General features: G+C 39.6%; 46 protein-coding genes, 4 pseudogenes and 3 CRISPR repeat arrays (1 of these 53 only partly in view). Of the genes and pseudogenes, 22 read left to right on the forward strand and 28 right to left on the reverse strand.

The window, feature by feature from the left end; translation table 11 throughout:
- Nucleotides 1-383: 383 nt before the first annotated feature.
- From IC007_RS02645 to IC007_RS02655, 3 genes are read left to right on the forward strand one after another with little or no spacing between them, the layout of a single operon-like run.
- Nucleotides 384-572, forward strand: a complete 189-nt coding sequence (locus IC007_RS02645; RefSeq protein ID WP_054846023.1) for a hypothetical protein — start codon at nucleotides 384-386, stop codon at nucleotides 570-572.
- Complete coding sequence (locus tag IC007_RS13650; RefSeq protein ID WP_156303764.1) at nucleotides 550-726, forward strand: hypothetical protein; 177 nt, start codon at nucleotides 550-552, stop codon at nucleotides 724-726. Before IC007_RS02645 ends, IC007_RS13650 begins: the two co-directional genes overlap by 23 nt.
- A 30-nt stretch (nucleotides 727-756) precedes the next feature.
- Nucleotides 757-1,503: a hypothetical protein gene (locus IC007_RS02655; protein WP_156303763.1), complete on the forward strand. Its 747-nt coding sequence runs from the start codon at nucleotides 757-759 to the stop codon at nucleotides 1,501-1,503.
- A gap of 1,066 nt (nucleotides 1,504-2,569) precedes the next feature.
- Here IC007_RS02655 and IC007_RS02660 read toward each other — a convergent pair.
- The 3 genes from IC007_RS02660 to IC007_RS02670 all read right to left on the reverse strand — a co-directional run bounded on the left by IC007_RS02660 (nucleotide 2,570) and on the right by IC007_RS02670 (nucleotide 3,884).
- The gene (locus IC007_RS02660; RefSeq protein ID WP_054846021.1) at nucleotides 2,570-2,860 is read right to left on the reverse strand and encodes an antibiotic biosynthesis monooxygenase family protein; all 291 of its coding nucleotides are present in this window, start codon (nucleotides 2,858-2,860) and stop codon (nucleotides 2,570-2,572) included.
- 267 nt (nucleotides 2,861-3,127) lie between these two features.
- On the reverse strand, nucleotides 3,128-3,427 hold the full coding sequence (locus tag IC007_RS02665; protein WP_149528313.1) for a hypothetical protein: 300 nt from the start codon (nucleotides 3,425-3,427) through the stop codon (nucleotides 3,128-3,130).
- Nucleotides 3,417-3,884: a hypothetical protein gene (locus tag IC007_RS02670; protein WP_054846019.1), complete on the reverse strand. Its 468-nt coding sequence runs from the start codon at nucleotides 3,882-3,884 to the stop codon at nucleotides 3,417-3,419. Before IC007_RS02670 ends, IC007_RS02665 begins: the two co-directional genes overlap by 11 nt.
- Nucleotides 3,885-4,172: 288 nt before the next feature.
- Here IC007_RS02670 and IC007_RS02675 point away from each other — a divergent pair, with 288 nt between their 5' ends.
- The 6 genes from IC007_RS02675 to IC007_RS02700 all read left to right on the forward strand — a co-directional run bounded on the left by IC007_RS02675 (nucleotide 4,173) and on the right by IC007_RS02700 (nucleotide 14,882).
- Nucleotides 4,173-5,672 (forward strand): cytochrome ubiquinol oxidase subunit I, encoded by a 1,500-nt coding sequence (locus IC007_RS02675; protein ID WP_149528314.1) that lies wholly within the window; start codon nucleotides 4,173-4,175, stop codon nucleotides 5,670-5,672.
- Entirely contained in the window at nucleotides 5,669-6,733 is a 1,065-nt protein-coding gene (locus IC007_RS02680; RefSeq protein WP_054846018.1) for a hypothetical protein, read from the forward strand. Before IC007_RS02675 ends, IC007_RS02680 begins: the two co-directional genes overlap by 4 nt.
- A 623-nt stretch (nucleotides 6,734-7,356) precedes the next feature.
- Nucleotides 7,357-8,049 carry a hypothetical protein gene (locus tag IC007_RS02685; protein ID WP_054846017.1) on the forward strand — a complete coding sequence of 231 codons (693 nt, stop codon included), beginning with the start codon at nucleotides 7,357-7,359 and terminating at the stop codon, nucleotides 8,047-8,049.
- Between the two features lie 1,023 nt (nucleotides 8,050-9,072).
- On the forward strand, nucleotides 9,073-10,332 hold the full coding sequence (locus IC007_RS02690) for a YncE family protein (RefSeq protein ID WP_054846016.1): 1,260 nt from the start codon (nucleotides 9,073-9,075) through the stop codon (nucleotides 10,330-10,332).
- Between the two features lie 523 nt (nucleotides 10,333-10,855).
- Complete coding sequence (locus IC007_RS02695) at nucleotides 10,856-12,715, forward strand: protein kinase domain-containing protein (protein ID WP_054846015.1); 1,860 nt, start codon at nucleotides 10,856-10,858, stop codon at nucleotides 12,713-12,715.
- A gap of 985 nt (nucleotides 12,716-13,700) precedes the next feature.
- A complete protein-coding gene (locus IC007_RS02700) occupies nucleotides 13,701-14,882 on the forward strand; it encodes an NAD(P)/FAD-dependent oxidoreductase (RefSeq protein ID WP_054846014.1) in 1,182 nt (393 codons plus the stop codon).
- Nucleotides 14,883-15,711: 829 nt separating this feature from the next.
- Here the strand turns inward: IC007_RS02700 and IC007_RS14025 are convergent.
- Entirely contained in the window at nucleotides 15,712-15,834 is a 123-nt protein-coding gene (locus IC007_RS14025; protein ID WP_256202592.1) for a hypothetical protein, read from the reverse strand.
- Between the two features lie 456 nt (nucleotides 15,835-16,290).
- On the opposite strand from IC007_RS14025, the gene IC007_RS02705 reads away from it, so the two are divergent.
- Nucleotides 16,291-17,766: a thermopsin gene (locus IC007_RS02705; RefSeq protein WP_149528315.1), complete on the forward strand. Its 1,476-nt coding sequence runs from the start codon at nucleotides 16,291-16,293 to the stop codon at nucleotides 17,764-17,766.
- A gap of 180 nt (nucleotides 17,767-17,946) precedes the next feature.
- A pseudogene (locus IC007_RS13655) lies at nucleotides 17,947-18,570 on the forward strand (DNA/RNA nuclease SfsA); the annotation flags it as partial.
- A gap of 412 nt (nucleotides 18,571-18,982) precedes the next feature.
- Here the strand turns inward: IC007_RS13655 and IC007_RS02720 are convergent.
- Nucleotides 18,983-19,219, reverse strand: coding sequence for a hypothetical protein (locus IC007_RS02720; RefSeq protein ID WP_232048985.1), 237 nt, complete (start codon nucleotides 19,217-19,219; stop codon nucleotides 18,983-18,985).
- A 470-nt stretch (nucleotides 19,220-19,689) separates the two neighbouring features.
- Here IC007_RS02720 and IC007_RS02725 point away from each other — a divergent pair.
- Nucleotides 19,690-20,707: pseudogene (locus IC007_RS02725) on the forward strand (transposase).
- 125 nt (nucleotides 20,708-20,832) lie between these two features.
- Here IC007_RS02725 and IC007_RS02730 read toward each other — a convergent pair.
- The 9 genes from IC007_RS02730 to IC007_RS13680 form a co-directional block, all read right to left on the reverse strand.
- On the reverse strand, nucleotides 20,833-21,177 hold the full coding sequence (locus tag IC007_RS02730) for a DUF488 domain-containing protein (RefSeq protein WP_149528316.1): 345 nt from the start codon (nucleotides 21,175-21,177) through the stop codon (nucleotides 20,833-20,835).
- Nucleotides 21,178-21,304: 127 nt separating this feature from the next.
- Nucleotides 21,305-22,159 (reverse strand): energy-coupling factor transporter transmembrane component T family protein, encoded by an 855-nt coding sequence (locus IC007_RS02735; protein WP_162302105.1) that lies wholly within the window; start codon nucleotides 22,157-22,159, stop codon nucleotides 21,305-21,307.
- Between the two features lie 77 nt (nucleotides 22,160-22,236).
- Nucleotides 22,237-23,661, reverse strand: coding sequence for an ABC transporter ATP-binding protein (locus IC007_RS02740; protein ID WP_149528318.1), 1,425 nt, complete (start codon nucleotides 23,659-23,661; stop codon nucleotides 22,237-22,239).
- Complete coding sequence (locus tag IC007_RS02745) at nucleotides 23,661-24,341, reverse strand: hypothetical protein (protein ID WP_054846802.1); 681 nt, start codon at nucleotides 24,339-24,341, stop codon at nucleotides 23,661-23,663. The genes IC007_RS02740 and IC007_RS02745 overlap by 1 nt, the downstream gene beginning before the upstream one ends.
- A 3-nt stretch (nucleotides 24,342-24,344) precedes the next feature.
- Nucleotides 24,345-24,965, reverse strand: a complete 621-nt coding sequence (locus IC007_RS02750; protein ID WP_054846801.1) for a YncE family protein — start codon at nucleotides 24,963-24,965, stop codon at nucleotides 24,345-24,347.
- A gap of 177 nt (nucleotides 24,966-25,142) precedes the next feature.
- The gene (gene cas7d / locus IC007_RS13665; RefSeq protein WP_306344638.1) at nucleotides 25,143-25,439 is read right to left on the reverse strand and encodes a type I-D CRISPR-associated protein Cas7/Csc2; all 297 of its coding nucleotides are present in this window, start codon (nucleotides 25,437-25,439) and stop codon (nucleotides 25,143-25,145) included.
- Nucleotides 25,408-25,716: a hypothetical protein gene (locus IC007_RS13670; protein ID WP_232048986.1), complete on the reverse strand. Its 309-nt coding sequence runs from the start codon at nucleotides 25,714-25,716 to the stop codon at nucleotides 25,408-25,410. The genes cas7d and IC007_RS13670 overlap by 32 nt, the downstream gene beginning before the upstream one ends.
- Nucleotides 25,713-25,979: a hypothetical protein gene (locus tag IC007_RS13675; RefSeq protein ID WP_054846800.1), complete on the reverse strand. Its 267-nt coding sequence runs from the start codon at nucleotides 25,977-25,979 to the stop codon at nucleotides 25,713-25,715. The genes IC007_RS13670 and IC007_RS13675 overlap by 4 nt, the downstream gene beginning before the upstream one ends.
- A gap of 80 nt (nucleotides 25,980-26,059) precedes the next feature.
- On the reverse strand, nucleotides 26,060-26,374 hold the full coding sequence (locus IC007_RS13680; protein WP_232048987.1) for a hypothetical protein: 315 nt from the start codon (nucleotides 26,372-26,374) through the stop codon (nucleotides 26,060-26,062).
- Nucleotides 26,375-26,401: 27 nt separating this feature from the next.
- A CRISPR array of direct repeats spans nucleotides 26,402-26,877; the repeat unit is 25 nt; unit sequence CTTTCAATCCCGTTATGGGTTCAAC.
- 1,416 nt (nucleotides 26,878-28,293) lie between these two features.
- Here IC007_RS13680 and IC007_RS02765 point away from each other — a divergent pair.
- Nucleotides 28,294-28,737, forward strand: coding sequence for a conjugal transfer protein (locus IC007_RS02765; RefSeq protein ID WP_232048988.1), 444 nt, complete (start codon nucleotides 28,294-28,296; stop codon nucleotides 28,735-28,737).
- A 35-nt stretch (nucleotides 28,738-28,772) separates the two neighbouring features.
- Here IC007_RS02765 and IC007_RS02770 read toward each other — a convergent pair whose 3' ends face one another.
- On the reverse strand, nucleotides 28,773-29,378 hold the full coding sequence (locus IC007_RS02770) for a hypothetical protein (RefSeq protein WP_054846805.1): 606 nt from the start codon (nucleotides 29,376-29,378) through the stop codon (nucleotides 28,773-28,775).
- A gap of 145 nt (nucleotides 29,379-29,523) precedes the next feature.
- Between IC007_RS02770 and IC007_RS13510 the strand changes: the two genes are divergently transcribed.
- The 3 genes from IC007_RS13510 (at nucleotide 29,524) to IC007_RS02785 (ending at nucleotide 33,819) form a co-directional block, all read left to right on the forward strand.
- Complete coding sequence (locus tag IC007_RS13510) at nucleotides 29,524-29,700, forward strand: hypothetical protein (RefSeq protein ID WP_174861567.1); 177 nt, start codon at nucleotides 29,524-29,526, stop codon at nucleotides 29,698-29,700.
- Nucleotides 29,701-30,636: 936 nt separating this feature from the next.
- Nucleotides 30,637-31,017, forward strand: coding sequence for a hypothetical protein (locus tag IC007_RS02780; protein ID WP_054846798.1), 381 nt, complete (start codon nucleotides 30,637-30,639; stop codon nucleotides 31,015-31,017).
- Nucleotides 31,018-32,223: 1,206 nt separating this feature from the next.
- Entirely contained in the window at nucleotides 32,224-33,819 is a 1,596-nt protein-coding gene (locus tag IC007_RS02785; protein ID WP_054846920.1) for an ATP-binding protein, read from the forward strand.
- Nucleotides 33,820-34,633: 814 nt separating this feature from the next.
- On the opposite strand, the gene IC007_RS02790 is transcribed toward IC007_RS02785, so the two are convergent.
- The 9 genes from IC007_RS02790 to IC007_RS02830 all read right to left on the reverse strand — a co-directional run bounded on the left by IC007_RS02790 (nucleotide 34,634) and on the right by IC007_RS02830 (nucleotide 40,959).
- Nucleotides 34,634-35,296 (reverse strand): helix-turn-helix transcriptional regulator, encoded by a 663-nt coding sequence (locus tag IC007_RS02790; protein ID WP_256202768.1) that lies wholly within the window; start codon nucleotides 35,294-35,296, stop codon nucleotides 34,634-34,636.
- A 321-nt stretch (nucleotides 35,297-35,617) separates the two neighbouring features.
- Nucleotides 35,618-36,107: a CRISPR direct-repeat array (repeat unit 29 nt; unit sequence GTTTGTAGCAATCCTTAGAGGGTTTGAAA).
- Between the two features lie 223 nt (nucleotides 36,108-36,330).
- Nucleotides 36,331-36,798, reverse strand: a complete 468-nt coding sequence (locus IC007_RS02795; RefSeq protein WP_149528320.1) for a hypothetical protein — start codon at nucleotides 36,796-36,798, stop codon at nucleotides 36,331-36,333.
- 427 nt (nucleotides 36,799-37,225) lie between these two features.
- Entirely contained in the window at nucleotides 37,226-38,290 is a 1,065-nt protein-coding gene (locus IC007_RS02800) for a hypothetical protein (protein ID WP_149528321.1), read from the reverse strand.
- Between the two features lie 46 nt (nucleotides 38,291-38,336).
- Nucleotides 38,337-38,639, reverse strand: coding sequence for a DUF5658 family protein (locus tag IC007_RS02805; RefSeq protein WP_054846928.1), 303 nt, complete (start codon nucleotides 38,637-38,639; stop codon nucleotides 38,337-38,339).
- Nucleotides 38,640-38,978, reverse strand: a complete 339-nt coding sequence (locus IC007_RS02810) for a hypothetical protein (RefSeq protein ID WP_149528322.1) — start codon at nucleotides 38,976-38,978, stop codon at nucleotides 38,640-38,642. It lies immediately after the preceding gene.
- Between the two features lie 53 nt (nucleotides 38,979-39,031).
- A complete protein-coding gene (locus IC007_RS02815; RefSeq protein WP_149528323.1) occupies nucleotides 39,032-39,214 on the reverse strand; it encodes a hypothetical protein in 183 nt (60 codons plus the stop codon).
- Nucleotides 39,215-39,260: 46 nt separating this feature from the next.
- Complete coding sequence (locus tag IC007_RS02820; protein ID WP_054846928.1) at nucleotides 39,261-39,563, reverse strand: DUF5658 family protein; 303 nt, start codon at nucleotides 39,561-39,563, stop codon at nucleotides 39,261-39,263.
- The gene (locus IC007_RS02825) at nucleotides 39,564-40,037 is read right to left on the reverse strand and encodes a hypothetical protein (RefSeq protein WP_149528324.1); all 474 of its coding nucleotides are present in this window, start codon (nucleotides 40,035-40,037) and stop codon (nucleotides 39,564-39,566) included.
- Nucleotides 40,038-40,185: 148 nt separating this feature from the next.
- Complete coding sequence (locus IC007_RS02830) at nucleotides 40,186-40,959, reverse strand: hypothetical protein (RefSeq protein ID WP_197736432.1); 774 nt, start codon at nucleotides 40,957-40,959, stop codon at nucleotides 40,186-40,188.
- Between the two features lie 500 nt (nucleotides 40,960-41,459).
- Here IC007_RS02830 and IC007_RS14270 point away from each other — a divergent pair.
- From IC007_RS14270 to IC007_RS14035, 3 genes and pseudogenes are all read left to right on the forward strand, one after another.
- A pseudogene (locus IC007_RS14270) lies at nucleotides 41,460-42,200 on the forward strand (S9 family peptidase); the annotation flags it as partial.
- A gap of 126 nt (nucleotides 42,201-42,326) precedes the next feature.
- Nucleotides 42,327-42,704: an alpha/beta hydrolase family protein gene (locus tag IC007_RS14275; RefSeq protein WP_442267890.1), complete on the forward strand. Its 378-nt coding sequence runs from the start codon at nucleotides 42,327-42,329 to the stop codon at nucleotides 42,702-42,704.
- Entirely contained in the window at nucleotides 42,676-43,068 is a 393-nt protein-coding gene (locus IC007_RS14035; protein WP_269472357.1) for a prolyl oligopeptidase family serine peptidase, read from the forward strand. The genes IC007_RS14275 and IC007_RS14035 overlap by 29 nt, the downstream gene beginning before the upstream one ends.
- Before the next feature lie 782 nt (nucleotides 43,069-43,850).
- Here IC007_RS14035 and IC007_RS13225 read toward each other — a convergent pair.
- Nucleotides 43,851-44,009, reverse strand: coding sequence for a hypothetical protein (locus IC007_RS13225; RefSeq protein ID WP_156303862.1), 159 nt, complete (start codon nucleotides 44,007-44,009; stop codon nucleotides 43,851-43,853).
- A gap of 31 nt (nucleotides 44,010-44,040) precedes the next feature.
- A CRISPR array of direct repeats spans nucleotides 44,041-49,679; the repeat unit is 30 nt; unit sequence GTTTCAAACCCTCTAAGGATCACTACAAAC.
- Between the two features lie 1,216 nt (nucleotides 49,680-50,895).
- Between IC007_RS13225 and IC007_RS02845 the strand changes: the two genes are divergently transcribed.
- The 3 genes and pseudogenes from IC007_RS02845 (at nucleotide 50,896) to IC007_RS02855 (ending at nucleotide 55,103) form a co-directional block, all read left to right on the forward strand.
- Complete coding sequence (locus IC007_RS02845) at nucleotides 50,896-51,492, forward strand: hypothetical protein (protein ID WP_149528326.1); 597 nt, start codon at nucleotides 50,896-50,898, stop codon at nucleotides 51,490-51,492.
- Between the two features lie 918 nt (nucleotides 51,493-52,410).
- A pseudogene (locus IC007_RS02850) lies at nucleotides 52,411-53,192 on the forward strand (hypothetical protein).
- A 792-nt stretch (nucleotides 53,193-53,984) separates the two neighbouring features.
- Entirely contained in the window at nucleotides 53,985-55,103 is a 1,119-nt protein-coding gene (locus IC007_RS02855) for an MFS transporter (protein WP_149528327.1), read from the forward strand.
- 837 nt (nucleotides 55,104-55,940) lie between these two features.
- Here the strand turns inward: IC007_RS02855 and IC007_RS02860 are convergent.
- The 3 genes from IC007_RS02860 to IC007_RS02870 all read right to left on the reverse strand — a co-directional run.
- Complete coding sequence (locus IC007_RS02860) at nucleotides 55,941-56,297, reverse strand: nucleotidyltransferase domain-containing protein (RefSeq protein WP_054846748.1); 357 nt, start codon at nucleotides 56,295-56,297, stop codon at nucleotides 55,941-55,943.
- Complete coding sequence (locus IC007_RS02865) at nucleotides 56,273-56,665, reverse strand: HEPN domain-containing protein (RefSeq protein WP_054846747.1); 393 nt, start codon at nucleotides 56,663-56,665, stop codon at nucleotides 56,273-56,275. Before IC007_RS02865 ends, IC007_RS02860 begins: the two co-directional genes overlap by 25 nt.
- 552 nt (nucleotides 56,666-57,217) lie before the next feature.
- Nucleotides 57,218-57,671, reverse strand: partial view of an ABC transporter permease subunit gene (locus IC007_RS02870; RefSeq protein ID WP_149528328.1) — the 3' portion only. Its footprint extends 152 nt past the window's final position; the window shows 454 of its 606 coding nt (coding positions 153-606); its start codon lies off the right edge, out of view; the stop codon is at nucleotides 57,218-57,220.

Here is a 57,671-nt window from a genome sequence, read left to right on the forward strand (position 1 = left end):
TCTTTCTCACTGACGTCCTTTAGGGCGAGGGTAGTTTACTTGATGTTAATACATCTTCAATATCTTTACATTCTCTTGTGACATCTCATCAAGTTTTGGTACAATCAAACAAAGTTCCCAGCATAACATCTAAGATAGCTATATTTAACACCCTAATGTTAAGGTCGTATTTCTCTACGTTATTATTACAACAAATAATAAACTTTCTCTAAATAGATCTGTTCAACGCTTCCTTTGTTATCTATATGTGTTATCTATATATATATACATCATAACGTAACTTATGACTAAATAAGGTGATCAAGCTTAAACCTTTCAGTTTCACATAAGCTTTCCACCCTTCAACACTAAACTTTATAAGACGAAATCTATTTTCCCCTTTCATGCCAAAGCTTTTCCCTTATTTGTTTCTCCTCTTCACAATAGGTTTCGGTTGGTTCATAATTGCTCCCCTAGTTCCCATCCTATCAGCTGACTTTCATGTAAGCATTCCTTCAGTTATTTTACTGATCTCAATCTACGGTTACGCAGTTGTTTTGGTAGGCCTACTTGCAGGTTACATCCTCGGCTAGGTTCACGGTGAGGAACGTGCTTATAGCGTCGTCCATTTTCACCTTTTTAGGTCTTACTTTGAGGTTGTTTTTCCTTCACAACTTCGTCCTCTTCCTTATCATGCAGACGTTGGCAGCTGTGGGATACCCCCTTGCAATAGCGCCCGTGGGATAGGTAGCATCTTCCTTCAAGAACCAGAGATCTGTGACCGGCTTAAGCGTGGGAATTCTCTTCATAGGTATGGGGATTGGAAGTTTCATCTCTCCTCTACTTCTTACCTTCGGTGTGGAAGGCGATCTAGGATTTGCTACTGTGTTGTCGCTGATCTCCTTGGCGTTAGTATTATCATTCACTAGAGGTTATCCTAAGAACTACACCAGGAACTTGAGAGGTTCATTCTCTCCGTTAATGGTAAGGAACTGGTACGTTGGGTTAGTAATAGCTACATTCTCCGTGTTTTTCGGCGGAGTTGCGTCCACTCTTTTGAACGTGCATCACGTGCCTAACGCGATTTCTTTTGGAGGCCTTCTAGGAGGCCTTTCATTCATTGGATCGGGACTCGGCGCAGCTTTACTATTACCAATTTTTGAAATAAAGAGGTTCGTGAAGGGCGGGATGATCTTGAGTGCACTTCTAGCCTTTATATTCGCTGTCGTTATAAGTTATTCCCTGCTGTTCGCACCTGAAAATTTCGTGTTAATTGTATCTTACTTTCTTTACGGGTTCTTCGGCAATGCATTCTGGTCGTTAGCACTATCCTCTGTAATCAAGTACGTGAAGGATCCTACCCTCAGTGGATTTGCAACTTCCATGTATAGCGTTGTAAGTAACTTAGGCGTAGCGTTGATCCCTTCAGAGCTCACCTTGGTGTTTCTGTCATTCCCGTTGGAAGGATTCTTAGTCATAGCGGTAATGCAGTTAGTGGCTCTGGCATTGGCTTGGTGGTTATAAGGTAACATACTTTTTCTCTATGTTTATGCATTTTTCTCTCTCTTTCTTTTACTCTTTTTCTTTCTTTTCTTTTTCTTTTTACTTTCCTCCGCTATCTTCCATTAAGTCATCGATCTCTAAGTGACACTCCACTTAATAGTATTTTTAAATGCTTTTTTCGAATGCAAAATATTGAGATTGCTGTACACGTGTTCATGTTAGGGGCAATATAGTATCGAGAATTTAACTAGTCAATCATGAAAAGGTTCGTATCCTGCTTACGTTAAAAGACACGAAATCGATTTAGAAAAGTAGAGTTGAAGTTTCATTTCAAAAAGCCCTATGAAATAGAATACCTGAGTTCATTCTACTGTTTACTTTATTTGTCCTCATGTAAGCAGCGAAGAAAGGCAGCTAGTTTCTTTTTCTGTACCTCAATCTATAAGTATACCGGTCGATTGATTGATACACTAAGACCTCCAAAGTTCTGAGGAAAGATTAAAAAGATCATTAGATAAAAGAAAATTCCTCTAATATGTAAGAAAATCCTCATGAAAAGAGTGGATTTAACTATAGAGAGAAGTCTAGAAAATCCATCGAATTCTAGAACGTGCAAAAACAAGGCTTTTTCATTCATCTGAATACAGATGAGGGCTATATCATGAGAGAAAACTTGTAGAAGTATGATCCATGAAGGTAATACAACTATGAACAAGTTTTTCTGTATTCAAAGTATTATTTTTTGAATATACATATGAGAAATTATTATTATGGCATTATATCATATAGAAGTTCTTTGATACATTAATATCAAAACTTTGAAATACCTTAAAATTATAATTTAAGGTATGAAAACTCTGCCCTTGGCAACTGAGAGAAGAGTTAACTTATTCGTTTTACGTTTTGCATTAACAATAAGTAAAGATTAGGGTAAGTCGTTACTCTCAATCAGTAGGTAAACATCTCCATAAAGTGAATGAAGATATATGTGGAGAAAAAAGGGTGTACACCAGATTATGTTAATTAAATCAAAAATTGTTAGTATTAGTTAAGGAGAAAAGAAGTAAAAATAATCATGACGAAAAAGTTATCCGTTTATCTCCTGCAAGATCCTATGTTTAGGTATACCCTCCAGTATAGACTTACCATATCCAGTGGTGTCCTTGTATTCCTTGCTTGAGACGAACTTCTTAAACGTCTCAAGGGAGTCCCACTCACTGTATATTAAGTACTCTTGAGGATCGTCAACCCTTTTGTAAAGTTTAGCGTCTACGAAACCGTGAAAACCCTTGAGGAAGTTGACGACTCCTTGAAATGACTTCTCGAATTCCTCTTCATGACCTTTCTTTACTCTATAATAAAGACCTACATTTATCATAACATGAGTTATCTCCTTAAAGTTTATAAATTTTTCTATATTGATTGTAACATAGTATAAACATGATTTAGTAATTTATAATTTCTAACTTATTAAATTAAAGAGAACAGGGAATCATGTTCGTACCATCTTGTCGTTCTTGGATATATCTTCTCTTATGCTTAATTTTTCATTACGTGAATTCGGGAAATGATGTTATATGCGATCCTCGTGCCTCGCTGCAAAGAAGTCTCAAGAGAGACTTAACGGGGTTGAATTCTTATTTCATTAAATCCCTATCCAGCCGTGAACATATCCCCACACTTGATAGAACGGGTTGACCTCAATCATTAGAGCCACAACAATCCATATTAGGAATCCGTAGAGAAGGAATAGGGAAGTGACAGCTATATCACGTTCATCCTTCCTTGTCATCAAGTAGTTAACTACAGAGCCAACTGGACCCAGGAAGAACGTGAGACCTAACCATCTATATGGCTCCCTCTTAGAGAGGAGGAAGTAGAAGATTGCTACTACATAGCCAAGTCCTGCTAGAGCGCCTCCAACAATCCACAGTTTAGAAGGCAAGAATAGCACCCTTGAAATATTGCTTTATCTCTTCACATAGAGCTCTCCTAACTTTTCTGCATAATGAGGGACTTCTATCCTCTGAAAAACCCAGCTCAGCAAGAAGAGCGTAATCTATCCTGCAGTCTCTCCTTAGGTCAATTAAGTGTACAACGTCTCTCCTCACCATTAGATACAATGGGTCGAGTTTCAATGTCTCATTTCTGTAGTCGAATTCATAAGACACAGCAACCTTGAAGTTCACCTTCCCGTCCTCCACTAGCTTGTCCTTTCCAAGCCTCTCCAAGACGTAGTAATAGTAGCTCTTACTTATGTTAAGCTCCCTGTAATCGGGCTCAGCCAAAACCTTCATGAAAATCTCGTTCTCCATTATCTTCCTGAACTCTTCCCTGTTCAACATAACTAAACCGGCTTTCTCTTGTCTCTCCCTTCTCAACTGATAACATAGCTCCTGCATTGCAACAACATATAACTATTTCTCATTATAGATTTTTATTACTTTCTTCTCTATAAATTTTGGTTTCTATTAAAAATAATATTGATCTCCTAGTTTAATTTTATCTAGTTAATTAAGGTAACTCACCTCAAGAAATGAATTAAATAATCTTTGTATACTTAATTAAAAATTTTTTAGAAAGTCATAGGACTAATACATGATAAATTACCTTCAAGTTCAACGTGTTATCCTTTTAAAAGTTTATAATGACGAATTTATTTTTACTAAATTTAGAGATGGTGAAAGAAAATGGGTTTATTCGTGTTCGATAGAGTGCTAGCTGCATTCACAATGGGAACCCATATGCTGTTCACTTACTGGGCTATCTCATTGCCTATATTCATCGTTACTGCTGAATATTTAGCCTATAAGAGGAACGATCCGTACTACATGGCTCTAGCCAAGAGGTTTTCAGTAGTTATGGCTGTGTTGTTCGCTGTTGGTTCAGCAGCAGGCGCAGCAATCGCAGTGGAGTTCATAACAGTTTGGTATAGATGGATGTATATTGTGAACGAAGTCGACATTCTACCCTTCGAGATAGAGGTAATGGCTTTCTTCTCCGAGGTGATATTTCTATCGCTTTACTTGTACGGATGGGACAGACTAAGCAGGACTGCCCACATGGTACTTGGGCTCATGGTGGGAGTTGGTTCCACCATGTCTGCAGTGTTGATAGTGCTGGTGAATTCATGGATGAATACACCTAACGGTTTCAACGTTGAAGAGTTCGTCACCACGGGAAAGATAACCGATGTGAATCCCATAGCTTCCCTATGGCCTCCTGCAGCAAGCGCCGAGGTCCCAATGGTGATAGCAGGTGCTTGGTTTGTGGGATTCGGAAGTTTGACAGGATACTTCGCCTTCAGGAAGCTCTTCAGTAAACTAAATCACGACGAGAACGAGTACTACAATAGAGGACTTAAGCTGTCACTCTTTCTTGCTTCATTAGACGCACTTCTCTTGGGTTGGAGCGGAGACAACGCTGGAAAGGTACTTTATTCCGAACAACCGTTGAAGCTAGCTACCCTTGAGGGAGTTATGAAAACCGGTGCAGGAGTTCCTATGACTGTGGGTCCTATTTCCATACCAAATGTATTGAGTCTACTGTCCACTTGGCCTCCGAACCCAAACGCTGTAGTGCTAGGTTACTCTAGCTTCGTGAAAGCAGTTCAAGACCCGATATGGTGGATATCCCATGACGCTTACGACCTTCATGCAACTCTTGGAATTGTTGGTGCCCTAGTATTCTGGATTCTGGCGTCATTCACGTTCTTCAGACTACCCAGGATGAAGAAGGCTTTCGGCTTCCTTGGTCTGGATAACCCGCTAGAGAGGAAGCTTCCTCTATACGTTGCACTAGTTGTGGGATGGCTTCAACTTTTAGCGTGGGAGTCAGGATGGGTAGCAGCTGAGACAGGAAGACAACCCTTCGTCATCTGGGGACCTATGGAGGAGACTTCAAGCGGTTTATATACTATACAAGCAGGAATGCTTACCACTCAGGGTTTCAACAACAATCCCGACGTTCTGCCAATAGGAATAGCAATAATGGCAGCTCTAGTTCTTGCAGTGCTGGGAACTCTTTATATGCTGAGAAAGTTGTTCATGGGAAGGGACGTGAGCAAGGACGTTAAGATCAGCGAAAACGAACTCAGCGTATCCGTAAAGACCGCAGGTCCTAGGACATCTATACATGGGAATACCGCTGAGGATAAAGGAGAAATGAAGGATAAGGGTGAGCTAAAATGAATCCTTATGTTTTACTGTTCTTCGTTCCACTCTCCTGGTTCGTCGCCATGTTTATGATGGAAGTAGGTTCCCTTGTTATGCTACCGGTGTGCAAGTTTGATAAGTACAAGGAGAAGATGAACTTGGTTGTGGGTTCAATATGGGCTATAATTGCAACATCTCTCGTTTACCTTGTGGTTTCATTGGACGGTCTATTCGCTCCTGTTATGTTCGCTACCGGTGAGGCTCTATTCGGACTTCTCATGGTTCTTATCGTAGTTTTGGCTTTCCATCATTACCTTATAGGGTCGGCTGAAGGAGCCGAATCCGTTGAGAAAGACGAAAGCTCCAAGAAGTATCTGTTGCTTGCAACTCCATTTGCATTAATTGTAGCTCTCATAGGTAACAGTCTCTTCACCTCAGTGTTCAGCGGTTACGGGATAGGGCTCAGCTTACCGCTCTCCACTGTGGCAAGTGTGTTGGAGAATCATCAACTCTCAGTGGTTATGCATAACTCTCTTGGAGTTCAAGTGTTTTACCCAGAATATACGACCATGATATTTAACGCGTTTAACTGGGTGTTCTTCTTAGGCGTTGTGATGTACGTAGTCTTCTTCACGGTAGCTTTCTACGGAATTAAGGAAAGGTTCGCTTTGGGTGCATTATCCTTGAGCTTAGCTAACTTGCTCTTCCTCACTAGCAGTTACCTTTGGTTACCTTTAGTTTTTCAAAATGCAATTAGAAACGTTGGTTTCTGGATTTATATTGCATCGCTTTACATAGTGCTTTACTTGTCTACCCACGACATGTTACCTTTCAAACAAGCTTGGGTATTCACGCTAACGTTCTTAGGCGGAATGATGTTTGGGTTATTCACAGAGGGTAATATACTGGTGGACGCTGTAAAGGGAGGGATACCGGCATCATTGCTGTTAACCAACCCATCCATGCTTGAAGCTGGAGCAATCATGGTTGTTCTCATAGGGATTCTAGCTATGGGAGGAGTAACTGCCGTTTCATACGAAATATTATTCAAGAATTCTCTAGAAAAAATGGAAACTAGAAAGACACAGCAGAGTTAAGTTACAAAAGGAGAAAGCGACGTTATAAATTTAAGCTTCTTTGCTTTTTCTCTTTTTTAAAGAAATATTATTTATTTTTGTTAATCTTCTTTAGATTTTTTCTCTTCATTATTATTTTTGAAATTTTTTCTTCTTGTTAGCCATGGATATATCTGTTTCTAGAACGTGATATGCATGTATAACTTATCCATTATGCCCACAGAAACTCCTCTGCCTTCAAAGAAGGAAAAGACATGCATGTATAAAATCTGCCATTAACGACTAAGTTTTGGACTACACTCGAAGGAAGATAAGGAAGATAGATTCTCACCTTGGTGGAGTTTCCTATTCCTTAGATATTTTATAAGCGTAAAAACCAGAACTAAGATCTTAATAACGATGAAGTCGGTAACGAGGAAGAGTTCTATCTAAGTGTATTCTCCCGGGTAGTTACTAAAGCGAGAAGGTCAACATTTCTAAATTTCTGAATTCCTTAATCAACCTGCTAATAAAATGAGATATATCATCGGAAGGTATGAAGCAAGATTATACATAGCGGAAATTATAATATTATAAAAACCGATATAAAACAAGGCATTGATACCTTGTTGAAGACATCAGATCCAGAGAGGGAGGAGTAACTCTTGAAGATTAAGATAAGGAATCACGCATTATATTTTGTGGGAATTTTCTCATATATAGTGTCCCTAGTCCCCTTCCACGTCAACTTTGAAAGAGCTCTCCTCCTGCTTCCCGTGGTGTTGATAAACCTCCCTGTGTTGGAGTACCTTCAGCCGAAGGTGATGTCCCTCAGAATGAAGTGGACGGATGCAGGATTAGCTATAGTGACTGGAGTTCCATACATTTTCATGATATCTCCCCTCATGGTTGTGCCAGTCCTTTCGCTTTTCCTTTCCCTTCTTCTTTTCAAAGAGCGAAACACTATGCTGGGAAACGTCATGGGGACTACCTTCGTGGTATCGCTCTCCCTTGTATGGGGAAATTTTGTGAAGAACCAATTTTTGTTACCCGATGTTTACTGGATATTATACATTCTCACTGGTGCACTTTACGTGGAGTATAAGATACCCTTCAGGAACCTTGATAAGAAGGTTACGTCAATTGTATGGATGGTTGTTGTAACAATGCTAGTCTACCTTAGCATAGACAGTCCTCTCCTCCTCATTTCCTTGATTGAGCCTTCCATTCGGTTCCTAAATCCAGGGGATAAATTAAGGTCTACAAAAGAGATTTCGACCATGGGAAGGAACATAGCGAAGAGGGACGCAATCTTCCTAGTAATCCTGATTATTACTTCTGTGTTAGCGTTTAAGTGAGTTGAGAAAGAAGAGCTTTCTAAGTAGAACGTACGCTGAAAAAGTCATAAAAACGACGTATCTTCCGTGTCATTATCAAAGTAATATCAAAGTTTGTCATTATTTAGATGTCCCTTTATCCTCTCTTATGAACTTGATTTTTAATTTTACTAACTCTAAGAGAAATTTACATGTGAAGGACTTAATAATATTGAGCGATGAGAGTGGTATGGAGCTCTTAATCAAGTAGTAACGGATTTAGGATATATACGAATTAATATCGTATTATAGAATATATTCCAAAATAAGAGACTTAAGCTAATTGTCAGTTACGTTGCGTAACAATACAAGATGTTACTCAATTTTTCAACGGAGCTGAGGGAGAAGACGTAAAAGAAAAGACAAGTAACTAAAATCAACACTATAAACAGTTCATTAGAGGAAAGAGTAAAGTGCATAATCCCTGCACCTTTGAAGAATTATCTAGCAATGTCAATAAGCTTAATGATTATATTAAAGTTTAAAAAATAATAACACTAAATAGAAGATTAATTAGAAGGACATCGTATCAAAAAGAACTTTAACTTAATTATAGTAGAATTTATCAAAGTTAATATTATATAATCACATATCGAGAATTATATAAGTTAGTAGCATCGAGCCTAAGTTTTCGCCCAAGAAAATTGATATCCTAAATATAACCTCTCATTTTATTATAAGCTAGAATCATTCACGTTAGATTCTTAACTGTTAATTTTTCATAGAAATCCTGTATTAAGTATAAAGAGAATAAGGAAGCTTCATCTTCCTTCATTTAGGGGTCGGAAATAAGAGATTATTCTTAAATGTTAAGATCTAGTAAATTTAAAACTATGAATAAACTTTAAAGATGAAATTAAAGGAAGAGTGACACCCTTAAAATCAGAGAAGTTGAGCTTATACATCACTTATACATCATACATTTACTGAACTGAAAGGTAAGAGTGAATCTTTACTACTTTTAACTGAAAGGTCTTCTCTCCTATTTTTAGCTTACTTTCATGGGTGAAGATCTCCGCTGAAAGACGAAAAGTGGAGGGAAAGAAACAAATATTTTTAATAGAAAAATATGCCATAAATATCAGAATGATTTTGTCGGAAAGGACTTATAAGGCTATTGTAATAGGGTTCTTTTTAGCTTTAATAACATCAATTTCATATAATATACAAGATAATATTACTCATTTAGACTTATTGCCGTCAAACGTTACAATTTTGTCTAACACGGTGCCTCAGAATGGTTCTTTAAATACTTCGTTTCAAGAGATCAATTCATCTCAGGGAATCAATATAACATCTCCTACTTCCTCATCGAATTCTGAATACTATGCTTCTTATGGTTCTCCTGTGAGCATGACACTAGGCTTTAACGGTAACCTATATATAGTGCATCACGGATCGTCAAGCATAGAAATAGTTAGCCCTTCCACTATGAGACCTGTATCAACCATATCGTTTCCATATTCATCTTACCCTACGTTTGTTTGTTACAATCCTTCTCTCGACGAGGTTATAGTTACCTTGAGTGGAACTAACCAGATCGCAATAATCTCCCCTAATAATCAAGTGAGGTTTGTGAACACGGGAAACAGTCCTATTGCAGTTGCATATGACCCTGTGAATCATGACTTTATAGTTGCTAATACAGGTGAACCTAACGGCTCCTTCTTTATAAATGACTTCATTAATTCAAGTATTTATATTTATAACCAGAATTTCCAGCTCCTCAAAGTAATAAGTTATGGATTTGAAGCACCCCAAACCATAGCTGTATCCTCTAACGGAGATGTATTCGTAGGTTTCGAGAGTGAGGACTTTGTTTCAGTCTTAAATCCTGAATTTGAATGCATAAAGATCATCAATTCTTCAAATGACGTAGATCAACTCATATATGATAATTATGATAATACAATCTATGGATCCAACTTAAATGGTTGCATAATAACTATAAATCCGAGCTCTCTTACCTCATCCTGCATAGAAAATCCTTTAGTCAATATTTCTTTTGTGATGTATAACTATTATGAAAAACTTTTTTCTATAGCAGCATTACCTGGAAATCAGATAGTAGAGACTAATGAACAGAATAGCCAGTTAGTAATATTTTCAAGTAATAATATAGAATTTGAAACAAATGTGAGTCATCCTTTATACGTTATTTACGATAACCTAAACGACCATATTTACCTAACTAACGAAAATAACGAAGTTATAGAGATGACTCATTCTGGTGGGTTTGAAGAAGCTCTCAATATGTCAAGTTAGAACATGAAGTGTGTATTTTTCCTGGTTCTATATTGACATCTCTATCCTTTTCGCTTAATTTTTTCCTTTTTTACTTTTATCTCCCTCTCTTTTTCTACTTGCTTTACTAATGGATTCCATCAATCATTTATCTTTATTCCATTATATTTATATCATACAATTCAAGTATTAATATATATAATAAGCAGTGAATATACATAACTGAAAGAAGATAAATTAATATAGAGGATTAGTTTCTTAATAATGTAGAGCGGGATTGACTTTTACTCCTAGGAAGGCCTTATATTCGCTTCTAGTTATCGGAATAATAGGAATTCTTTATTATCTTCTAATTCAACAATCAGTAATAACTCTTACCATAAGTATTCTTTCAATTATTACTGGAATTATAATTCAGCCCAGACGATATAAGCCTGGTAAGAGAAGAAGTTCCAGAAATTCCAGTGTTAGCGTTTCTGATATGGTTCAACAAGACGAAGTTATTCCTAGCCCAAAAGCTCCAGTTTATGAAAGTAATTTTAGTATGGAGAGGAGTGATATGAGTACACATAGACTTAACTGCGACTTAACCTATAAGGTAGAGGAGGAGGATGGAGATTATTCTACCGTGTTGATTCGCGTCAAGACAGACGTAGATGGAGTTAAGGACGATGTAGATAAGATAGTAATGTATGTAGATGGAATTATCTCTGATCTAAGAAAAGATGGAAGAGGAGAGTATGTTACCAAGAAAAAACTCCAGCCTGGGAATCATAGTGTTTACGTTAACATCTCAAAAGGGCTATCAGATACGGTGAGAACTTTCAACGTAAACATCAGAGACGTGAGCAACCTAGAGCTAAAACTGAATACACAGCTTGAAGGTGATGAAATCAGAATAGATATTTGGACCAAACTGGAGGATTCATATATAGATGTATACTCCATAAGGGCATTTGTAAATGGAACCCCAGTAAATCTTCAAAGGGTAAATCAAGGTATTTTAAGAGGATATCATAAGCTATCTAGAGAAGGGAGACTCAAGGTTGAGGCGTTCTGTAACTACAAAGGAAGAACATTCTCTACAATGTCATTTGTAGAAGTGAATGCAAGTGATGTAATCATGAATGCCTCGGTTGATAACGATAAGATTATACTCAAGTTAACAAATTCAAACGGTTTCAGGATAGATCTAGCAGACATGAAGATGTTTATTGACGATTTAATTATAAACCCAATTAAGATAGATCAAGGAATTTACCAGACCTCGACGTTATCTCCAGGTAGGCATTCTATTAGGGTAAAGGGTGAGTTCCTCGGCAAGACGGTCGACGTAGCGAAAGAGGTAGAAATCTCAGGTCAAATTAGATCGTCAGAATTCAATCCTAACTTGCTTTTGAACAGAAGATTAGGAAACGTTAAGCTAAATGAGTTGATCTCTGAAGGTGGTTTCGGTTATGTGTTTAGGGGAACGGATGATGGTGAGGAAGTGGCGGTAAAAATATTAATACCTGATAAGATTTCCTCAATAGATAGGTTTATAGATTATATAAATTCTCTTTATAAAGAAGCATCCTATCTCATACAGTTATCAGCTAACAGTTTAGGGATAGTTAGGATAAAGAAGTTTCATCTTGACGTGAACTATAAGATGCTAGACAACCTACGCGGGGACAACTTAGTGGATTTAATAAATGATCCTCCTTATCTAGTAATGGAACTGATGCGTGGAGGATCTCTAAACAATTATATGCTTTCACTATCTTCTAAGGAAAGGAAGGATTTGGCGAAGATCCTTATTTTCTATGTAGGAAATGCGTTGAAGTCTCTCCATGATATAGGGATAGTGCATAGTGACATAAAACCCTCAAATATTCTCCTGAGCTCTTCTCCTAGTTCAGATAGCTTAGTTACAAAGATAATAAACGGTCAAATTAAGGTTAAGCTTGGTGATCTAGGTAGCGCTGTAAAGAAGGGTGAGAGTGCACTCACATATTCCTTATACTCCTCATTCGACCAAATGGTATCAGTTGCAATGACATCCATGAAAAATCCTAACGTGACCAAGTTAGGAGTATTCCCAGAGGACGATGTATATGCATTTGGATCAACACTTTATTTTCTCGTAAATCAGAAGGTGTTAAACAATGTGAACATACATGGAAATAGTGTTGATATTGACAAATGGGTTGCGAAAAATTATGATCGTTTCAGGCATGCAAACTCAAGCAACTTCTTTACTGTTTACAATGATGTGATGAATGAAGCTTTAGAATTATGCGAGCACAGAGAAGTTACTACGGACAGAAGCCAACTTGATGAACTTATCCTGATGATGGTTAACTGTGACAAGAGGAAGAGACCTTCTATCGATGAGATATTGAGAAGAACTTCATCTCTATAAACACTTCTTTTCCCTTATAGTTCCTACACTAAACTTCTTTATAGGATTAGTCTTCCTAGCTTTTGAAGCAATAGTCCTAATTGGTGAATGTTCGACCTAGAACCTCTATAAATTTTCTCCTCTTTTTTGAATGAAAATGAGATAAATAATAATAGTTTGTGTCATTTATTCCCTTTTTATTATTCTTAGTCAAACTTATACTATTTCAATTATTTCAAAACAATCATTAAACCCGTTTACCTACTCTACCTGAAACTCATCAGTGGAAGGGACATCTTAGCCATATGTTATCCTTTTGTGGATAGCACTAACAATTTAACTGAAATAGCTTTAAGGTTGTAAGCTCAAGCCGTATAATATGTAAAGATTCTCGTTATTAATTGAACTTAAAGAAAAGTAGATGTAATGATGTAATGTAAACTAAACATGGATAAAGAAATCAAAAGTTCTTGTGTCAGAAGATTTATGTGAGCTTCGCTAACTATTGGCGTTTTATAGTTAGTAATAATAGACCTAGATTTCAATCATATGTTAATCGGTTACGCTTATTAACTAAAAAATTAAAAATATTATTCTTATGTGACTGTTTTTCTAAATACTTTTAAAAGCATTCATAATATTTATTAATATATAAATAGTAAAATTTAGATAATTAATTATATTATCTAATTCTATCTAGATCTATATAATCACAAAAGTGCAGGTCAACTAAAAGTCTCTGGCGAAAATAGCCGTTAATTTTCTTTATGTTCAGACATGAGATCTCTTACTTGAATACCCCATTAGAGAAACCAGAAAGTCATTACTGCCGAGAGAAAGTAAGGAAACTGCTATACTTTAATTAAAATTCTTTAATCATTGAATTTTACTTATAAATATATCGAAAATCATTTAAATGTCTTAATTATCTCTTGGACGAATTTAAGTTTTCGTCACATCATTTACCCAGAGAAATTCTAAATAGTTTTGAAAGTGACTTTAACATATGACAAAAAAGAAGATCATCGTGGTTGGAGGAGGAATTGCAGGAATGGGAGTAGCGAACACCTTATCCGAAAAGATGAAGGATAAGGCGGAGATCACGGTTATAAACAAGGAGGACTTCTATATATCAGGTCCAAGTAGGCCTCTGCTGTTGACCGGGGAGCAACAATACGGAAGAATTATCAGGGGCTATGAAAACGTAGGCAGTAAGGGTATAAAAGTAATGACAGGAAACGTAAACAAGGTGGACCCTGATAACAGGAAAGTTTACGTTGCAGAATCAACCTTCGGGAACAAGGTAAGTGAGGTAAGTTACGACTATCTAGTTCTAGCCCCAGGAATAGTATTTGACGGCTCTGACATTGTAGGATACGACAAGTGGTGGTGGAAGAACACTAACGTATATGACCCGGGAAAGGTGAACGTGCTCAAGTCCAAGCTTTGGAGTGACAATGAAGGGTCTGTGGTTATTTATGCGCCTAAGGCTCCTTACAGATGTGCTCCAGCACCAACGGAGACGGCAATGCTGGCTCATACTGTCCTCTCAAATAGAGGAGTGAGAGGAAAGTTCAACATAGTTCACATTGACGCTAATGATAAGACTCAACCTCCGTTCATAATGGACGTGTTAAAGCAGACCTATGAGAAGGCTGGTATTCAATTGGCTACTAACCAAGAGTTGTCAGAGATCGCAGAAGACTACGTTGTCACTAAATCCGGTGAGAAGTATAAGTACACTGTATTAGCTCTGCTAGAACCTAATAGAGCTCCAAAGTTCGTGGAAGAGGCAGGCCTAGGTAAAGGTTTCATTGATGTAAGGTCTCCCCAAGACTTGAGACATCCTAAGTATGACGATATTTTATCTGCCGGAGACGCTGCTAAACTTCCGTTCCCAAAGAACCAGGAGATAGCCTTTGAAAGCGCAATGTTCGCGTCTAACAAGATCATGGAGATGGAGGGGTTGACTGAGAAGGTACCAGTCCAATACGCGTTCGTGGGTTGGGCTTACATGGGTAATCTTGAGGGTAAGCTTGAGAGTTGGAGTTTGCAGTTTCAACTTGACTTGACAGTTCAACCTCCTAAACCAACAAAGGACCCACAGCTTAAGAGGGACTATACGCTGCAGAAGGACAGATGGGAACAAGCCTACCTCGAGAAACTTTTCGGGTACAAGGCTGTATAAATACTTTATCTAGTATTTTTGTGTATTTTCTTATATCTTAATCCTATTCTCTTTTTATTTTAAGTCTTTTATTTTAATTTATAGATTTCCTCAACGGGCCATTTGTGCTATATTTGGACTATTTTAAATTTCATTATTTCTAAATTGTAATATAAGATAAAAATAATACTCTGCCTTAAAATTGATAAATTATCTTTGAAGTAGTAATGGAGTATCTTTTTTTCTATATTGATAGTATTACTATACTTTAAGCATAATCTGAATTAGTTGATTTTTATATATTGTATTTCTATTTAATTTTAATAATTTAATAGTAGGTAATCTAGAATTGTATATATTTATAGTAGTATATTTTCAATAATAGTATTGTTACTTTCAATTTTTCTTATAAAAAGTACTACTTAGAAGGTTAAATTTAAAGTTGAATTTATAGATTAAAAGTTTAAAAATTAAGAATAGATAAATAAAATATCTCTTATTATTTTTATAATATTTACAAAATATACGTGGAATTATTTCCCCTGTCTCCTATATAATCTATTATGTTTCAGTCACGTTTTCGTTCAAGTTAATCTTTGGAAATGTGCTCATGTGGATAACGTAGTATATAGGAATGGCGAAGACCCAATCTGTTGACGTCATCTCAATAAGCGTGTCCCCGACAATTATTGGTTTCTGCCTTATAATGAAAGGAGCCCTGAATATATTAATTATCTTTCCATTTATTGACCTAATACATAAAATACATGTATAAAACATACGGGGGAAAGAGAGGTTAACTTCTAGACCTCCAAGGCATCAGCCTGAGGACATGTTCACGGATCCATTACTAACACTTGCATATATCACAAGAGTGATAATCCAAACCCAGAGTCGTGACGACGTTTACCGACAGTACTGTATCGATGTAAATGTCCCCGTTACCCAATGTCAGGTAGCATACTACCTTCATAATACCGAATGAGGTTCACTTATATATTACCGTTGTCTGAAGAGACGTTGAGATTACTCAACGCGTTCACCAGTGGTATACCACCGTTTTCTGACTTCACAATTGCTCTAGAACTTCACGTCATTTACACTGACGTCCCCGTTATTATCGTTAATGCAGATAATAGGAGCGTTTGTGTACGTCACCTCTATATATACGTCTATATATCACGTTAGGGAAACAAGATGGGAACATAGTCAGCCTCACAGAGGGTCACTTTAAAAAGTTTATAAGTAATCCTTATTATATTCTATTCCTTATCTCTTCATTCATGAAATCACACAACCGTGACTTGAAAGAGCAATCGAAGATAACGAGGGAAGGATGTATATCGAGAAAAACTGAGATCTATCTTCATGTAGAGCTTGCCCGCATTCTAGAAGGTTGGAGCACCACCTTTAAGTGGGTGTTTTTCCTGTGAATTGGATCCGCATCGCACTTCTCCTATTCCTGTCTCTTTCACCGATTCAGGCTTACCTAGCCAGCTCTTACAGCTCTGTGACCACCGGTGACAGCACACTTACTCATGACTATTACCTCTACTGCAACGTTACAGTATACAATGGCCAGTCCGTCTACGTCCAACTGAAAGCGTCTGCCCCGGTCACTTTGATGGTTATGAACCAACATCAGTTCGAGGAGTTCTCTCAGGGCGACAAGTATTCATCCCTTTACAGAGAGGTCACGCAAAGCCTCGACAGTGACTTTGAGGTTTTAGGAGGGGAGTATTATGTTGTTGTCTACAACAACGTTGTGAGCGTCACTGTGAGCGTCCATCTCAGTGCCCATGCGTTACCCATAGAACCGCTGGTCTATCACTCCTCGCTTCCAGCGCCAATAGGACTGGGCTTCTACGGTATCGTGAACGAGTCGGGGAGAATAACGGGGTTTGTGACACCGTACCAAGAGGCGATAGGGTATGCGACCGTATACTCCATATTAGCCTACAACGCCACCCCTCCTAAAGGAGTAAACCCCTGGGGGTCTAGCCTACAAATGAACGCAGTACTACAGGTTAACACTACACGTGGTACTTATGTTTACTGGCTACAGAACGTGGTGGAGTTCGTTACGGACAAAGACGCCTATTGTATAGAGGACAATGTGTGGAACTATTCGAGTGGAAAATCTACGCTTACCAACACAAGTGTCACTGGAGAGGGTTACGTGTATTTCCTTGAGAGCAGGGACGAGTACTACTACGCCTCGCCAGACATCCCAGCGAACTACTCGCTCCCGTTCTCTGTCGTCCTTTACACAAAGCTTGTCTCAATCACTCCTGAATCTATAAATGTCTCCTTCGGGTATAACCTCGGCTCTGGGGTCGTGTGGTACGACAACGTGACGATACACCAGACGGATACTATCTCGGCACTCCTGCTCGTTAACCCGTTCAATGCTACGCCTAGTGGCGATCCATACGACCTTGACTTGGTCTTCGTAGGAGAAGGCAACTACGAGTATACCTATTTCGAGCAAATGAACGCTAGTTTGGGGCTGCAGATGGTTTTACTAAACGGAAAAGTTGTAACCCCGTCTCCTCTATATACATTCGGCATGACTGGGGAAGAAGCAGACAACCTCAGGGTAATCGACGTGGATGGAAGGGCCTTCGTGATCCCCGGGAATAACACCTTCTGGAACCAAGTAAACGTGAAGGAGCTTCCAGAGCTCTACTTCAGACAAGGGGGTAACAATCCGTCTGTGAGCAATATTTTGTCCACTTACGGCTATACCCTGGGATACTTGGTTTTCTTTTTAGTGGTCTTCCTCATAGTGCTCTCGGCGCTCCGCAGACTTATCAGAAGAAGGAGGAGACGTAAGTTTACAACCCGCCGGTTTGACTATAGAAGGAGGGGCCGTCGGTTTGATAATAGAAGAAGAAACATCTGAGAACCGCATGGAGTACGTTATTTTTGACATGGATAAAGCAGGTTGTAATAAGGTAAACGCCGCGCTCAAGCAGGAAATTATCTGGTGACAATGCATTCAGTTCTTTATAGTATTAAACTGGAAGTGAAAGCCTAAATTTCTTGTAATGTTATGTCTATCTATAATTAATTAAACAGATTTATGGTTTTAACTCAATCAGGAAAACTTTGTCATCTTCACGATCCAGGCAGATTAAAGGAGTTAATTTATCCAGGGAACAAGATTTTAGTTAGAGAAGTTAACGGTAATAAAAGGAAAACTTTATGTCAAGTTACTGCAGTATGGAATAATTTATGGGTAGTTGTTGATTCAAGCATTCATAATGATACTGCTAAAAAATTTTTACCTAATGCCAAAGCTGAGGTTAAAGTAGGGAATAGTAGAATTGATTTTCAAGACGGAAATACTTTCATCGAAGTTAAGGGATGCAGCCTTGTCGAAAATGGCGTGGCAATGTTTCCGGATGCCCCAACTGAAAGAGGTAGAAGGCATCTTGAAGAACTAATAAAACTTAAGGAAAAAGGATATATACTTCATCAGACTTTAAAGGACAAGACTCCCCCTTGGCGTCCAACTTTAAGGTCTCGAGTCACGTGTAGGCCTGAGATAAACCTTGTCTTTTAAGGTATGACGAAGTATAACGCTAAGTTATTGATATTAGTAATGAGGGACGCTGAATGTTTTTACCATAATGTTAAGACTGATAAAAAATTCTCAGAAAAGTTCTTTGAAGCTTTACAAAAAGGTGTAGAGGTAGAAATTAGGACTTTCTCATTAATTGAAAGTCAGGTTGTTTATAAAAGAAACATACAAATCTGCGATAAAATCAGCTTAGGAAGTATTCTCATGCAACTTATTTTGAATTTATTAGCAAAATTATATTAGATTATCTCCAATATGTTGATCCCTTTATCTATTTCTTATTTTGTCTACTAAAAATGTTTAAGACTGGTTTTACAAAAATTTAAATATAACAATAGTTAAATTGTTAAGTTAAATTTGCTTTTTATGTAATTCAATTTATTGAACAGATCGTTCACTTCAGGAATTAGGTAATCGCTCCCATCAGTTAATACGTGCCAATTACCTATATCTTTTCTCTTAAAAAGAGTAGGATCCTTGCATATCATTAAGAGCTCAGGGTAATTCTTTCATTACCGAAATTTAGAAGATATTTTCACTTTGGTTCAATAAACAGAATAAAACTATCTTCTTTTATGGCAGAAAGTAATTTTTTCGCAGTTGTTTCTTTCTCAGCGTAAAGGATTATAGTAGGAGGATTAAATTTTCTGAATATCATTAAATAACCTTCATCAATTATCGTAAATTCCGTGTATTTATGATAAACTTTAGAGTCGTAAATCTCGAAAGCAAACTTAATAGGATCCGTTAGGAATAAGTTCTCTAATATCATAATTATAATGTCTAGGAGTTCCATTTAAAATTGCTTGTTTTATTGTTTTCGTATTTAATGTTTTATGAACTATTCCAAATTTTATCAGAGAGATATAGAATTTACTTTTATCTTGATGCTGGATTTTAAATTTAAGAGAAATAAAAAGGATTAAGTTATAGGGAAATTGAAGGACTCAACAAATTAATATATACTGCTTTGTGGGTCTATTCAATTTTTCTAAGAGACTGCATTAAACTTACTGCTAATTCAACTGCTGATTTAGAATTTATACTGAAGAAGTGAGTCTAGAGCCTAAGAAAATTCAACTAGGGCGGCTCAGGAGTCCATTGCGATTTCAATTTATTTCTATAGAATTAGATAGTAGAAATTGATTCTACATTTTCGGTAACACTGATAGGGGGCGAGCATGAGGTAATATCATGGAACTGTAAACTGTGAACGAGGTAACCCTCTACGGGGTCCGGATTATGGAGCTCGTAGAGGGACCTGGGAAGATATCCCTCACGCTCGTCCCCAAGATATTACCCGATGACGCCTTATTGAACAAACCGGTCCAGGAGATCGAGAGGATGGCCTTGGAGGAAGCTGAGAAAACTAGTCCCAGCTACCAGAGGGGTAAGGAGGTCAAGAGGAAGGGTTACGCGAGCTACAGGTTCCTGAAGGGGTTTGGGATCGTGATGGACGAGAGGGAGACGAAGTACGAGTTGGAGTGGATATCGGTGAAGCTGCCAGTGCTTTACGGTGAAGGGAGGGTGAGGACCCAGGTCGAGGAGACTCTACTGAGGGAGGAAAGGAAGGTCTTCGCGTCCCTAATGTTGGTCTACTCGGTTAAGGGAGGTAAGTTGAACGCCAAGCTCTGGATGCCCGAGATTGAAACGGGAGGCGACTTCAACTACGTGATAGTTGACGGGAAGTACGTGAAGCTCAAGGGGCGAAAGGCGGTCCTCCTCGTGGCTATGGGCGTGACCCGGGAGGGAAACAGGGCGGTCCTCGAGCTCATCATAAGCGAGGCTGAGGACGCCATCTATTGGAGTCTCCTGGTCAGGGTCTGGAAGAAGACCAGCTTCGTCCTGGTCGTGGCTGACGGGATCAAGGCCTTGGACAGGGCGATCTCCCTAGCTGAACTTCACGTGGGGAGGCAAGGCTGCCTGGTCCACCTGAAGCGTACGACCAAGGAGGAAAGGGAGGCTTTAGACGCGATCACCTCGTCCGCCGAGCTCGGCAAGATCATGGCCGAGACCAACCCTTCTAAGCTACCTCATCGCCGACAAGAAGCTCTGGAAGTGGCTAAAGTCCAACAACCTGGTCGAGTCCTTCAACTCCCTCCTAGAGAGGAGGTTCGGGTTGTTTCACTCTCCCTGGAGGATACTACAGCTCGCGCGGGCCATAGCCCTCTACTACAACCTATCGGCCTATTTTCTCGCTATCGTACTAATATTACGATCATCTTCATTCTTCTCACTTTCATCAAAATATACCAAATAATTTGTACATTAGATAAGTCTAATTTAAAGCCAGAAAATACAATTCGCAATGGACTCCTGAGCCGCCCTTCAACTAGCCCACAAAGCACTTCAAACGGTGTCTTATACATTTTATAATTTTAGCCTTCACTTTGTTAATAGCTTTTCCAAATACTCTTTTAATGCAAAAGCGTTATTATAAGGTGATTTAGAAGCGTAAACTAAGGTCACATTAGTATCTTTTTTAGTTAACTGTAATAATACCTCAACTTTAGGGTTTTTCTCTAATTCCTCAAAGTATTTCCTCTTGAACTCTTCCCATTTGTTGGGATCGTGATTATACCATTTTCTCAATTTCTCGCTTGGAGCAACGTCTTTAAGCCATACGTCTACTTTATCCTTACTGATACCTCTAGGCCATAATTTGTCTACCAATATTCTTACTCCGTCATCCTTCCCTGCAGAATCGTAAATCCTTTTTACCTTTATCATAATTAATGATATGAAAAAGTTATTTAAAAAGAAAGATGCTAAGAGATTAGGTGTAATTAGTTTCAAAATGGATTATTGATTTCTCCGGATAAGACTCTTTTTTGACTTTCACAAAAAATCTTTTGATTCACGGATGGAAAGGAATAGACGGTATCATGCCTACTATAACCAAGTAAGTATCAATAATAAGAGCTGCAATCATTATCGTAACTACTATTTTATCAATTTTCGAAAACGTTATATCGTCAATATAAGTTCTCTTTTTGTAAGCCATGAATGCTCTCGTCTCTGCTGAAATGCTTACAGTCTTAGCTTTCTTGAATTCATAAATGAAGAGAGGTATTATAGATTCAAACATTGCTCTTAAATTATATAGGAATTTGATTCTTTTCTTATATCCTATTCCTTTCATTAATTGAAGTTTTATTATTGTATCCGCAGTGTCGAATATTCTGGGAAGAGAAACTAAGCCTACAGTTATTGCAAAAGTTATAGACATAGGTACTTTCATTTTATGAAATGATCTGATTATTTGAGAAGGAGTAGTTGTGAGAAATATTAATCCTGAATACATTAACATTGTCCAAATTCTCATGCTAACTTGGAAAGAGTAAATTATTGCTTGTAAAGTAAGATAAGGGACAAAACCCATGAAAACGAAATATGAAGGAAACTTCCATATTATGGTTAAATTATTTCCGAATATCTCCCTAAGAACTACTGGAGAGACAAAATATGAATAATCCAATACACTACCTATCATTTGGAGCAAAGAAAATGACAATATTAATCTAATTCTTCTTAATAAATAGTAGAAATATAATGAAGCTATCCCTATTATCAAGTCTACCCACCATATTGATTCGGCACAAATAATAGTTACAATTACAACTATTAGCAGTTTAGTTAAAGGATGTAACAGATGATAAGGAGTTTTGTATTCAACGTATGTGGTTAATTTTTCAAAACCTTTGAATCCCAAAACCTTGAAAAGAAGATAAAAAGGAGAAATAGATGAAGCAATTATTAGTATCCAGCTAATTATTTCATGAATAATCTTTAATCACCTTTATAATAATCCTTGATTATTTCCTCTGGAGAAGCTAATCCTAACTTTCCTTCATCCATCGTATAAACCATATCAGCATAATAATAAACAAATAAGGGATCATGAGTAACAACAAGAAAACTTGCATCAATGCTTTTCAACTCCTCTCCTAACATTTTCCTATTATACCAATCCTGTCTGGTAGTAGGTTCATCGAGTAAGAAAACCTTAACTCCTGTAGCTAAGAGTGAGGAGATTGCAACTCTCCTTTTCTGCCCTACGGAGAGAAGAAAAGGATCTTGATCCTCAGGCAAATTGAATTTTCTAATAAGTTCATTAATAACTTTCTCATTGTATTTTCTCCTAAGCTTTGCAGGATATGAAATTTCATCCTTTACCGTCTTCTTGGTGAACATTAAATCTACGTCCTGAGGTAAATAAGCTATTATCTCTCCCCTCTCTTCTACAGTAAGCTTAGAAATTTCCCTATCATTTACTTTAATATAACCAGAAAATTTTAGATTGGAAGGTAAAATTCCTGCAATAGCCTTCAATAACGTAGATTTACCACTTCCGTTATTCCCTATTAATGCAGTTATTCCTTTCTTTAATTCTATTTTAGTATCTACTATTAATCTCTTCCCATCGGAAACTTTAATGTAAGCTTCCAAGATATTTTCATTAAATCTTCTCCTTTCTGGAAGACTCCTAATTTCTAATGGTTCTATACCCAATTCGTCAAAATCTATTTCCCTTATATCAGACTTTTTAACGTCACAAAGAATTTTTCCTTTATCTAGAATTATTATTCTATCTACAAAATCTATTACTTTATTTATTTTATGTTCTGCGATTATCATGCTCACTCTATCTTTAAGTCTTCTCAAATTAGATAGTATCTCCTTTGTACCTTTCAAATCTATACTTGAAGTGGGTTCATCAAGAATCAAGGCTTTAGGATTCATGGCTAAAATGCTACCTAAAACAATCCTCTGTTTTTCTCCTCCCGAAAGTCTTAACGTTTCCCTATTAAGTAAATGCGATATTCCCACTAATTCGGAAACTTCTTTTATTCTCGAAATAATCTCATCCTTAGGAAGATTCAAATTCTCAGCTCCGAAAGCTAACTCCTCTATTACATAATAATTGAATATTTGTGCGTCAGGATCCTGTAGAAGAGTTCCAACTTTAGTGGAGATTTCTTGAATCGTTGAGGATTTTACGTTTAATCCAAAAACTTTGATCTCTCCTTCCTCCTCAGCTTCGATCTCGTTTGGAATTACCCCATTAATTGAATTAAGTAAAGTAGATTTTCCAGAGCCCGATCTTCCTGTAACTAAAACAGATTCACCCTCATTTACATTCAGTGAATCAAAAAATAATGAATAAGATTTTTCTGGATAAGAAACCTTCAAATCTTTAATTTCAAGAAACATTAAATTCCACTTCTTACAACCTTTGCTACTCTATTAGCTGCTAAAGCCGATATGGCTCCTATTACAATATCCCCTGGTATGTAAGATATCAATAAGAAGAAAATTCTAGCTTGGTCAGGAACAAATCCGAAGACAATAGGCGCAATAAAGCCGTAAGTAAAGAAAGGATGTACAAAAGAGAATACAATTCCCAGAATACCGCCTTCAAAAATAGCTAGTAACGCTTGAAGTTTCTTTTCCCCTATTCCGAAAATCCTTCCCTGGGTTAAGTAGATAACTACATCAGCCATAATACCGTAAGTGAGGACATCCTCAATTAACCATAATGGTTCTCCAGTAAAGCTAAAATGAATTAGATCTCCAGTAATATCGAATACTCCCATAGCTAACATTCCCGCACCTACTTTCCTTACCACACCTATCACAATGATAAACACTAATATTCTGAACCACACAGGGGGATTAACAAAAGGATAAATGGGCGAAGGTAGGAAAATAGCGTCTCCAATGACGTGGTCTGCAAAAGCAACTATGACTCCTCCTATTCCTGCAACAACGAAATCCATCAATTTCATTTTATTTTTTCCTTTCTTAACTATGAAGATAGCTATTATTGAAGCTATTATAAAGTAAGCAATAACTATAGGTAAAGGAGTTATTCCAGGCTGTAGAGAGAACATTTTTTATCTCCTCTTCATGAAAATTACTACTCCGATAACTGCTAAGATTACTACTCCTATTCCTACTGCGATATAGTAAGGAGTATAATTAGCCTTAGGTACCGGTTTTGCAACTATATGAGGTGCCGGAACGTTAAAATAGCTTACAGTTGAAGGTCCGTAATTCATGACGTATACCTCATGATTCTGAGGATCGTAAACTATACCGTTTGGAGAATTTCCTACAGTTGCTTCAGAAATAAATCCTCCAGCGTCGTTAAATAAAACAACATTGGATCCTTTAGGGATAGATAACACTACGTCATTATCATAAGGTATATAACACATCCAAGCATAACCGTTTATTGTTCCGAGAGTTACGGGCAAAGAATCAAAAGCTATAATATTTCCATTACTTATATTAATTAACTCAAAATAATGATGGCCCGGAGAGACTGCCAATTCGTTAGGAGGTACGAAAGTCATAGCTTCTACTGAACTAACGTTAAGGCTTATTTTCTGAACAATGGAAAATGTATGTGAACTCACCCCGCCCTTACGGACGGGGCATCCCCACCTCACGATGGAGATTTCCTGCTTCTCAGAGGAACCTCGATCCCCCTTCACCCAAAGCGGAGGTTCCATCGAACGGAACCGTTCTCTGATGCACCGTGTGGAAGAGAGGTTACGGAGGGTTTCCTCTCCACAAGCGTAAGTTCCCCCAGTCCCGAGGGTACTGACCCAGCTCTTACAGCCAAGGTCTAAGGAAATTTTGACATGTAAATATAAAAATGTTTCTATAGGGGGCTATCCATCCCCTCCCTAACGGAAGGGGACTTTCGCCCCCTTAACCCCCGCAAAGTTAAAGGTCCTTATTACTATGCTCTTCTTTTCCGGCAACGTTGCTAAATATACGTCTCCTTCTATTCTACTCTTCAAGTTATACTTCTCTTCCTCTCCTACTGCGTAGCCAAATGTCATGCAGTTGGGACATTCTCTGCATAGCCCTCCCATCCTTTCCTCCTTTCTACCTGTAGCGGTTGTAGCCCTTAAGGAACAGTGCCATTCATTGTCTTTACCCCTTATTTTATTTAATCTCCTCCTTATATGAGTCGTAATCGCGTCTTAATTGCTCGAGCATTTCTCTTCTCCAAGACGATACTAACTTCTCGTGCAATATCATTGGGTATTTTTCTCTGTCAACGCTTGCTAAAGTTACGTCTTCTCCTCCCTCATGTCTTATTATCAATTCTCCTTCAGCCAATATTGTTACAAAGATGTTGGCTACTCTTCCTCTGGGTACTGCGTTCTCTTTATTTTTGTTACTTAGATCTGCAAAAAAGGTACTTATCTTTTCATTCCCTAAAATTTTTGAGACTACTTCAATTCCATTCATGATTTATCACCTTGAAGAACTAATTTATATGCGATATATAACCAATTGGAAAGAGTATTTGCAATAGATATAGCTAAACTCCTGTCGGACTCTTCCTCAATTGAGTATAGTGTATTGAAAATATCTTGCAATGCAGAATATACTTGAGCCCTATGTTGATCATTCAATCTATATTTATTTTCCAATGAAGATATTGTAGCATTTACTGAAATCCCTATCCTATTATCCTTATTTTCAATTACAGATGTAGTTTTGAAGAACATGTCTATCCCGTCCCTTAAAAACCCAGTGACGTCGTATTTACTTACTTTTTGACTTTTTATTATATCCTTTAAAGTATATGCTATTGAAAAATTGAGGATTTAAGAGTTTCTCCCATTTTACTCACCTTACCCGTAACCTTAAGTAGGAAACCCGAAATGGGCAAAAAAGTAGAGAAAAATTTCTCATCGGTTTCTATCGGAGTTCCAACTCCCATGCCTATACTCAACACTCCTAAAGCGGGGTCTATTGAGGAGTAAAGGTTTGACTCCTCTGTTAAGTAACCCAGACAATTATCTAGGTCACTTCTACCGCATATCTTTCTCATTGCTTCGTATTTTGCTGAGTATGCAAAAATCGAGTAAAGCGTTGATAAATTTGAATCCAATGACTTCATGAAAGTGTAATTATAACTTGAAGTTATCTTTCAATCCCGTTATGGGTTCAACCAGAGTCCTTTATTTGAAGGACATAAATTACGTCAATAACTTTCAATCCCGTTATGGGTTCAACCAGAGTCTAAAGTTGATTATCATATAGGTGCGTTTAGGAGCTTTCAGTCCCGTTATGGGTTCAACTAAATCACGATTATCACGATAAGTATAATATCCGATATTTCTTTCAATCCCGTTATGGGTTCAACAAACCTTCAAATAAAAGTAGGAAATAAAATTGTTAAATTCTTTCAATCCCGTTATGGGTTCAACGGGAAAGGATATACAATTGTAAGAATAGGTGATTATGTAATCCTTTCAATCCCGTTATGGGTTCAACGGTGATTAGATGACCATTAATCTTTACGGCAAGCAATACTTTCAATCCCGTTATGGGTTCAACCCTAATGCGGGAAGATACGACGTCGTGGTTACAGCCTCCTTTCAATCCCGTTATGGGTTCAACTCAAGGTTTTATTTACCCTCAATCTCATTTTCTCCTTTCTCCCCTATAAATTTTACGTCTCCTCCATCACCTCATAATTCGACCCTTTTCCCCTTCCTTTCCTTACCGTAACCCGGTCGCATGGTGTTTTACACTAACTGAAAGAAACTACCCTATTTATAAATGTAAAACTCCTGAAATGATTTCGTTTCGGTCGCAATGAAATTCGAACTTTATCGTTTATTAACTCCATTATGAGTTCGAACTATTAAGTACAATCTATTCATCGAAGCTCTTCATTTCTAGAATACTCACTGCATACACGAAACCTAGAAATTACTTCAATAACTAGAAGAACATAATATTTAACTTTCTTTAAAATATTCACAAAGATGAGTCTTTTGGACACCTCTTCGCCTCGGTAAACAGCAATTTTAGAAGGAACACCTGTTTTTTAAAAAAATTGCATTTGATACATATTTATGTCACATTCTAGTATATAACTGACTCAAACCTCACGCAGAAGGATATCATTCCTCAAGTCCTGAGAGCTAGGTAAGGTCTAGCTGGGTTATTGGTGGGACGAACATCGCAAGGCTCAAGGATCCAAAGCTTGGAGGGCTGGCAGTTACTCCATGATGCTCATGAAGGAGTTTGGAGCGAGGTTCGGGTACATGAACTCTGACGAGAGACTTTAGGGGTCACTACGAGGGACTTGAGTGACCCCTAGGCCATAATAGTTCTACGGAGTTGACGTGAATTCTCCTCTCAAAAAGATATAAGACATTGGAGGCTGGGAACTCTTCGCAAGACTCGCGAGACTAGGGGATAGTGGTCATATGCCCGCTCTAAATCGTAGAGTCATACACTGGATATTAACAGGATGTGTCAAATGAACAACTCGACACCCTCTGGAGAACTGGGGTTTGCACCAGTGTAGAGTACGCCCGAAGATGTAGCGATGAGGAGAATCGGAAGAACTAGCTACACAAAGCGGGGGAATAGACTGTGGCAGTCCGTGTATATTGAGAACTGACTATGGTCTACACAAACGCTCCGACTTACTGGTCTTCAAGGAGTACGTGAGCTTGAGGATGTGGGCTAGAAATCCCCACCAGTAAGACCCAATTCATTATCCCATCACAACCCGCAAATTCCCCTTAGCTCCACCATGGAGGCTGAGATTAAGGTCGGGTTGCGGGAGTACTCCGACGCGGGAAGCTCCTACGCGAGTCGAGAAGAGACAGAACTACTAAAGTTCAGCTCAGAAGGTTAGTTAAAAGCAAAAAGGAGCTTCATTTCCTTCACGAGTGCGCCAAGACTCATGTTTTCTCTCTTATTAATACTATAATTTATACTGTAGCAGGACCTTATCTTAGTGCGGCTGTTGCGGAATATACGGCAGGGTCAGCACTCATTGTCGGTATATTCGGACTGATGGATTTCGTTCCTTTCGGCTTCGGAGATTCTGCTGATGTTTTTCTTGCATCACTGATATATCTTTTAACTATCACGTTAGCTGTAGCCACGATTAAGTATGCGGTAATGTTAGCAATTGTAGACACAATTCCTCTCTGGGCAACACTTTGGATATTTGAATGGACTAGGAAAATTGCTATGATGGTAATAGACTTACTGATAGGTTTAATGGTAGCAGGGCTGATAGCTGCAGTAACATTCGCTATATTGGCAACATTGCCATTAGGAGCGTTAATGTTCGCTATTGACCCAATCGCTATGGATGGGGAATTTTTGTTCACTGCAGCTTTCTTTGTCTTTGGACTAAGACCCGGAGAGCATATGATGAGCGCATTCAGGAGGAAAAATCAAGGAGAATCTGGGAATACAGTAGTTGTTGTGAATAATAGTGGGGGGGTCTAGTCCAGAACCTCCACCTGGAAGGTATATGTAAAAAATCAACTAAAATTTAAGTTAAACCTATTTTTTACATAATTTAACTTGTTATAAGGATCGTCGACATTAGGTATTGTTATATCATTCCCGTCAGTCGTCAATACGTGCCAGTCCCCTATTTCTTTGTAAGTAGGGGCTACAGTATTTACAACTAAACTAGGTCTGTTAGCCACGTTCTCTTGCCTGACGTTCATTACAGTTATTGTTTTAACTTGATCCCAGCTAACTATAAGTTCTCCCTCTAAATCATTAGTAATTTTGCCGAATCTCTTTCCTATCTTTACTAACTTAATTATTCCAAATATACTACCTGCGACCAACCCAACGCCGATTAAAGTAGGTATCCAGTCTACAGGATAACTGAAACTAGTAGGTAACGCTAAAGAAACGAGAAATATTCCAAATATGGCGATAAAGGCTAAAACTATTACTCCTATTACTATTCCCAATGTAGCAGCAAAACCTCCTACTCTCTTTGCTCTGTTCATTCTATAAATCCCATCATTTGCTGCAGCATAGAGGGGGATGAATACTCTGGAAGACATCATTTGGTACCTAGTCTGAAGCGGATTGAGAACAACTATTTCGTTATAGTTGAACTTCCTCATCATCTTTCATTTTTTATTTCTTCTTCTATAGCTAAATACTTTTCGCTGAAAATTTTAACTCTACGGGTGTTTTCCCTAAATTTACCTTAAGCAAAACGGCTGCTTAGACTCATTGTTTAAGGCAAAATATGGGCGAGCAGAACGAATGCTAAAAGTTATAATTCTCTCTTTTGATTTAGAAAATATGCTAGGAGAAATTTTTGCTGGAATTTCATTCATACTTCTAATAATCCTAATAGTAATTGTTGTATATTACTCAAGGAAGGTTTCTCAATTAAAAAATTTTTATGAATTAGAATATGGTGTCATGAGGCTTCTATAACAAGTCAGGTTAAGCTACGAACGAACTAATCTATGGGAAGAATTGAAATGAATAAAACTATAAGGTATAATTATTTTTTCTTTTTTATATATATGTTCAATTTATCTTTAATTTAATTATAGAAAAATGAATAAATTTGAGAAGCCCATCTCGTGATGCGAGAAGGTAGAGCTCTCTATTGAGTTCTTAAAATGCCAAGCGTTCTGATCCCAAATCACAGTATCCTGCCCATGATCAAAACAGCCTTGATGACTTGTTAGTCCTGATGAAATGTCCTCAAATAAAAAGTGTAAAAATATGAGAAATAATCATAAAAAAAACATAAAATATAAACTACACATGAGAATGTTACTCCATAATAGGTGACCCTATAACCGTTCTTAGGGCCATGGAGGTGAAGGTGGCCGGAAGTGGGTGGAAGAACCTAACCTTGGATTAGGGGTAGTGGGGGAAACTGGTTCGGTGCATGGACGTCAATATCCCCAGGGATATACCTATTCAACGTTCAAGGAAACACGGAGAATGAAAGTATCACCGTCTGGTAGTCCTAGTACTTTTCCCGTTTATGGTGAGTCCGGTTTCCAGAAGAGTTCGTGGAGAACACCATTAGCAGGGTATCGTTCTGATGGACTTCAATGTAGAGTTTATCGTGGGAGAATGTATAATTGAAAAAGTTAAGGTTAGTGTTCTGATTAGTTTCTGGATACGTTTCGTCTATAAACAGTTACTTGTTCAACCAAGGGGACTACACTGTACCTTTACCGCAAGGTATCCAAAAAATTACGTCACTGCTACCACAGAACAAGGTGTAATCAATTTCAACAGAACTTGGAATTACGAGAGAGGGTTTGAGGAGGTTCGCTCAATAACACGGCGCTTTACAACATTACCTTCTCGGAGTCATGCTTACCTCCTGGTAATACATGGAATCTAAACTTGAGTGACGAGAGGACTTATTCTTCCTCTTCATCGACCATCTCGATCTCGCTCCAGAACGGAGAATACTCTTTCTCTGTAGGTAATTCAACTTGTTATCAACCAGTCGAGGAAAAGGGCTCCTTCACTGTTAACGGGAGTAACGTTATAATAAGGATAGATTTCATAAAAGTACTCTACAGGGTAACTTTCACCGAGGTATGCCTCTCCAATTCGACACCTTGGTGCGTCAATCTAAGTATTGGCGAGAGTTTCAGGCCTGATCTACGGGATTCATATACCTTTTACTTGCCAATCGGAAATTACAGTTATACTGTTTCGGCTCCCTTTGGATACTCTGTACCTCAAAGGGCCGATCCCGTTCCGGGTAAATCTAACTAACTTGAACATTCTTGAACATTAAAGTTACTTTCTCAAATAGGCAAACTTTGACCCCTAATTTTACCGTTTATATAAACCTGACTGGTTTACCTCCTAAGTACACGTCGTACATTGAGATGAACGGAACAGCATGCAACCTGACCTCAAACGAGCAGATTACGTTACCTAAAGGTACCTATTAATAAAGATCCTACCTATAGTTGAGGGGAAAGTGCGTTTCCTTCCCTCCTTTTTCAGATACGTTACCTCGCCAAGTACTACGTGGTGATAAACTCTGTGTTATCTAAAGCGGTTTTGACCCCACCCCCTCCTCGGGTTGGTATAATGCCTCCTCTCTCCTGTCTCTGAACATGAGCCCTCATCATGGCATGAAATTCGTGTATTGGCAGGGTTCGGGTAAAGGGAGTTACGCGAGGAATTCACCGTCGGTGGAATTAAAGTTGACCGGATCCATGGCGGAGACTGCCATCTCACACTCGTTACTAACACTAGCCCAGAGCTTCACTCTACGTCTGAGCATAGTCATCAAACGGTTTTATATATAGTAATGACTGTTTTTATTATAGTAGTATTAGTTATTTTTATTTTTTCAAGGAGAAAATAATTTTTTCCTTCTCTATTCCTTTGAATATTTGAAGTTTAAAAGAGGCGAAACCTCACGTAGGAGTAGCCTACCTTTGTGATCACCTTAGTGATGGCCGATGGGTAAGGTGGGCCATGGTGGGATTCTATGGAATAGATCCATGGCGAGGAAGATAAGGATATGTACTTAGATTATATCAATCATGGAAAAACTTTACAGGTTAAAGATATGACCTTGAAGGTTCTAATGCCACAGTAGATCCATCTCCACCTCCTAGCTTACTTCCTCCCTACCAAGACATGAGGCCAACTCCGCCGTCCGCTGGAGGCGCAGGAGTTACTTCACTATGAGTAAGCCTTCCCGGAGCTAGGTTACTCCCCTGAGCTCTCCTCAATTTCTGAGCTTGCCTGTCTAGCTCACGTCCTCATCAACGGCGAACTTCCTGAGCTACAACCTCTACTCTTCCCCTCTCTCCTCCTGAGACTACACTCCTTATAGAACTTGATAGTCCTCTATGTCCCCTTAAAGACGTAAGTCATCTGAGTTAAACTTCTTGCTAGTCATCATATATACAAAACAAGAGCGCATGTAGAGTTTTTGTCCCAGAACCCCAAACAGGGAAAATGCTTATTAAATCTCAAGATATACTTCTCTCGTTGCTCCAGACTACTTGTCCCTTGTGTAGCGGGGAACTAGAGGTAGGATCAGACTTTCTCAGGTGCAAACTATGCGAATTCCAGTTCACACTTCGAGGAGACAAGGAGTTAGAACCCATCTATAGGAAGGCTGGATCACTTTTCTCTGAGTCTCTATATTCAGAGTCCTTCATGCTTTTTATAGAAGGGCTAAAGAAGCACTGTGGGGAATTAACAGAGGAAAACAGGAAACTATGCCTGAACTCAGCGTATAATGCTGCCACTTGTAGTTGGTTTTTACTGGAGAAAAAGGAAGAGTTGAAGTGGCTATTTTATTCCTTACACCTCCTCCTCTGGTGCGTGAAGAACGGCGACCAAGGGGAAGACATAGCTAGGCTGGGAAGTAACCTCTTGAGTTACAAGGAGACATTGGAGATGAAAGGAAAAATGCCTAGGGGTGAGGAGGAAGGGTTTGCCGAGCTCGAAAAGGAGGTGAAGGAAAGGGAGAAAAGAAAGGAAGAGGAGGAGCACCGAAAGGAGGTTGAGGAAGTCCTAGACGAAACAGTTGTGGAGATAGGGAGAGACGACAAGGGAAAAGGAGAGGTGAATTGCGACAGCCCGCGGGAACCCCTGATAGAATATGACGGTGAGGGGAGAATAACAGACATCACCATGGGGTGTTCATCCATCAATTTCTCCTTCATGGGAGGGAACAAGGCAGTTAAAGAGGAGCTCTTTACCTCGATTATCTTGGGGTACAAGAACCCTGACTTGCTCAAGAAGTACAACTTATCGGTGAAGTCAAACGTGTTGCTATACGGACCTCCAGGAAACGGTAAGACCACCTACATGAAGGCATTAGCGGGGGAGGCCAAGATCCCTTACCTGGTGATTCTCCCCAGTACAGTCCTGGACATGTACATAGGAAATAGCGAGAAGAACTTGAACAAGGTGTTTAGCTTTGCTAAGGAACACTCTCCCTTCCTGCTCGCCTTTGACGAGATTGACTCCATAGCATTCAACAGGGGTGCACGCCCCGACGACGCTAGGGGTTCGGTGGTGAACCAGTTGCTTTACGAGGTGAGCTCCGTCCCAGAGGATTCTAAACTTTACATAATTGCTGCAACCAACTACCCGTGGAACCTGGACACAGCCTTGTTGAGATCGGGGAGGTTAGACAAGTGGGTCTTCGTCCCGCATCCGAACAGGGAGGAAAGGGAAGAGATATTCTCCCTCTATTTGAAGAACGTATCAGGGAAGGACATAGATGCGGAGAAGCTAGCTGAGATGACAGAGTGGGCCTCAGCTGCCGAGATCAAGTCTGTGGTTAAGGACACGCTGGTGAGGAAAGTCAAAGAGGAAATCGCCAAGGGAAAAGAGTCACCCTTGACCCAATTAGACTTTGAAAGGACACTCAAGGAGAGGACCAACCTAGGGGTGGTGACTAAAGCGTGGTACGTTGAAGCAATAGGTAAGTTGAGCCAGAACAGTAACTTGATGCTGGACCAAGATGTGGTGAGTTACCTCAACGAGATCAAGGAGAAGCTCCGCGGAGGGAAGGACAGGGAGAGGAGGTACATGTAGACGTTAGGTGCTAAAGTTACAGTGTCATATCTTTAACTGTCCTTAACTGTAAAGTTTTTCCACGATCGAGATAGTCAGGTGCAGTAGAGCTACTCCTACGTGAGGTTTCGCCTCTTTTAAACTTCAAATATTCAAAGGAATAGAGAAGGAAAAAATTATTTTCTCCTTGAAAAAATAAAAATAACTAATACTACTATAATAAAAACAGTCATTACTATATATAAAACCGTTTGATGACTATGCTCAGACGTAGAGTGAAGCTCTGGGCTAGTGTTAGTAACGAGTGTGAGATGGCAGTCTCCGCCATGGATCCGGTCAACTTTAATTCCACCGACGGTGAATTCCTCGCGTAACTCCCTTTACCCGAACCCTGCCAATACACGAATTTCATGCCATGATGAGGGCTCATGTTCAGAGAGGAGGCATTATACCAACCCGAAGAAGGAGTTCGTTACCCTTCAGGTTTCTCTAGTCTCATGCTAATACACGGGTGGATTACGGCTAATAAAAGATCCTGGAGCGATTCAGGTTTCTTTTGCTAATTGTATTTCACGAATAAGATGGATACAATAGAGTAAACTGCTGAGCGTGAACCCCTACCTCGCCTATGCTATAACATTCGGTTAAATTCGTTACACTTCTTTAAATAAACTGAATTCATAATGAACCCGTGAACGTTCTATATCTTGACCATTCCAAAATGTACCGGGCTTGATGACCTTTAATACGGTTAGAAAGAGAGTTTTTCTTGGAGATATTGTTTCTCTTAGATAGGATTGAATTTTAATTTTGTTCTAATAAGAGTATTTCCTTCTCAATTACTGAAACTTAAAGAAATTCCCGTACTGGTTTGTCTCTTGACTATAGAGGCATAGCTTTCGGCATCAACGTCTGATATCAGGTTCGACCTAATAAATACCTTGCCCTTTACAATTTTCTCGTGATAAAAAATATCAAAGTAATCCTCAGGAGGAAAGTAGTATAGGTAGAACTCGTAGTCGTAAGACGCCTTCTCTCCGTACTCTATCACTTTGCCTAAATCCATTATAAAATGACAGTAATTGTTAGGGCATATTTCCTTCGTTAGAGGTATGGTGTTTTGCGTGTTTGGCGTCTTGAATATAAATGGCTTTGTCCATTCAATATCTCCGTAAATATAGACGCTTACCTTGCTTATGGGTATACTGTTGTTTATGATTTTACACTTAAATCGATGTTTAAGTACCACGCTTTTATCGGTCACTCTATCATGTTCTAAGTAAACTGAAAGATCTAGATAAGTAATAGAGGGAGAGACCAGCGCTGCGTATCCTCTATCCTTCTTGTTAAAATCGAAACACTTCCTAATTAATCCAGCTTCTATAAGTCTATCTAAGATCCTGGAAAGCGTCTGAGAGTGTAACCCGGTGGCGTCTTCAATTTCACTGAACTTAACACAGGAACCCCGAGTCATTATTTCTTTTAGAACCCTGACTATCCTTTCATTTTTGAATAATGGGTTCTTTCATTTTTGAATAATGGGTTCTTTTTATCATTTCTTTTCATAAAATATAAAATAGAGGACGAGATATATATATTTTTTAAATATCTTGACTCACTAATGACGTGAGTAAGTTCTATTGATATAAATTCTTTATATTTAGGTACCATGGCTTAGTCCAAAATTTTTAAATGAAACGGTAAGTTCTAGCGTTATTTAAATCTAGGAAGCGATAGGAAGATATCATTTTTTTAGAAAATTTTTCAATGAAGCTATATAACACTTTTACAGGATAAACACGAATTTTCAGGGGAGCTCGTTTGTAGCAATCCTTAGAGGATTTGAAAGTCGTTTTTGTTTCGTTTTCGTATTTCTGTACCATAGTGTTTGTAGCAATCCTTAGAGGATTTGAAAGGGTAAATATGAGGACGTGGTTTTCATAGTTCTGTATGTTTGTAGCAATCCTTAGAGGGTTTGAAAGGGTACGTGACAGGCAAATACCCTCGTGGGTATTTGCGTTTGTAGCAATCCTTAGAGGGTTTGAAAGTCAGTAACAAGGAGGCTGACATCGGCATTATTCGTGTTTGTAGCAATCCTTAGAGGGTTTGAAACAAATCGAGTTCTCTTCACCTCCTTCTCTTTCCCCCAGTTTGTAGAAATCCTTAGAGGGTTTGAAACTAATAGCACTAACGATATCAACGAAGCTAATATATGTTTGTAGAAATCCTTAGAGGGTTTGAAACTCACATATATGATTGCAGACGTTATGGCAGTATGTGGTTTGTAGAAATCCTTAGAGGGCTCGATTTGTTCCGTGTATTTGAAGTAACCAGGGTTCCCACCACCTGCAGCGCCAGGAGTCTTTATTGGCATAAATACAGCAGCGTGAGTTAACCCCCCATGACCCCGACTAAGACAAACACTAATAAGAATAAGGAAAAGAAGATGGTCCTCTTCATGAGATGAAGAAAAACGCATCACGTTTATATGTGAGAACTAATGAAAAGGATTTACTTTTTCTTGACCTTCAATTAGTCTTCATCAGGTTTATGTACTTTAAAATGGCTTTCCTCTTCTGACCCAAATTCGTAATTATACCACTTCCTGTAAAGCGCTTTTAGACCGTAGTAGAGATCCTTATAGTTACGGATCTTGTAATTAGAGATCTTCTTGTAAAAGGAGGCAAGAAGAGTCCCAAACAAAATCGCAAATCCCGCTATCAGGGCTTCAGGCCACAGACTAGCATACCAAGGTGGTGGGATATATTTAGACTGCGTGATACACCCTGTTGGTGGTATTACACCAAATGCTGCTGTTACAGTAGTGTTGGAGCCGTTGGGGTGATGATATACAATATACCCTGTCTGAGGTGTCGCTGGTACCGTTTGTGGAGTTACGACGTTCTGCGCTATAGGGTGGTCTATTGAGTGAAGGTATGTTCCTAAGCTTAGAATTATTACCGACGAAACTATTAAAACTATTAAAATTATCTTCTTCATCAATAATCAATAAAAAATGTTGACTTATAAGGATTTTCGTTAGGGATTTATGTCAGTAGAACACGCTGAAACGAGTAGATGTAAGTACTCCGACCTTAATTGCTCTTTCTTTGCAAGTATTTTCGCCATAGATTTACGACCGAAGTCATGGAAAGAAGTCATTCTCAGCTGTTTACTACAGATATAGAAACTTTCTGGAAGGAGCCTAAAACGGCTGCGAGAAATTTTTGTCGACCCCCGACAATAAAAACCCTTTATCCTTAATGATCTAATATGGATATACCAGTACAATTTTTTTGGAATTAAATTGGACGCGTGGATGAAGATCTTCTTTTTCCTTCTATCTACAGCCCAAAAAGGCACTAGATATAGCATCCCAGTCCTTCTCACATATAAAATATAATTAAAAACCTACATATATTTCTTATTATTCGTCGTCTTCTAACGTTTCGCCATAAACACCTAATCCAGCAGCACCAGGAACTTTTATATAGATATCACCTATTGTTGTTACCTCTGTAGGAAATCCCGCACCCCAACCTTCGCTGATTTCGTCCAAGTAACTGCCTATAGCTCCACCAAATTGGTCTAGACTGTCATAGCTGGAGTCTTGTACTGGGTCATAAATGAAGTCATTTATACTGCCGCCGTATTTTTCGGCTAAATTAGATATTGTTTTACCTAATAGGCTTTGCTCTTCTTGGTTGCCATTCACTATCTGACCGTAAGAGAGTTTACCACTTTCAAGTACATTTTCCCATTCCCTCAATATGTTCAATAAGTTTGACCTGAAACCTATGGCATTGAAAGAGTTCGGCATATCTACCTGATATGCGTAAGCATAAGCGTTCTGTATTCTTACACCTCCATCTGGCTCAAATGAAACTGAATATGACCAACCATAAACGTAAACTCTTGAACCACTCGTATACGTATAAACTTGGATTACAGCAGGATCAGTTTCTGGTGCATCCATTATCAATTGGTTGGTTGTACTGTTTACATAGAAGGAAAGCGGGAAGCCTAAGTTCTGATAACCTTCAATATAAAAGTAATTGTCCATCTGAATTGTTAGAAGGTTAGCCTCATCAGCCACAGCTGTGTAGTTATATGCCTCATTACCCGCAAAAGATATTGAATATACCCAAGTATCGTTTTTCACATTAGAATAACATGAAGAATTGTATATTTCAAACCAGATGGTAGCATTAGTGCCGTTATATGACAAACCTATACCGTAATGTTCAATGTTACCACATATGTCGAGTTCCCCAAAAATAATACCAATATACTGGTAACAATTACCACCACCTCCTGGTCCTGGATAAGGTATGGGGACGTAGGCTGCAGATGACTCCAATGTATATTGTTGCAGAATCAGAAGAGGAGCTATTACTAATGATACTACTTCTAGAAGTCGTATGCCGTAAAGTAGGTATCGCTTCCAAACCTTGCTTGAAATAGAATGTATGAAGGCTTTCTTGAGGTCCATTTTCTGACCTGGAAAAGCCTGGACGAGTCACGTTTATATGTGAGAACTACCTCTTCGGCCTTGTACCAACGTACCCCTGATACAAGTTCCAAGCAGAGATGGAAAACTCGAAGATGGTATCACCCAAGATGAGATACGATATCAATGAAGGCGAGCCTAGGTACAAGTAAAGGGATACCACGAGAGTTGCTAGGGAAAGCTTGTACAGGAGTAACCTCCACGTTGAAGAGGCTATCTTCCTCAGGAAGAAGTTACCCTCGTAAGCGTTTCCTACCCTCGAGAGGGCCATCCTGGTGGTGAGGAAGTCGTCGAAGTGGGCTAAGTAAAAAGCGAAGATCTCGACCCACAATTACCTCCTCCTGTACACCAGGAATACCCCTATCAGGATAGAGATACCAACGCCTATCAACGCAAGGTTGATGTCTGTACTTGTTATGAGAACATGGGACGAAGCTATGGTGTGGGATAGGGATTGAGAGACGCTGTGAGAGATAGTAGGTACGTGGGTTGTTGGGGTAGTTGTTGTCGTACCTGTTGCAATTTGGCTTTGAGGTTGAGATGTCTGAGAGCCATTTACAAACATAGCCGGCATAGCCGGGACTCCAGTCAGACCTCCATTTGGAAAAATAGTAATATTAGAAATAGTTACATTATTTGCTGTCATATTATACAAATATTCTACTGACATGACAACTAGGTTAAGAAAAATAACTTAAAAAATATTTTGCTAATAGCTTAGCTTCAATTTAAAGGATAAACGACTGCAGGTGTTTCTTTATTCGGTATGTAGCACCAACTGGGTCCTTTTGGCCCAGGGTATGGTATAGGCTTTGCCGGCAATGCTGCAGATGCTAGGAACGGCGTGGCAAGAGATATCAGGAACAGGGACATGAACACGGGTATGAAGGCTTTCTTGAGGTCCATTTTCTGACCTGGAAAAGCCTGGACGAGTCACGTTTATATGTGAGAACTACCTCTTCGGCCTTGTACCAACGTACCCCTGATACAAGTTCCAAGCAGAGATGGAAAACTCGAAGATGGTATCACCCAAGATGAGATACGATATCAATGAAGGCGAGCCTAGGTACAAGTAAAGGGATACCACGAGAGTTGCTAGGGAAAGCTTGTACAGGAGTAACCTCCACGTTGAAGAGGCTATCTTCCTCAGGAAGAAGTTACCCTCGTAAGCGTTTCCTACCCTCGAGAGGGCCATCCTGGTGGTGAGGAAGTCGTCGAAGTGGGCTAAGTAAAAAGCGAAGATCTCGACCCACAATTACCTCCTCCTGTACACCAGGAATACCCCTATCAGGATAGAGATACCAACGCCTATCAACGCAAGGTTGATGTCTGTACTTGTTATGAGAACATGGGACGAAGCTATGGTGTGGGATAGGGATTGAGAGACGCTGTGAGAGATAGTAGGTACGTGGGTTGTTGGGGTAGTTGTGATTGGGCTTTGGGTTTGAGGGTTGTTTTGAGGGTACCCGGTAAAATTAGATCCCGACGCAACAGATGACGTATTAAGCCCTTCAATAGGCATATCAAGCTTGGAAATACATTCTTCAAGTTGTTTAGTGGGTTCCGTCACGTTAGTTACGTTCTGCGTAGTAGTTACATTTGTGTTAGTTGAACTCTGAGTAGAGGCTACGGTAGCACTAACTTCAACCTGATGGCCCTCTGAATGTAAATAGAAGCCTGAGCAAACGAGAAATATCATCATTGATACTAGGATTACTTTCCTCATCATGATATATATAGAGAGAAAAAAGTTTTAAAAACTTTTCACCAGCGGTATTCAACGCCCTGAGTTCCCACGTAATTGTTTCCCGTTCCAAACGTTGGAACCACATAGGCATTAGCGTGTGGGTATTGCATTATAAATTCAACAGCATTGCCTAATGGAAGCCCCCTTCGAATATCATTGAGCTATTGGACGCATATGAATTAGCAAATACGTAGTTACTTGAGGGGATGGTTGGGAAAGATACAGGCGTTGTTCCGCTGAGTGGGTCTTCGACCTCGAAGAAGACTTGTTTGTCGGGTATAGTATATTGCAGATCTATTGTTTGGCTATAGTAAACTTGGCCAGTTTTAGCGTTCGCAATGTAAATGTACGCTTGAGTTATTTGCCCTTGGCTATTTAGTGTTGCATTAATTGTTAAATTGAAGATATAATTAAGATGAAGTGATGAACCTGAACCGCCAGTGATAACACCAATGGTATTATATTCTTCCACAACTTTACCGTAATCATCACCCCAAGCCTGAACTTGCCAAGCAAGACACGAATCATTTCCGTCACTCGCAAAAATAATGACTGGTTGTATGTAATATGCACCGTATTTATCATTAGGTAAAATTTGCCCTAATGCTATATAGTAATCTACTGCTTCCAGTCCTTTTTGAGAGCTGTTATAACTAAATGTTCCTGTCAAGTTAACAAGAGTCGTCACAAACGTTATCTTCGAAAGGTTGTATGCAAAACCCGCATCATTACTAGGGTAAACCGGGCCGATACAATATCCTCCACCAGGTCCGGGGTATGGTATCGGAACGCTGCGGATGCTAGGAACGGCGTGGCAAGAGATATCAGGAACAGGGACATGAACACGGGTATGAAGGCTTTCTTGAGGTCCATTTTCTGACCTGGAAAAGCCTGGACAAGTCACGTTTATATACAATAACAAGTCCTACTTTTGACGATTTTTCTCTAAAACGAGATAAGTGTTCCACGCCACTACAGACCCCTCTAACAAAATGTCCCCGTACTCAATGTACCAACCGAATGGGAGGATTGAGCAAAAGAGTAGGATGAGCGTAGCTAACGTGAGCTTGTAAAGGAACAGCCTAACCCCTGTCTTGCCCCTTAAAATTAGGTAAGAAGGGATTTTTCTATAAATCCTTAGAGGGCTTGAAACAAGTTCTTGCCTATCTTCATAATTTTCTTGATAGAGTGCCTCAAAGTTATGAATCTAGGTTCTAGAAACATGTTTCACTATTCTCTAAATCACTATCTCTAAAACTGCTTCATGACTAGAAAAGTAGTACTTTATATATATCTATTTATACAATAAAATATATAGAATATTCTGAGCTTGTAAAAAACCTTGAAGAGCTGATTGGTCTTCCCATCTATGTAGTAGTAGGCAGGTTAAAAGATAATCCAATCTTGTTAACCACTACAGAGGGAAGAAATACCGTCTCAACTCTGATTGAAGGCAAACTAAATCCGTTGACCGGTGAACCGATAGCCTCTGTGGCTCCTCCAAAGCAGCATTTAGACTTTATCGCTTTCACTAGAGACGCTGAAAAGGGAAAAGAAATACACTCAGTTTATATTACAAATCTAAGAGGAGAGGAATAGGAGGTGGCCTCACCAAAAATGAGAATATTTTCCCTTGCTTATGACAAAAACAAGATGGCCTTCATAGGATCCTCCCAAGACAAGTCATCCCTTTACGTTATAGAAGGAGGGAAGATCAGGGAAATAGCCCCTATGTCTCCCTATTCTTTTGTAACTGACGTGAACGAAAAATACATAGTCGGATATGGAATCCTGAGAGGCAACCCTAAATCAAACGAGTTCTTTGTAGCTGATCTTAGCGGTAACGTGAAGATTTACACGCCAAAAGAGGGTAGCATGAACATGGCTTATGGCATAAAGGATAACAAGGTATACTTTGTAAGTGATTATGAGAATCCTGGTGAATCATACTGGATTTATACCTTTGATTTCCAAAAATATGAAAGGATAGAATTTTCAGAAAAAGATATCTATAACTACCGAGCAGTGGAGCTATATTATGATCCAATCGATTCCATCACCATAGCTAAGAGAGACGGTAGATCCAAACTATTCCTCAACGGTAGGATGTTAAACACTCCGGAAGGGGTGATTGGAGGAGCAACTAGGGTAAAAGACGTAGTCTATTTCAGCTGGTCATCCTTATCTAGTCCTTACAGAGTGTACAGCATTAACCCAAATTATAACGAGATCAACGTGATCTTGAACAACAAAGAAACTAATATTGGGAATGTGGACTACGTTAAAGTTAAGAACGGAGACATTGAAGTCCCTACGTGGATCATAAGGGCAAAGGAGCCAACCAATAAATGCATTGTTTACGTTCATGGGGGACCATGGTCTGATGTTGACGACAGCTGGAATATATTAATATCTCCTTTAGTCCAGGCTGGATTTAACGTTGTTGCCCCCAACTTCAGGGGTTCCAATGGTTATGGAAGCAAGTTCAACTTGATGGATGTGGGGGACCCAGGAGGCGGAGACTTAAGCGACGTAGTAGCAGTCCGGGATTACGTTCATGAAAAGAAAATCGCGGAGAAGGTAGGAATTATGGGTTATAGTTTATGGAGGTTATATGACCTTGTTAGCGCTGGGAAAGGCACCGGATAAATGGGACTTTGGAGTTGCAGGAGCGTCTGTAACAGATTGGATTGAAATGAATGATTTATCTGACTCATTTTTCAAGGGATTCATAGAGGTCCTGTTCATGGGTAAGAATTTAGAGCTAATGAAGGATAGATCTCCCATCACTTACGTTAACAACGTAAGGTCACCCATATGCATAATACATTCCCATAACGACTCTAGGACACCCCTGATTCCCGTGCTAAAGTATATACAAAAGCTTCAGGAAAACAAGAAAACGTTCTACTTACACGTTATCCCAAATTTGGGACATACCATTTACAGAAAGGACGATGCTGTAGACATAGTGTTACCGGCTTTAATCTTCCTTAAGAAAATGTTGCAATGATTTTTCTCTTCTATTTTTTCTTATGTGGTTAAAGTTCTCTGAGTTCATTAAGAGAATGTTAAGATCAGGGTGAGTTGGACACTTGTTTTTCCTGTTCATTCTACAAGCGTTCCCTGTTTTCGATCCTCTAGGTTTTCATCAATCTCAACGAACTTTTCTTCTAGTTTTGTCGAATTTCATTTGTTAGTTAAGAATATATTCTGTTTATTTGTAATAATTATGAAACTTTTCGTCTCTTCAATTCTTATCGCCACTTGTTTCCTCTGACTTCCATGCTGCATTAGACTAAAATTGCTTTGTAAAAATAGTTTTGTTGGACATGCTATTTTATCTTAATGAGATTAAGGGAATTGAAGATGTGCTATTTAACAGTAAACCCGAAATCGTCTTCATAAAGGTGAACTTACCCTGCCATTACGACGGGACATCTCTAACTGCATAATGGTGATTTCCTGCTTTAAAAACAGCCTTAATTACCCTTCACTTATGAGGGACGTTCTGGGGAAGAAACCGTTCTTTGATACCCATTAACAGAAGCACAGAGGTTTACTCTCCATAATGTCTTGAGTTCACCCATTACCGAGGGTGTTGACCTAGCTATTTTAGCCTAGGTCTAAGAATTATTCCCTTATTTATTGTTAACAAAATTTTATAACAAGACTACTTATACTACTCTTCACGAAAAGCGACTTTTATCTCATCATCCTCAGCCACTTTAAAAAATCATGATTTTTATACTTAAACTTCTAGATAATGAAAAAAGTTTTCCATTTTCTTTCAAATCAGGCAATAAATTTTTGTACATCCTCTTCTTTCATTCCTTTGAATTTCTTGATTACGAAGAAAGATGGAATTCCCATTAACATGCCAAAGATACCTACTGCAAAAAGCACGTTAATTATGCCAAATAAGGTAGCCAGAAGTCCGTAAAGGGTAGCCATGACGGGGGAAGAGCTCAACAGGAAGATTTGAGTTTCAAACCCTCTAAGGATCACTACAAACCTACATTACCCGACGGTATACTGTGTGTGTACGTATAGTTTCAAACCCTCTAAGGATCACTACAAACCGGAAGCCGAGTTCAAATACAATATTACGGGGCGTTGTTTCAAACCCTCTAAGGATCACTACAAACGGACGGGAAGGAGTTACGAGGGAGTGAGGCACGCCAGTTTCAAACCCTCTAAGGATCACTACAAACATACTTCGCAGCGTTTTCAATGCCATGGTTGAACTAGTTTCAAACCCTCTAAGGATCACTACAAACCAATAGGTGAAGGCGAAACAGCTGAAAGGATTATGATGTTTCAAACCCTCTAAGGATCACTCCAAACGAAATCGAACGGGTCAGGCAACTGACGGGCTTAAGCGTTTCAAACCCTCTAAGGATCACTACAAACACGAAGCACCGAGTGAAGAGTAACCGCAGTAACCCAGTTTCAAACCCTCTAAGGATCACTACAAACCCGGTAGAAATAGGTAAAATTACTGATTTCTCTTTCGGTTTCAAACCCTCTAAGGATCACTACAAACCACAGGTGATGAAAATGACTTTCTTAGACCCTGATATGTTTCAAACCCTCTAAGGATCACTACAAACACTCGTTCCAGCTTGTTCGGTTGGGATAAAGTCTATCAGTTTCAAACCCTCTAAGGATCACTACAAACATTCCAAAGCAAAAGAAATTAGAAGAAGAACAAAAGGTTTCAAACCCTCTAAGGATCACTACAAACAGAGTAGTAATGGGTATGAAAGATAGAAAGAAACCAGTTTCAAACCCTCTAAGGATCACTACAAACTGGTTATGGACGAAGGAAAAAAAGAAAACGAAAATGGTTTCAAACCCTCTAAGGATCATTACAAACCTTATCCTCAAACTTTATCCTTTCCATTGAAAGTTCTAGTTTCAAACCCTCTAAGGATCACTACAAACCTCAACTTGCTCCTCAGGGTGTTCCTCTCCTCCTACCACGTTTCAAACCCTCTAAGGATCACTACAAACTCTCATCCACCTTTCTCAGATATTTTGAGAACTGCTTGTTTCAAACCCTCTAAGGATCACTACAAACACAGATATTCGTATGAGCAATATATCTAGCACTTCTACGTTTCAAACCCTCTAAGGATCACTACAAACACACTACTGGAATCTCATTTGTGCCTGACTGAAGATTAGTTTCAAACCCTCTAAGGATCACTACAAACTTAAAGAAAGAGCTTTCTGAAATCGCACTAACTTAGTTTCAAACCCTCTAAGGATCACTACAAACCGGAGAACATACAGGCAGTAGCGGACAGCATTACAGGTTTCAAACCCTCTAAGGATCACTACAAACCTATTTGGTGCGCCTCTAGAATGGATGACTTATTCACGTTTCAAACCCTCTAAGGATCACTACAAACATTCGGTCGCCTAATCGTTACTGTATTTTTCCGAATATAGTTTCAAACCCTCTAAGGATCACTACAAACTCTTTTTCATTTTTTCCACTGAAATCGAAAGATTTTATGTTTCAAACCCTCTAAGGATCACTACAAACATAGTATATTAGGGGAAAAAATGGTTGTATATCTACGTTTCAAACCCTCTAAGGATCACTACAAACCGACTCATGGCGATGTGATTATAGCGTTCCTCTTGAAGGTTTCAAACCCTCTAAGGATCACTACAAACCCCTACGTTGCCGTCAACTAAAGTCTGAAATTTCTTCTGTTTGGTTTCAAACCCTCTAAGGATCACTACAAACTTGATATTTGTCTCGACGAACTCTTCTCTGACTGGGTTTCAAACCCTCTAAGGATCACTACAAACAGAAAAGGGCCTTAGCGCCCAAGTGATCCATCCTATGTTTCAAACCCTCTAAGGATCACTACAAACTGTTTGGAATGAGCTGTATGAATACATGGCTAACGTGTTTCAAACCCTCTAAGGATCACTACAAACGCCGGGAGAGCCATATGCGTTAGATTCTTGATTTTGGTTTCAAACCCTCTAAGGATCACTACAAACTCAACCTCAAGATATGGATTACATAGTTTCGGTAGCGTTTCAAACCCTCTAAGGATCACTACAAACTATGTTCTCTCGTCAAAATTTCCAGAATTTTCTGCGTTTCAAACCCTCTAAGGATCACTACAAACACTTTGGAACACTATGAGCTTAGCACTTCGTTCTATCAGTTTCAAACCCTCTAAGGATCACTACAAACGGTCGTATATGTGATGAATACCGCGATTATCCCCCTGTTTCAAACCCTCTAAGGATCACTACAAACTGTCAGACCATGGTATGCCCCATTCCTGTCAGATCTGTTTCAAACCCTCTAAGGATCACTACAAACTACTATTTCGCTCCTGCCAATACAAAAGAAGCTATTCGTTTCAAACCCTCTAAGGATCACTACAAACGTGGTTTTAGCTGAATCTAACAGTCTGCCTAGTCCGGTTTCAAACCCTCTAAGGATCACTACAAACTTATTTAAAATGTTTTTCTTCGTATACACGGACAAAAGTTTCAAACCCTCTAAGGATCACTACAAACTTTTCCTGACATACCCTAACTCTCTCGTTGATGTCGTAGTTTCAAACCCTCTAAGGATCACTACAAACATGTAGGCACAGCGTTCTTTGTCGATTCTCACTATTGTTTCAAACCCTCTAAGGATCACTACAAACAATGAACAATTAAGGATTTGGATAATCCTAGAACCGTTTCAAACCCTCTAAGGATCACTACAAACAAGAGAAAGAGCAGGATAACGAAGACGTCTTCAATGCGTTTCAAACCCTCTAAGGATCACTACAAACTCCCCTGCGACAGCCATAGTAGATTTCAGGAAGTACTTGTTTCAAACCCTCTAAGGATCACTACAAACTCGATATTGGATACACTGTGGAACAAAAGCCTGTTCTGTTTCAAACCCTCTAAGGATCACTACAAACTAAAAAAGACGATGCACAGAAAGAATATGAGAAGATGTTTCAAACCCTCTAAGGATCACTACAAACCAGGGAAAGACATGAGTGAAATGAGTACATTAAAATGTTTCAAACCCTCTAAGGATCACTACAAACAGTAGCCTACCTTCTCAGCCCCGGTTACGTAAAAATTGGTTTCAAACCCTCTAAGGATCACTACAAACGAGATTCTGAGTTGTTTTTTACGAAACATCTTCCACAGTTTCAAACCCTCTAAGGATCACTACAAACAGTAGCGTTCATTCTAGTCTTAGTGTGGCTTTTCATGTTTCAAACCCTCTAAGGATCACTACAAACCGTCTGGGGCGGAGTCCAAATTACTGATAGCCCAGTCGTTTCAAACCCTCTAAGGATCACTACAAACAAGTCAAAGACAAGAAAAATAAAGGTAAATTTCTTTTGTTTCAAACCCTCTAAGGATCACTACAAACCGAATATGAGAATAATTCCCGATGTAAAATAGAGAAGTTTCAAACCCTCTAAGGATCACTACAAACTCCTCAATAGGCTGGATAGCCGTCAATGAGGACGGGGGTTTCAAACCCTCTAAGGATCACTACAAACATATCTCTCGCCTCCCGCAAATCCCGATATTGATTCGTTTCAAACCCTCTAAGGATCACTACAAACAACTCACTTATGCGCTCAATCATTTTTTCCACTCTTTGTTTCAAACCCTCTAAGGATCACTACAAACCGTTGCTTCCATCACAGTTTTGTTTTCCGTAGTTTGGTTTCAAACCCTCTAAGGATCACTACAAACGAAAAACGACACGATCATACTTGCATCAACTTTTTCTCATGTTTCAAACCCTCTAAGGATCACTACAAACCATCTTCCTCCTCATAGGCACGCCTTATTGATGAGAGTTTCAAACCCTCTAAGGATCACTACAAACTTGTGCTTAAACTCTCACCCTTACCCGCCGCCCCGAGTTTCAAACCCTCTAAGGATCACTACAAACCTCACAGAAGGCAACTTCTTATTATCCTTCATTCAGAAGTTTCAAACCCTCTAAGGATCACTACAAACCTCTTCTGACGAGTTATAGGGAGATGGCTAGAAGGGTTTCAAACCCTCTAAGGATCACTACAAACTTTTCATTGCAACATGCAAGGTAAAAAAACGTTTATCTGTTTCAAACCCTCTAAGGATCACTACAAACTCCGTTTTGCTCTCGTATACCGTTACAGTGCAATTAGGTTTCAAACCCTCTAAGGATCACTACAAACTATAAATATTAGTTCCAGTTATCGATTTCTGATAAAGTTTCAAACCCTCTAAGGATCACTACAAACCATGACCTATGCGTCTACAACATCCGCGACCTCTTGTTTCAAACCCTCTAAGGATCACTACAAACAAGCTATGAAGCTGTTAGGCACGCTGTATCTGAAGGAAGTTTCAAACCCTCTAAGGATCACTACAAACAGTCTACCCATAACCCTAGAAGATGTGAAGAAAGGTGTTTCAAACCCTCTAAGGATCACTACAAACATACGGGACAAATTGAAACTCATCCTAGATGTCGATAGTTTCAAACCCTCTAAGGATCACTACAAACGAAAAGAAGATCAAAAAACTAGAGAGGGAAATAAATGGTTTCAAACCCTCTAAGGATCACTACAAACAAATCAATTGGCGTTCTAAGTGGTGGGGGGAATCTAGTTTCAAACCCTCTAAGGATCACTACAAACCCTCAGCTTAGTCCATTTAATTTTACCATTCTTTAGGTTTCAAACCCTCTAAGGATCACTACAAACTCATCTATCTTCTCTACTTCGAATCCGAATGTGAACGTGTTTCAAACCCTCTAAGGATCACTACAAACCGTTTGCCCGAATGCTACAGCACTCAGTGATAGGGAGTTTCAAACCCTCTAAGGATCACTACAAACCGTTTGCCCGAATGCTACAGCACTCAGTGATAGGGAGTTTCAAACCCTCTAAGGATCACTACAAACCCAACCACGTCGTATCAAACTCTTCCAAGATTTATGGTTTCAAACCCTCTAAGGATCACTACAAACAGGTATAAATGTTGAGGACGTTTTAGAGAAATTGAAAAGTTTCAAACCCTCTAAGGATCACTACAAACACATATTTCTATCAGTACAACCTCAAAACCGGGAACGGTTTCAAACCCTCTAAGGATCACTACAAACAGATTTGCGAGGAATACATTTTACCAATATGGGTTTAGTTTCAAACCCTCTAAGGATCACTACAAACTTGATGTATCATTGTAAACTTTTATTCGCACTAAATAGTTTCAAACCCTCTAAGGATCACTACAAACCGGCTTTATCTCAGCCCTAGTATTCGGGAAGCAGGGGTTTCAAACCCTCTAAGGATCACTACAAACGATGAGGGGGGGGGGAAGAAAGAGAGGTTTTTTTTCGTTTCAAACCCTCTAAGGATCACTACAAACCACAACGTGACACAGAAATATGACATAGAAACCTTGAGTTTCAAACCCTCTAAGGATCACTACAAACTTTTTTGCACCTACCTAGAGTTATCGAAGGTCATTTAGTTTCAAACCCTCTAAGGATCACTACAAACATACGAGAGAGGGTTAAGCCCTCATTCGTGACCCGTAGTTTCAAACCCTCTAAGGATCACTACAAACCCTGCTTAATATTATGTAAAAACTCCCTAAAAAACGTTACTCTGAATTCGGCAGTGAAGTCGCACCATCAAATTCCCTTTCACTGCCGAGGGAGTTTTACGTGAAAAATAATATGTTTTGAAAAACATATTTCGTTCTCCCTTTCACTGCCGAATTTTTGACTTCCTTCTACTATCTGAAAATAATACTTTTTTAAGATTTTTTAAATCGGACTTATGGAGAGTCATGAATTGACAAGAGTTGCAACCGACATTACCAACAAATTGGATATAAGAAGAAGGGCTGTTAGATTAATAAAGGAGATCAAAAAAGACGAAATACGTACACTTAATTGCAGTTTTAAGATGAAGTATTAACGCCATGTATCCGCTTTTCTTCCATAGTCTGTAATCCTTGACATAACTCAACGGTGATTCATACTTATATCGAACCCTGATTCAACTTCTTTAATTTCTTGCGTGATCTTGAATATTCATTATATATAATATTCATTATTATATAGTACTACGGTTATAGGACGATTCAGGTCTCCATTACAGATTGTAATTATGCTAAAAATAGATCAAACAAAGGAAATTGTCAAGCGTGAATCCTTGCCCGGCTCACACGAAAGTGTTCAATTAAATTCATCTTATTTCAATAAATAAACTGAATTCGCAAGGGAGACGCGATCTCCACGGTTATATCTCCACCATTATTAATACTGAGTATTCATCTACAATTATAGTATGTAAAGAACTAAATAGCTGTGATAATTGTCCATAATGTTATTGACACTCTTGATTACAAGATACGCGCCTTCTATTTCCCTCATTTCAGACCTTTAGTTACTTCAAGATTGGTCATTTATGTCCTCGTTGCAAATTCGCTCTGTTTCCTTAGGACGGGATGAGAATGATTGATTTTACATGGCAAGACATGTTGTGAAATAGGGAAAGAAGCTTTAAAAGCAATAGTGCCGTGCTCCACGAACTTGAAAGTGGACGTGCTTTATTGGTCTCTTCAATTCCTTTAGGTATTAAGTTCGTTGTATTTTATTAAATTCAAAATTAGACCTTATATTAAAAATAAGTCTTACGTCACCTTGATAAAAATTGAAGTATTCAACAAAGCGGAGCCGACCACAAACCTCACGTCCTTTAGTTAATGTCTTCACCATGTGAAAATGCTCCACAGACACTTGAACCTTTATTATTTCGTGCTTCAAAACTACAATGTGAAACACGACCTATGGCTTGACTACGTGGACCCCGAGTACCACATGATGGACGCTGAAGAGAAGTCCCTTTACGACCAAGGCCTGAAGGAGTTTGCTAAGTACACTCGCCAGCTCAGGGTGACCAAGACTAACACGGGGGCTCAGGTGGGGAGCACAAGCAAGAAGAAGGGGAAGAGGGCCAACACGAGGAGGGTCAGTGAGGTCCTGAGGCTCTTGTCAGGCGTCGCCTTGGCAATACCTTTCATGTTCTTTTATTCCGTCTTTGTTTTGATAGTGTTCTACATGGTTGTTTTTAAAATCTGGACAATCGAAATACCGCAAAGCTTATCCTTCTTGTCTCTCCTCTCTCCCGTCCTCTTCATAGCCGCAGCGGTAGGGTCACCTTTCCTCGGATTGGGCCTAGCGATGGGTTACTTGAAAGTGCTCGAGTTAGTCTTCACTAAGGTGTCTAAGGTGAATGCTTCCAGGCTGGCAAGGGTTGAGGGTGTAGTCACTGCGCTTTTCCTGACTTCACTGCTCGTGGGCTACTTAGCTTCCCCTCCTTTACATGAACTCATAGGTCATCTTGTGTCCACAGCGGTCTCTATCGTATGAAGCATCAAGCACCTTCTGATCCTCGGGGGCGCTAGGTCAAGGCCCTCCTTTGAAGACTAAACGAATTTTCCATTTACCTTAAACGGGGTTAAGGGGAGAAGACATGTGTGGTCGCGGGGTGAGTCCACGCGTACTCTCCACACGGGTAAGGTTTATTATCTCACACTCAGAAATTCGAAGACGGGTTGTACGAACTAATGAAATGCTTCTTGGCTCAGTCTACCCTAGTAATATTTAAACTTTATAAAGGGGCTATCCATCCCCGCCTCAGAGAGGCGAGGCTTTCCGCCCCCTTAACCCCCATTTTTTAGTAAGACACGTTATAGCTAGGAGAGGAGAAGATCTGGTCCTGGTCACAGCCTACCCCGACCCAGACGCTGAGACTTTAGTTGAATTTCGAAGTTAAAATGTAATAACATAGTTCTTCATAGAGAAAGAATTATTCTTTTTATTCATTTATTAATCATTTCATTATTTTTATATGTTTATATATATAAAAAACATCCACAATTATGTATAGGTGTAGAGGCCCTCTAGGTGGAACTCTCCTATACCTCGGAAAGAGATTAGAATGACTACTCCTTCGTTTACGGGAAGATTACGTGCTCTTCTGTACTAGCTCCCTCCAGTGTAAAAACGTTGAAGTGAACATGAGGACTTACTTGGTTACACGTTCACGCGTGCTGCCTATACTCTCTTATACTCTCCTTGCTTTTGACCAATGCTCTACACGTTTAGACACAATATAATTCATTATTTTTTATAATTATATTTCTCTAAGGGCTCAATATATTTTTAAATAAACGCTTAATTTAGAGTTAAACATGAATGGGTGGGCTAAACATGTATTGAAAGGAAGTGACCTAAACACGCGTCCTTTCGTAATTTTTTATTAAGGGCTACGTTTGATACCAGTTTATGAGCGGAGAGAAGGCAAACGAACTCCTTAAGAACTCAGAATTCATCTCAGCGTTAGCTGACAAAGTTTACGACAGACTAAAGGATGAGATTGTCATAAAGAAATTATGATGAGAACACCAATGCCATTAGATCACTGGAATCTTCAGTGAAGTCGTTGCAGGAGACTGTGAAGAAACACACCGGAGCTATTACGTCCTTGCAGCAGAAATATTGATAAGCACACTCAGGCAGTTGAGTCGTTGCAGGAGACTGTGAAGAAGCAGGGGGAGGCGATACAGTCGTTGCAGGAGACTGTTGATAGACACTCAAAAGCTATTGAGTCGTTGCAGAGGGCTGTCGAGAGGCACTCTAAGGTGATTTCCATGCTAGTCAGGGAACAGAAGAAGCTGTCCGTCGAGATAGGTAGCTTCACTTCCAGAGCAGGGAAAGGGTTGGAGAGGACTATCCTCAACATTTACAAGAAAGCCCTGAAGCTACACCACGTCGACATTAAGGAAATTAAGCACGGTAGCGTAGTAGACGGGATAGGCTTGGTCGAGAAGGGTAGGTCTTTCGAAATAGACTTTTACGAGACTAACGACCACGTCTACATCTTTGAGGTCAAAAACTTCGCTGATGAGGGAGTCGTAGACCAGATCCTCATCAGGAGGAAGCTGTTGGAAGCTAAGTACAAGAAACCCGTGAAGGCTTTCGTAGTCGCGAATTACGTGGAGAAGGAAGTCAAGGAGGCCCTAGAGAAAGAAGGGGTCGAAATGATCTACTCTTACGAAGTGAAATAAGAGTCCACAGATCTCATCAGTCAAATTACGATCTATGAGCACATTTTAATTTTTAATTCTACCTGCAATTTCATAAAGTGAAAGAAAGAGTTTCTATGAAAACCCTGATCATCGAAGTCTTCAAGAAGAAGGGAAAACTAATTTTTTTTAAAAAAGAAAATCGCTATGAAGCTAAAATTAGAGGCTTTTTAATTAAAAATCTATTGTTGTCTCAATGAAATGACTGGGGATGGGCCATGATAATGGAAGGACGGCTGACCCTTGATGAAAGGATTAAGAGCTAACCCGTCCCTCATTCTCTCCTTTGATATGGGAGATAAAAAGAGTTGTGTAAGCTGAGAGTTTACAGAAAAATAGAGGACTTTGGCCATTGGTACGCAAAGACTCAGTGAAATGACCTCACACTTATATACAAATAACTAGTACTCTGAGAGACTAACTCCTTGATTCCTCTCTACGTTAAGCAGGACGGTCTTAATGAATTTTGGAAGATAATGTAATTTTAAAGTTAAAGAGCAATAAATCAATAATTTTTAATCTCTCCAATAGATTTCCGCCTAGAACCAAGAATGAAGAAAAACGGAATCGCTCTCTCTTTATTTTTCTTGAAATAAAAAAATACACTATCTTATGGTCTTAAGTTTAGAGAGCAAAATACACGTATACAAAATTTTATACAAAAATTATAATATAATAAATGGGAAGAAGATCTTCTAGTTGGTATATCCTCTATCTCCTTATGAACATGGAGCCAACACTAAACTTTAAAGATAAGTTCCTTCTTTCTCCTCCATGACAAAACTTTTCCCTTACTTGGTTCTCCTCTTCACGATAGGTTTCGGCTGGTTTTTGATCTCTCCTTTAGTACCTATCCTGTCAGCCGACTTCCACGTGAGCGTTCCCTCAGTTATCCTTCTCATCTCACTGTACGGTTACTCAGTGGTCTTAGTGGGACTGTTAGCGGGTTACATATCAGCAAGATTCACAGTGAGGGACGTACTCATAGCGTCTTCTGTCTTCACTTTTGTAGGGCTTACCTTGAGAATATTCTTCCTCCACGACTTCCTCCCGTTCTTCATCACGCAGACGTTGGCGGCGGTGGGTTACCCCCTAGCGATAGCTCCCGTAGGGGCTGTGGCGTCCTCCTTCAAGAACCAGAGGTCTGTGACGGGATTGAGCGTGGGGGTCCTCTTCATAGGCATGGGAGCGGGGAGCTTCATCTCTCCTTTGCTTCTAGCCTTCGGGATACAGGGAGATCTAGGGTCAGCAGCTGTGCTGTCTCTGATCTCCCTGGCGCTAGTTTTAGCGTTCACAGGGGACTACCCTAAGAACTACACTAGGAACTTGAAGGGATCGTTCTCTCCTCCAATGGTGAGGAACTGGTACGTTGGTTTGGTGATAGCTACGTTCTCCGTGTTCTTCGGCGGAGTTGCGTCTGCTCTCTTAAGTGTACACCATGTGACCAACGCTGTCTCCCTCGGGGGTCTACTGGGAGGCCTCTCCTTCGTGGGGTCCGGACTAGGGGCTGCCGTGCTCCTTCCTGTCTTCGAAGTGAAGGGGCTAGTGAGGGGCGGGACTATGCTCAGCGCGACCCTAGCGTTCGTGTTCGCTGTCGTTATAAGCTATTCACTCCTTTTCGCACCTGAGAGCGTGGTGTTGGGAGCGTCCTACTTCCTTTACGGGTTCTTCGGCAACGCCCTCTGGTCGTTAGCTTTGTCTTCTGTGGTCAAGTACGTGAAGTACCCTACCCTCAGCGGGTTCGCCACTTCCATGTACAGCGTCGTGAGTAACTTGGGCGTAGCGTTGATCCCTTCTTATCTCACCTCTGTGTTCCTCTCCTTGCCGTTGGTAGGGTTAGCAGTTGTTGGGGTGATGCAGTTGGTCGCTCTTGTGATAGCTCGGTGGTTATAGAGAAGATTTTCCTTAGATATGGCGACCCTTCCCTTTTTCTATATCTTTCTGTCTCTCTTATTCATTTATTTTTTCCTTTTCTTGTTCTCCTATAAATGGAGAAATACTTTCTCTATATCTGCGCCATATATAGCGCCTCATCTATCAGGACTAGCGGAAAAACGTGTATCAGTTTACGGGAATTCCTGAGGCATAAATGTTTTCATCTTGTAGAGTCATAAAAAGCAAATTTTATCTATTTTGTATTGAGGAGATCTTCGAACCTATAGCTAATTATTTAATCTCTATCACGTCACTATTAAGTTGTTTTTAAGGTCGCGTAACTCTACAAGGGTTTTCCGATAGAAGCCAAACATGTCCTCCTTGACCCTCATCATTCACCTTCCTAAAAAGTAAGCAGGGAAAAGTAGTTATCCCCGTGACGTTTACGTCTCCCTAGGGACGAGCTCGATGATCACTGACGCATCTACAGGGAGAAGGCGTGAACTACCCCGCCCTTACGGACGGGGCATCCCCACCTCACGATGGAGATTTCCTGCTTCTCAGAGGAACCTCGATCCCCCTTCATCCACAGCGGAGGTTCCATCGAACGGAACCGTTCTCTGATGCACCGTGTGGAAGAGGGGTTACGGAGGGTTCCTCTCCACAAGCGTAAGTTCCCCCAGTCCCGAGGGTAGGACCTAGCTCTTACAGCCGAGGTCTGGGAGATAGCGCGATTTTTAGTATAAAAACGTTTCTATAAGGGGGCTATCCCCTCCCTGACGGAAGGGGTCTTCCGCCCCCTCAACCCCCGTTAAGTTAAATTGCAAGTTCCGGTTATTGGTCCTCCATCTCGAACTAGTCAGAACGGTCCACCGGCAAGCCGAGGAAACCTTCTCCTCTTCCCCAGACTTTCCTTGCCCCCTTCATGAGCTTGTGTCCTTCCTTCTCCTCAGGAGATATGACCACGAAGTCTACGTCCCCCCTTATGAAAGGAGATATTGCCTCCATCCTTTCAATTATTCCTACGTCTTTCATCCCGTCTACGACGAAAATAAGGTCTATGTCGCTTGTGTCCTTGTAATCACCCCTAGCCCTAGATCCGAACACGTACACTTCCCTGAGGGGAAATCTCTCATTCAACCGGTAAACCGTGTCCCTGACGAGTTCCTCCATTCTCTTCTGACTCTCTATTGCAGACTTTGATTTAACCATTCTAACACCTCCTTACAACTCCTCATGATACGCTCGCTGGTCTCCACGTCATATATCCTAGAAGGAAGAGAGTCTGACACGTCGGGATACCTGCTCAGTGTATAGTGCGGTAAAATCTGGTTCACGGCCTTCTCCACACGAGTCGGAACTTGAATACCTAAGTCCGTTTCTATCATCTCGAGCAAATCCGAGAGCGAGTGTGTCTTACCAGGGTCTTTTCGTCCCTTGATTAGTAAGGCCTTAAGTCCTTTTTCCACGCTCTGGTGGCAAAAGAACACAGAAGCATAATACCTACCGTTTTCATGGAGGATTTCGGCTGTCTTTAAGTCCTCTTTAGCCTGAACCATCCACTTCTTGTACTCCTCCATAAGAGAAGGTTAGTAGACTTTTCTATTAAGTTTTAGGATGTCTTGTGTAACACTTCAGTTCCTTTAAACCAATTTCTATCCCACGTTACGCTTGTTCAGACTTTAAAGATCAAGGGGGCCCCATTCAGTATTGAGGTATGAGGCTAGCCGCATCCCTTCACGAAGCGTTAGGTCATTTGCTCCAGACATGGAGCGTAGGGGTCTCTTAGTGCCACCGTTAAGATCAAGAATCATCTGCAGACCTGAAATTTAATCTTGTCTTTTAAGAACGAAATACAATGAATTTATTTGATCTATCTTTGCTATAATTACAATTCTCAATGGGAACCTGAATAGCCATCATCGGCTCTTTCCTTTTTCCTTCCAGAGACCTTAGCTACCAAAACATTTGAAAAACATTACTGTATTAGATAAAATGTAACGTACATTCTCTGGAAGTGATGTGACAATATTTTAGATAAGATTATTATTTTTTATGTGTGTATATATATAAAAATATATATATCCTTCTTAATAAGTTAAATAATTAAAAATAAATATAAGATGTCACTATTATTTGTTGCTCATCAGCCTCCTCTTTTTTATTAACTGAGTAAAGATGATATATCCTATCGCAAACGGTACGAATATCCAAAAGAGTACGTCTACCACTTCCAGTGGGGCACTGTAGTAAAAGACGGGAACAGTTGGGGAAAGGAACTCCTTAGCGTAGTGCTCCATGAAGGCTAAAGGAGCGTAGAACTCGAGGTAGTATTCGTTCTTACTTACATGTATCGTATTAGGTAGGATGAAGAACAGCACTGGTTCTATGAAGAAGAATATGAATGCGGAGATAGATATTCCCAGGAAGACCGCTGAGCTCTTTACGGAACTCCCTATCAGGAATAACAGGGAGTAATAAGCTAAAAGAGATAACGAGAGCCCAAGGAACATGAAAAGGGTGGGCGTGAGCTCCATGGAGGTCCCGGTGAGGAAGACCAAAGTGAGAGAGGACGTGATCAGAAAG

Origin of the sequence: Sulfuracidifex tepidarius (assembly GCF_008326425.1) — an archaeon.
Lineage (GTDB): Archaea > Thermoproteota > Thermoprotei_A > Sulfolobales > Sulfolobaceae > Sulfuracidifex > Sulfuracidifex tepidarius.

What these genes read in the sequence shown, in the direction of transcription:
- IC007_RS02750 (WP_054846801.1), bottom strand. Translation starts at nt 24,965, where the DNA reads ATGGAACCTCCGCTTTGGGTGAAGGGGGATCGAGGTTCCTCTGAGAAG.
- IC007_RS02810 (WP_149528322.1), bottom strand. Translation starts at nt 38,978, where the DNA reads ATGTCAGTAGAATATTTGTATAATATGACAGCAAATAATGTAACTATT.
- IC007_RS02700 (WP_054846014.1), top strand. Translation starts at nt 13,701, where the DNA reads ATGACAAAAAAGAAGATCATCGTGGTTGGAGGAGGAATTGCAGGAATG.
- IC007_RS13675 (WP_054846800.1), bottom strand. Translation starts at nt 25,979, where the DNA reads ATGTTCTTCAAAACTACATCTGTAATTGAAAATAAGGATAATAGGATA.
- IC007_RS13225 (WP_156303862.1), bottom strand. Translation starts at nt 44,009, where the DNA reads ATGGCTACCCTTTACGGACTTCTGGCTACCTTATTTGGCATAATTAAC.
- IC007_RS02865 (WP_054846747.1), bottom strand. Translation starts at nt 56,665, where the DNA reads ATGGAGGAGTACAAGAAGTGGATGGTTCAGGCTAAAGAGGACTTAAAG.
- IC007_RS02730 (WP_149528316.1), bottom strand. Translation starts at nt 21,177, where the DNA reads ATGATAAAGGTAAAAAGGATTTACGATTCTGCAGGGAAGGATGACGGA.
- IC007_RS02815 (WP_149528323.1), bottom strand. Translation starts at nt 39,214, where the DNA reads ATGGACCTCAAGAAAGCCTTCATACCCGTGTTCATGTCCCTGTTCCTG.
- IC007_RS13670 (WP_232048986.1), bottom strand. Translation starts at nt 25,716, where the DNA reads ATGAATGGAATTGAAGTAGTCTCAAAAATTTTAGGGAATGAAAAGATA.
- IC007_RS02855 (WP_149528327.1), top strand. Translation starts at nt 53,985, where the DNA reads ATGACAAAACTTTTCCCTTACTTGGTTCTCCTCTTCACGATAGGTTTC.
- IC007_RS14025 (WP_256202592.1), bottom strand. Translation starts at nt 15,834, where the DNA reads ATGAAGGTAGTATGCTACCTGACATTGGGTAACGGGGACATTTACATC.
- IC007_RS02695 (WP_054846015.1), top strand. Translation starts at nt 10,856, where the DNA reads ATGGAGAGGAGTGATATGAGTACACATAGACTTAACTGCGACTTAACC.
- IC007_RS02670 (WP_054846019.1), bottom strand. Translation starts at nt 3,884, where the DNA reads ATGCAGGAGCTATGTTATCAGTTGAGAAGGGAGAGACAAGAGAAAGCC.
- IC007_RS02660 (WP_054846021.1), bottom strand. Translation starts at nt 2,860, where the DNA reads ATGATAAATGTAGGTCTTTATTATAGAGTAAAGAAAGGTCATGAAGAG.
- IC007_RS02785 (WP_054846920.1), top strand. Translation starts at nt 32,224, where the DNA reads ATGCTTATTAAATCTCAAGATATACTTCTCTCGTTGCTCCAGACTACT.
- IC007_RS13680 (WP_232048987.1), bottom strand. Translation starts at nt 26,374, where the DNA reads ATGAAGTCATTGGATTCAAATTTATCAACGCTTTACTCGATTTTTGCA.
- IC007_RS02680 (WP_054846018.1), top strand. Translation starts at nt 5,669, where the DNA reads ATGAATCCTTATGTTTTACTGTTCTTCGTTCCACTCTCCTGGTTCGTC.
- IC007_RS02825 (WP_149528324.1), bottom strand. Translation starts at nt 40,037, where the DNA reads ATGATGAGGAAAGTAATCCTAGTATCAATGATGATATTTCTCGTTTGC.
- IC007_RS02745 (WP_054846802.1), bottom strand. Translation starts at nt 24,341, where the DNA reads ATGTTCTCTCTACAGCCTGGAATAACTCCTTTACCTATAGTTATTGCT.
- IC007_RS02645 (WP_054846023.1), top strand. Translation starts at nt 384, where the DNA reads ATGCCAAAGCTTTTCCCTTATTTGTTTCTCCTCTTCACAATAGGTTTC.
- IC007_RS02740 (WP_149528318.1), bottom strand. Translation starts at nt 23,661, where the DNA reads ATGTTTCTTGAAATTAAAGATTTGAAGGTTTCTTATCCAGAAAAATCT.
- IC007_RS02800 (WP_149528321.1), bottom strand. Translation starts at nt 38,290, where the DNA reads ATGGACCTCAAGAAAGCCTTCATACATTCTATTTCAAGCAAGGTTTGG.
- IC007_RS02860 (WP_054846748.1), bottom strand. Translation starts at nt 56,297, where the DNA reads ATGGTTAAATCAAAGTCTGCAATAGAGAGTCAGAAGAGAATGGAGGAA.
- IC007_RS02720 (WP_232048985.1), bottom strand. Translation starts at nt 19,219, where the DNA reads ATGATATTAGAGAACTTATTCCTAACGGATCCTATTAAGTTTGCTTTC.
- IC007_RS02795 (WP_149528320.1), bottom strand. Translation starts at nt 36,798, where the DNA reads ATGAAGAAGATAATTTTAATAGTTTTAATAGTTTCGTCGGTAATAATT.
- IC007_RS02765 (WP_232048988.1), top strand. Translation starts at nt 28,294, where the DNA reads ATGGATTTCGTTCCTTTCGGCTTCGGAGATTCTGCTGATGTTTTTCTT.
- IC007_RS13510 (WP_174861567.1), top strand. Translation starts at nt 29,524, where the DNA reads ATGCTAAAAGTTATAATTCTCTCTTTTGATTTAGAAAATATGCTAGGA.
- IC007_RS02675 (WP_149528314.1), top strand. Translation starts at nt 4,173, where the DNA reads ATGGGTTTATTCGTGTTCGATAGAGTGCTAGCTGCATTCACAATGGGA.
- IC007_RS02770 (WP_054846805.1), bottom strand. Translation starts at nt 29,378, where the DNA reads ATGAGGAAGTTCAACTATAACGAAATAGTTGTTCTCAATCCGCTTCAG.